A 52,513-nucleotide genomic window follows, 5' to 3' on the forward strand; every position below is an offset into this window, starting at 1 on the left:
GACGACGAACCCCCGGGCTGACCTGTGGTGAGGGCTGTCGTACCCGCGTGGTCTGATTGATGCCGTGAGCACTCAGGCGACCTCTCCGGCGGCCCGCCGCCCGGCGTTTCGTCTGGTGCGGCGCCTGCCCGAGGCGGTTGTCCCGCTGCGGGCGGACCCCCTCCAGGAGCATGTGATCGGCCACACCGACGGCCCGATGCTCGTCCTCGGCGGCCCCGGCACCGGCAAGACGTCGACGCTGGTCGAGGCGGTCGCCGCGCGGATCGCCTCCGGCGTCGACCCCGAGCGCATCCTGGTTCTCACCTTCGGCCGCCGCGGCGCCGCGTCCCTGCGCGACCGGATCGAGGCGCGGATCGCCGGCGACGAGAGCCGCATCGTGCACGAGCCGTTGGTCAGGACCTTTCATGCGTACGCCTTCGGCCTGCTCCGCCGCGCCGCCGCCGAGCGCGGCGAACCGTCCCCGCGCCTGCTCACCGGCCCCGAACAGGACCTGATCATCCGCGAGCTGCTGTCCGTCATCGGCGAGGCGCTCGACCCGTACGGCTGGCCCGACGCTCTACGCCCCGCGCTGCCCACCAGGGCGTTCGCCCAGCAGCTCCGCGACCTGATGCAGCGAGCGGCCGAGCGCGGCGTCGGCCCGGTCGACCTGGCCCGCCTCGGCGAGCGCCTGGGCCGCGACGACTGGCCGGCCGCCGCCCGGTTCATCCGGGAGTACGTCGCGGTCCTCGCCCTGCGCGACGCCACCACCCGGGGCTCCACCGCCTACGACCCCGCCGAGCTGGTGCGCGCCGCCTCGGGCCTGCTCACCGACGACCCGTCCCTCCTGGACGCGGAGCGCCGCCGACTCTCCCACATCTACGTCGACGAGCTGGCCGAGACCGACCCCGCCCAGATCGAGTTGTTGTCGCTCGTCGCCGGCGGCGGAGTCCCCCTGGTCGCGTTCGCCGATCCGGACTCCTCCATCTACGGCTTCCGAGGCGCCGATCCCACCGTGGTGGCTGAATTCCCCCACCACTTCCGCACCGCATCCGGTGCTCTGGCCGAGACCCTGACATTGCACACCAGCTACCGAGCGACCACCCCGATGCTCACGGCCACCGCAAACGTCACCACCCACATGCGCGGCCCCCAACGCCACCGCTACCTGCACGCCCCCACCCCACCCGCCGCGCCCCCGTCCAACGCGCCCCCGTCCGCCGCGCTGCCACCCGCCGCCGCCTCGCCACCCGCCGCCGCGCCGCCATCCACCGATGGCCCGCTGCCCACCGACGCCCCTTCTCCCGGCGACGACGGCACTCCTCCTTCCACCGCGGCACTCACCTCGCCAAGTCCCGCGACCTCGGGTGACTTCGCGACCTCGGGTGACTTCGCGACCTCGGGTGACTTCGCGACCTCGGGTGACTTCGCGACCTCGGGTGACTTCGCGACCTCGGGTGACTTCGCGACCCCGGGTGACTCCGCGACCCCGGGCGGGCTCGGGGCTGCGGCGGAGGTGCGGACGTTTCGGACTCCGGGCAGCGAGACCGCCTACGTCGCGCACGTTCTGCGGGAGGCGCACCTCATCCACGGCGTGCCCTGGTCGCGGATGGCTGTCCTGATGCGATCGACGTCGTTGCAGCTGGCTTCGTTGCAGCGGGGGCTGACCGCCTCGGGGGTGCCCACCGTCACCCACGCGGAGGATCTGCCGCTTCATCTGCAGCCGGCGGTGGCGCCGTTCCTGTTGCTGCTCCGCTGTGCGCTGGAACCGGAGCTTCTCGACGAGGAAGCCGCCGTCGCCCTGCTGCACTCGCCGCTGGGCGGAGCCGATCCGCTGGCCGAGCGGCGGCTCCGGCAGGGTCTGCGGGCGCTGGCGCTGTCGGCGGGTGACCGGCGGCCCTCCGGCGAGCTGCTGGTCGACGCGGTCCGCGACCCGGCGGGGCTGGACATGGTCGAGCGCCGGTGGGCGGCGCCCGCGCAGCAGGTGTCGCGGCTGCTCGCCGTGGCGCGGGAGGCCGCGGCCGAGCCGGGGGCGTCGGCCGAGCAGGTGCTGTGGACGGTCTGGCGGGCCAGCGGGCTTTCCGAACGCTGGTACGCCCTCAGCACCCGCACCACCACCATCGACCCGGCGGCGGACGGCGGCCGTGCCCGGCAGTGGCGTGCCGAAGCCGCCGACCGTGACCTGGACGCGATGGTGGTGCTCTTCGACGCAGCCGCCCGGTTCGTGGACCGGTTGCCCGGCGCGCGCACCGAGGTCTTCCTCGACCATGTGCTCGGCCAGGACCTGCCGGCGGATTCGATCGCCCCGAGCGCCGACCGCGGTGAAGCGGTCCGGCTGCTCACCGCCCACGCCGCCAAGGGCCTGGAGTGGGATGTCGTGGTGCTGGCCGGTGTCCAGGAGGGCATCTGGCCGGACCTGCGTCTGCGTGGCAGCCTGCTCGGCTCCGAACGGCTGGTCGACTTCCTGGCCGGCCGCGCCTCCTCGGGTGCCGCGGCCGTGGTCGGCGAGACGTCCGCGCTGCTCGACGAGGAGCGCCGCCTGTTCTACGTGGCGGCGACCCGGGCCCGCCGCAAGCTGGTCGTCACGGCCGTGGCCTCCGCCGGTGTCGGTGGCGCCGACGGCGAGGAGCAGCCGTCCCGCTTCCTCACCGAGCTGGCCGGCACCTACGGCCCGCCCGGCGCCACCCCGCCCCCGGCCGATCCGGAGGACCCGGGCCCACCCGAGCCGCCCGACCCCGGCCCGCCCGACCCCACCGATCCCGGCGACCCCGTCGATCCGGCGGACCCGCTCGATCCCACTGATCCGGCCGATCCCAGCGATCCCACCGATCCGACCGATCCGGCCGATCCCGCGGATCCGGGTCCGGCTGCCGTCGACGAGAAGGTCGACGGCAGCCGGCCCGGTGCGGACGGGCGGGTGCCGGAGCAGCGGCGCGGCGACGACCACCTCGCCGTCGAGGTGGGTGCGGGGCGGGCACCCCGGGCTCTGACGCTGGCGGCGCTGGTGGCTGAGCTGCGTACCGTCGTGGTCTCGCCGGACCAGAATCCTGCCCGGCGGCGCGCCGCGGCCGCCGAGCTCGCCAAGCTGGCGGCCGCCGGAGTGCCGGGCGCGCATCCGGACCAGTGGTGGGGCCTGCGCGGGTTGTCCGACGACCGGCCGCTCGTCGACCCGGGTGATCCGGTCAAGGTCACGCCTTCCTCCATGGAGAGCGCGTTGCGTTGCAGCCTGCGCTGGCTGCTGGAACGGCACGGCGGTGCGGCGCCGCCCGGGCCGGCTCAGGGCGTCGGCAATCTGGTGCACGCGGCCGCCATGCTCGCCGAGGATGCCAACGCGGATCGGGAGCAGCTGGTCGAGTACGTGTCGGCCCGCTTCGACGCGATCGAGCTGGCCGCCCGCTGGCTGGCCGGACCGGAGCACGACCGGGCCCAGGCCATGGTGGACAAGCTGTTGCGCTGGCTGGCGAAGAACCCGCGCCGGCTGCTCGCGATCGAGCACGAGTTCACCGTGCGGCTGGACGACCCGCAGCGGCCGATCCAGCTGACCGGCCGGGTGGACCGGCTGGAGGTCGACGAGCAGGGCCGGCTGGTCGTGATCGACCTGAAGACGGGCAAGACGACGGCGGTCACCGCATCCGATCTGACCGAGCACGCGCAGCTCGCGGGTTATCAGGCGGCGGTGGACGCGGGCGCCTTCGACGAGTTGCACGGCGGCCGGGAGAGTGGCGGCGCCGCCCTGGTCCAGCTGGGACCGAGCAAGGACGCGCGCGAGCAGATGCAAGTGCCGCTGGCCGAGGCGGACGATCCGGACTGGGCGTACGCGATGGTCCGCCGCACCGCCGACACGATGGCCGCCGCGACGTTCTCCGCGGTGGCGAACAACCGTTGCCGGATCTGCCCGGTCCAGACCAGCTGCCCGGTCTCGGGGCGAGGGCGCCAGGTAGTGGAACCGTGAAAAAAGAGGAACCGTGACCCAACCGTCCCTGTTCACCGAGGGGCCGCCCCGGCCACGCCGGCAAGCCGACGCCGGACCGCGCTACACCCCGCTCGAGCTGGCCCGCCTGCTGCGCCTGCACCCGCCGACGCGGGAGCAGACCGACATCATCGCCGCGCCGGTGGAGCCGATCCTGGTGGTCGCGGGCGCGGGTTCCGGCAAGACCGAGACGATGGCGTCGCGGGTGGTCTGGCTGGTCGCCAACGGGTACGCCCACCCGGACCAGATCCTCGGCCTGACCTTCACCCGGAAGGCCGCAGGCGAACTCGCCCACCGGATCCGCACCCGGCTGGGCCAGCTGGTCCGCCGCCTGGGCCGGGACGACGCGCTGGCCGGCGAGGCGACCGTCGCCACCTACCACTCGTACGCCGCCCGCGTCGTCACCGAGCACGGCCTGCGAGCGGGCTTCGAGCCGTCCGCCCGGCTGCTCACCGAGGCGGCCCGCTGGCAGATCGTGGATTCGCTGGTCAGGTCGTACACGGGGGAGATGACCGGCCTGAACCGCGCCCCGGGCACGGTGACCGACGACGTGCTCGCGCTGGCCGGCGAGCTAGCCGAGCACCTGGTCACGCCGGACGAGCTGGCGGCCTGGACCGGGCGGTTCACCGGGGAGGTGCAGTCGCTGCCGGGCCGGGTCTACAAGGACGTGTCGGACATGCTCCAGCGGCAGCGCCACCGGCTCACCCTGCTGCCCCTGGTGCGCCGCTACGAGCAGCGCAAACTCGACCTGGAGGCGATGGACTTCGGCGACCAGATGGCCCGGGCGGCGCGGGTGGCGCGGGATCATCCGGAGGTCGGCGAGATCGAGCGCGGCCGGTTCCGGGTGGTGCTGCTGGACGAGTACCAGGACACCAGCCACGCCCAGGTGACGATGCTGAACGCGCTGTTCGGCGGCGGCCATCCGGTGACCGCGGTGGGCGACCCCTGCCAGTCGATCTACGGCTGGCGGGGCGCCTCGGCGGGGACGCTGGACAGGTTCCCGGGCGAGTTCGCGCGGCGGGACGGCCGGGACGCCGCGGTGCTGACGCTGAGCAAGTCGTGGCGGAACCGGCCGGAGATCCTGGACGTGGCGAACGCGTTGTCCGCACCGCTGCGCGCGGCGGGCGCCCGGGTCTCCGAGCTGGTGCCGGCGCAGCGGACCGCGGAGGGGGTGGGCGGCCGGACGGTGGCGTGCGCGCTGCTGCCCACGTACGTGCAAGAGGCCGAGTGGATCGCCGACTCGATGCTCACCGCCTGGCGGATCAGCGCCGGGATGCCGGACAAGCCCGCCGCCGAGATCCCGGTGGAGAAGCGGCCGACGAGCGCGGTCCTGGTCCGGGTGCGCAGTCAGATCGCGGTGCTGGAGGAGGCGCTGCGGGCGCGCGGCCTGCCGGTCGAGGTGGTCGGCCTGGGTGGTCTGCTGGACACCCCCGAGGTACGCGACGTGGTGTGCACGCTGCGGGTGCTGGCCGACCCGGCGGACGGCGCGTCCCTGTTGCGCCTGCTCACCGGCGCCCGCTGGCGGATCGGCCCGCGCGACCTGGTGGCCCTGCACCGGCGTGCCCGGTCGCTGGCCGCGGCCCGGGCGGCCGCCGTGAACGACGAGGAGCCGGACGAGGTGGTGGGCGACCGGCTGGACGACGCCACGCTGGTCGAGGCCATGGCCGACCTGGGCGCGGCGCAGCAGTACTCGGCGGAGGCGTACGCCCGGCTGCGGTCGTACGCGCGGGAGCTTGCCGAGCTGCGCAAACGTCTCGACCAGCCGCTCCCGGACCTGGTCGCGGACATCGAGCGCACGATCGGCCTGGACGTCGAGGTGGCGGTCCGCGGATGGCAGACGGGCGACGCCGGGCTGGCCCGCGGTCACCTGGACACCCTGGGTGATGTGGCGGCGCGCTACGCGGGTGACACCGACGGCGGCACGCTCGCCGGTTTCCTGGCCTTCCTGACCGCGGCCGAGGAGGAGGAGCGCGGCCTGGAGCCGGGGCAGGTGGATGTCGTCGAGGGCGCCGTGCAGATCCTGACCGCGCACGCGGCGAAGGGCCTGGAGTGGGACGTGGTCGCGGTGGCCGGCCTGGCCAAGGGCGTGTGGCCGGGCCTGGTGCGCAGCTCGGACCACTACCTGATGGGAATGGGCGTGCTGCCGTTCCCGCTGCGCGGCGACCGGGACGGGTTGCCGCTGCTGGACCTGTCGGAGGCGGCGGATCAGAAGGATGTCGCGACCGCGCTGGGCACGTTCGCCGCGGATTGGCGCGGGCATGACGAGCGGGAGGAGCGGAGGCTCGCGTACGTGGCGGTGACCCGTCCCCGCCGGCTGCTGCTGTGTTCGGCGTACTGGTGGGGTGACGGTGTGAAGAAGCCCCGTGGCCCGTCGGTGTTCCTGAACGAGGTGCGGGAGAGCTGCCTGGCCGGCGCCGGCGTGGTGGACGTGTGGACGCCGGAGCCGGCCCCGGACGCGACGAACCCGAGCGCCGAGCTGGTGGCGTCGGCGGAGTGGCCGGCTGACCCGCTGGGTCTGCGCCGCCCGGCGATGCAGGCGGCCGCCGACCTGATCCGCCGGATGATCACCATGCCGGAGCCGGACGCCGCGGTCGCGTTCGCCGAACTGGCCGAGGCCGACCCGGAGATCGCCGAGCGGGCGGGCATGGCCGCCGACCTGGTCGGGCTCCCGGAGGCGAAGGAGGCCGGCGACCCGGCGGTCGAGCGCTGGCGTACCGAGGCGACCATGCTGCTGGCCGAGCGCTCCGAACGCGCCCGCCGGGACGGGCCGCTCGAGGTCGCCGTGCCACCGCACCTGTCCGTGTCCCAGCTCGTGGTGCTGCGCCGCGACCCGCAGCGGCTGGCCCGCTCGCTGCGCCGGCCGCTGCCGCAGACCCCGGCCCCGTACGCCCGCCGCGGCACCGCCTTCCACGCCTGGCTGGAGCAGCGCTTCGGCTCGGTCCGCCTGCTCGACCTGGACGAGCTGCCCGGCGCGGCGGACGAGGACGCGGCCGGCGACGAGCAGCTGGCCGCCCTGCAGGAGGCGTTCCTGGCCGGCGAGTGGGCGAACCGTTCCCCGGTCGAGGTGGAGGTCCCGTTCGCGACCACGATCGCCGGGGTGGTCGTCCGGGGCCGGATGGACGCGGTGTTCGCCGATCCGGGCGGCCGGTACGACGTGATCGACTGGAAGACGGGCCGTCAGCCGGGACCGGCCGAGGCGTCCGCGGCGGCGGTGCAGCTGTCCGCGTACCGGATCGCCTGGGCCTCTCTGGCGAACGTGCCGGTGACGCATGTGCGGGCCGGCTTCCACTACGTCGGGGAGGGCGCCACGGTGCGGCCCGCCGACCTGATGGACCCGGCCGAGCTGGCGGCGTTACTCGAAGACCTCCCCGAGCAGAGCTAGCAGCGCGGTCGCGTAGGCCTCCTCGGCGGTGGGCGCGGTGAACACCTCGGTGGTCTCGACCGAATATCCGTCATCGGTGCGGTGAAGGCTCCGGAACGTCCCGCCGAGGAGGTCCCGGAGCTGGTTCTCGCGGGGCAGCCAGAGGGTCTCCTCGATCTCCACGTCGTCCAGCGCCCACTCGGTGGTGCCGTTGAATCCGATCACCCGGCCCTCCGGCACCTGATGCACCTCGATGGTCATGTTGCTCAGCACGAACACCTCGTCGTCGAGGTCTCGATCGGGGATGGTGAACCGGTCGCCGGGGCCCGGTTTCCACACCAGTCCAGCGTCCTTGAGCTGCTGTGCCATCTGCACGCCGATCACTTGGCGGCCTCCTTCACCGTGCTACGCTCGCCCCGTTGTCAGTTTGGTTCCCAAGTACTCAGGAGCGCCTGTGGGGGAAGTCTGCCCCAGGCGCTCTTTGTCGTAACCCGGGTCTTCCGGTCGGGCGATCAGTACGACAGCACGAGATCCGCGAAGTGCGGCTCTTACCACCCTCGCTCCCGCCGCCGAAGCGGGCGCGTTCGACCGTGGAGGACACGATCATGGTTTTCGGCGTAGTGAAGTGGTTCAACGCGGACAAGGGCTACGGATTCATCACCCCGGAGGACGGCGGCGCTGACGTGTTCGCCCACTTCTCCGCGATCCAGAGCTCGGGCTACCGCAGCCTCGAGGAGAACCAGCGGGTCGAGTTCGAGGTGACCACGGGCCAGAAGGGCCCGCAGGCCGCCAACATCCGCCCCGTCTGACAAGTGGCCCTTGTCAGCTGAAACACCAGGTCGGCGCCGTCTCCCCAAGTGGGGGCACGGCGCCGCTTGCATTTGTTCGCACTTCGAGGCAACCAACTGATGATCACTGACGTCATAGGGGTATGGAAACCGCACGCCGCGAGTTGACCTTCGTGCTCGGTGTCGCCCTGGTGGGCTTGATGCTGGTGACCCTGGTGGCTTTTGCCCCCTGGTACGACAGCCTGGTGCTGAGCTGACGCGAGGGCTTCACCGCCTCACACCCGACGTGGTGTTCACTGGTAGGTGTGAGTGAGCGTTGGCAGCGTCCAGGTGGGTCGTGGGGATCAGGCACGGTCACCGCGCCGCCCCCGCCGCCGGACCTGCCCCCGCCGCCCGCCCCGCCGAAACCCGGTGGCGACGGCCCGGCCAGGCGCAAGCGTCAGATGTTCGTCTTCGGTGGTGTCGCCGGCGCGATCCTCGCCACCGGTCTGATCATCATCCTGGTCGTGGTGTTCTCCGGCAGCGGCGACCCGTTCGGCAGCGGCAAGGCCGACGCGCCCTCGGACGTCCGCCCGCCGCTGGCCCAGATGTGCCCGGCGCCGACCGTGGCACCCAGCGATCCGCCGCCCGCCGGTCCGAGCGCCGCGCCACCCGCCCCGACCGGGCAGCGGACGGTCGACGAGGAGGCCGGGATCTCGTACAACGCGTACGGCTCGCCCTGGGTCGCCTGGAACGAGGTGTGGCGGGCCGGGACGCTGGAGGTGCCGTACAAGGTCGGGCAGCACTTCGTGACCGAGGAGTACTCGGCCGGGCAGTACCACGCCTCGATCCTGTCGGCGGCGGTCCCGGCCGCGGACAACGACGCGGTCACCTTCGACATGGAGTGTGTGGGCCGGCAGGTGGCGGCGGACGTCCGCGCCGAGTACTACCCGCAGCCGAACACGATGGAGCCGATCCGTGACGGGCTGACCAGGCTGGGTGGCCGTCCGGCCTATCTGGCCGAGTTCCGGCTGCACTTCTCGGCGGCCGGGCTGCAGGCCAAGGACGAGCTCTCCGCGGTGGCCGTGATCGATGTCGGCAAGCCGACCGCCGCGGTGCTCTACATCTCGATCCCGGGTACGCACAAGCAGTTCGACTACGTCATAGACGACGTGCTGTCCTCCGTACGCCCGCTCTGAAGCGAAGTGTTCCCGCTCCGCAGCGTCGTGTTCCCGCTCTGTAGCTCGGCCAGCGTCCGGTGGTCGACCACGCCCTCGATCGCCTCCTCGACGGCGACCCAGACGTCCCGCAGGCCGATGGCCGCGCCGTGGTAGGTGGTGGTGGCCGTGGGCAGCCCGCGGACCGTGGTCAGGGCGCCGCCGACCGCGCGCACCACGTCGCCGATGGTGATCTCGTCGGCCGGGCGGGCCAGCTGGTATCCGCCGTCGACGCCGCGGTGGCTGTGCAGCAGCCCGGCCCGGCGCAGGTCGAGCAGGATGCCCTGCAGGAAGCTGAGTGGGATGTCCTGGGCGGCGGCCAGCGTCGCAGCCTTCACCAGGTGGGGACCGTCGGCGGCCACCGAGAGCATGGCTCGGACGGCATAGTCGGTGCGTGCCGAGACGTACACGACAGTAAACCTACCATGCGGATAGGAATAATGGGTGGCCTCAAGAGGCGGCGGTGAATGCCTCCGCGGCCTCGTGCAGCGCCTTGACCGTCGCCGGGTCGCCCGTCGACTCGCGCAGCGCGCGCGCCGGCACGAGCCCGCCCACACCCACCTCACGCAGCCAGGAGGCGGCCTGCGAGGTGCGGTTGACGGTGTGGAAGATGCTGATCAGCTCGACCGCGGCGGACAGCCGCCGGGCGGCCGTGTCGCTGCTCAGCACCGGGCCGGCGGACCACGACCGGAACTCGTCGATGGTGTTGGCGCCGGCCAGGTAGGCGGTCAGGTCCTCGCCCAGCACCTCGTCGCAGACCTCGATGTTCGCCGAGACCCCGCTCTCCCGAAGGAAAGCCGAGCCTTCCCGAGGAGCGGCGCGTAACGCGGTCGCAGTCATGCCCACTACGTTACTTCTCCGCGACCATCGGGGCGAGCGCCCAGATAAAGGTCGTTCACGTGGTCGGCCAGCACGTCCAGCGCCGGCCGGCCCATCTCGATCGCCGCCACGAACGCCGCCCACGAGTCCAGCGGGAAGTCGTCCACCCGCGGCATCGTCGCCGACGTCAGATAGACCGGCAGCAGCATCGCGTTGTGGAAGAGCCACGGCACGTAGCTGCCGTCCGAGTCCCAGCCGCGCAGCTCGCGCGTGCGATAGAGGTGTTCCCGCAGTTCCTCGCGGGTGGACCAGCTCAGCATGTGCGCGTCGTGCTTCAGATTCTTGATGTACGGGTTGTAGAGGTGCCCCGGCCCGAACCCGAACGTCTGCCGCCACGACGCCCAGAGCAGCGCCTCGTCCCGGCCGCCCAGCGTCAGCACGTCCCCGGTCTGGCTCTCCAGCAGCATGCTGTTCAGGTACGGCCACAGGGTCAGCGGGATCAGCAGCCGGCTCGCGTCGGTGCGCAACATCGCCTGCACGATCGGCCAGGCGTTGGCCTCCAGCGCATCCCAGTCGGCCAGGTGCGGCACCGCCTTCACCGCGGCGAGCATGCTGTACAGCGACGGGTTCCGGTCGCTGTAGAAGATCCGCCGGGCCACGCCCCACGGGTCGGTCGGCCGGAGCAGGGACTCCGGCGACGGCGTACGCGGCAGGCGCTGGCTCTGTTCGACGAACTCGCCCAGGCTGACGAACCGCACCTGGGCGCCGTGCCCGGTCCGGCCGATCCAGTGCTGCAGGTCGGCGCGGAAGCTGTCGCCGGACTCGGCGGTCCGGGTGCCCACGTCGTCCAGCACCATCCGCACCTCGACGCCGAGCCGGGCCAGCGCCCCGGCCACGAACGCCTGCACCATGTGGATCACCGACGCCCGCGGCCGCAGCCGCACCGGCCACAGCACCCGGGCCGGCCGCCGCGTGCCCTGCTGCTGGTTCACCCAGCCGAACCGGCGTTCCAGCTGCAGCAGCAGCCCGGGAACGTCGGCCGGCGGCGTCGAGTCGGGCTGGGTGACCAGCTCCCGTTCCCACTTGTGGTGCCGGGCCACGTGCCGCCGCCCGGTCTCGCGGGCCGGCACGATCACCCCGGCCCGGTCGGCCAGCGCCGGGAACAGCCGCTCGGTGTCGATGCCCGGGAAACACTCCACCTCGGTGCCGGTCAGCTGCTTGAGCCGCTCGCCGGTCCGCAGCGCCTGGTCCGGGTCGGCGTCGAAGAGGCCCCACAGCACCCGCAGCCGGCGGCGCCGGGCGACCAGCGCGATCGCCGAGGCCAGCGTGCCCGCCCAGTCGGTGGTGCCGAGCACGCACACGGTGTCGCCGCGGATCAGCGCGGCGGTGCCGTCGACCAGGTCGGTGGCGGCGGTGATCCGGGCCGGGTCGTGCAGCAGCCGGGGACCGCGGACGTGCAGCGTCGGCCGCCAGAAGCCGTGCGTGTGGAAGACCCGGATCGCGCCGTCCGCGCCGGCCGACGCGCCGTACCCGCCGCTCAGGTCCAGCGGCAGGCTCACCGCCAGACCACCGGCGTGCCGGACGGCGATCTCGATCAGCGGGTCGAAGTTGGTGGTGATCACCCGGTTGTCGAAGGCGACCGCGGTCTGCGCGAGCAGGTGGCCGAGCGCCTCCACGCCGCGCGGGAGCTGCCAGCCGTACCGCTCGTTCTCCAGCGCCTCGCCGACGCCGCGCTCCACCCGCTGCCCCAGACCGCGGGTGGCCAGCGGCGACTCCATCGGGTCCTCCGGCGCGTACGCCTTCAGCACGGCCTGCTGCGCGATCACGTCGAAGGCGCCGGCCGAGACCCAGTCGGAGAAGACCCTCCGGTACGCGCGGTAGACGTCGATCGCCGGTACCGGACCGAGCCGCGCCCGAGCCTGCGCCAGCGCGCGTTGCAACGATCCCTCGTCGTTGCGGCCGGCCGCGTACTGGTCGGCGATCTCCAGCAGGCCCGGCACCCGCGGCACCACGCTCGCCGACACGCCCGAGCCGACCATCAGCGTGATCTGCTCCGAACCGGAAAGGCTCGCCGACAGCCGGCCGAGCAGCATCGCCTCGCCCGCGCTGAGCTCCTCCTCGGGACCGTCTCCGCCGGACCAGTCAGTCATGGCCGTCACCGGCCGGCCTGCAGCGACTGCCACAGTTCGCCGGGGCGCGCCGTGAACACCTGCCGGGTCGGCCGCCGGCTGACGATCAGCTCGCCGCGCTCGATGTAGTCCTCCAGCTCGCCGGGCCGCCAGCCGAGATAGCCGACGAAGATGCGCACGGTGTCGACGGTGTCCTCCAACTCGCCCAGCGCCTCGGTCAGCGCCATCGTGCCCAGCCGCTCCTCGTCGTCCCGCTCGCGTAAGGGGGTGAAGCGCAACGGGTGCGGCGCGCCCGACCGCAACATGGTCAGCACGATGTAGCCGTCCCGGGCCACCGGGCCGCCGTGGAAGAGCAGCGTGGGGGTGCTGATCAGGGAGCGCCAGGCGGCCGGGAAGTCAGCCGGGATCTCCCGGTCCGGGCGGGTCAGGCAGACGCCCAGCGCCCCGGTCGCGTTGTGCCGCAGCACCAGGATGGCCCGCTGGCCCAGCTCGTCGTCGATGAACCAGGGCGCCGCGTAGAGCACCGTCCCGGCCAGGTCACGCCGGGGGAGGCGGGCGTTGTGCACCAGCGCGATCGCGGCGCCGAAATCGCGGGCGCGCATCTCCGGCCGCTCGAAGCCGCGGTGCAGCATCGCGTCGCGTACCGAACGCCAGATGGTCTCCACGGTCAGAGCCGGCGGCGTCGCCTCGCGCGGGCCGGGCTGATAACCCTCGCGCAGGAACCGCAACAGCTCGCCGGTGAACGCGGTGTGGATCTCGCCGTGCGGAGCACGCGCGCGCCGGTTGGCCGGCGCCGAGACCAGCAGGCAGGTGCCGTCGGTGGCGGCCTTGTCGGCGACCGCGTCGGTGCCGGTGAAGCCGGTGCCCAGTTCGGCGTCGGCGCGCCCGGAGTAGCAGCAGTCCAGGATCACCAGCCGGCGCCGTGCCCGGGTGCCGGCCACCGCCCAGCGGATCCAGTCGTACGGCAGGCCCTCCTCGTGCGGGGCGTCCGGGTCGCAGGCGGGCAGCGCCAGGATGAGTTTCTCGTCGTCGGCCGGGTCGACCAGCCCGTGCCCGGAGAAGTAGACCAGCAGCAGGCCGTCGCGTTCGGTCGCCGCGGCCGCCTCGCGCACCACCCGGCTGACCTCGCCCGGGCTGGCCGGGTCGAGCAGCACGTGGCAGTTCTCCGGCGGAATGCCCCAGAAGTCGGCGTCGGCCAGCAGGTCGCCGAAGCCGGCCACGTTGTTGCGGACCGCGGGCAGCTCCGGCAGGTGCTGATAGCCGGACACGCCGATCAGGACGACCTGGGACAGCGCCGGGTTGGCGACCTCACTCATCGGCTATGCCCGCTCCAGCTCCCGCAGCGCGGTCTCCAGAGCCTCCGGCGTGGACGCTTCGATCCGGGTGGTGCCACCGTCCGGGTGAACGTGGGTCACCACCAACTCCGGCGGGCGCGGCCGGGACTCGCGCCACTGCTTGACGGCGAGCACCAGCTGGGCCGCCGAGAACCCGGTGCCGATGACCAGGGTCAGCACGTCGATCAGGGGGCCGAGTTCCTCCGGGTCGGGGTTCTCGGCGCGGGCCAGCCGCCCGTCCGAACGCGCGCCGGGCTCGTCGCGCAGCCATCGGAACAGCGACTCGGCATCCGCCTCGGACTCACACGTCAGTTGCAGCTGAACGGCCATCGGGAGATTGAACCCTTTCGTTGCCCGGACCTTGCGAAAGTTAGCACCGCGCTTCCAGGTCGTGTCTCGTGGACCTCGCCTCGCACGTGGCCGACCCACGAGACACGACCTGCCCTGGCATGCACCGCCGGCCGCCGGGCTAGATTCATGGAGTGGTGCGCAAAATGAAGATTCCCGCGACCAAGTATCCGGTCGAACGACTCACGCTCGACAACGGGCTGCGGGTGGTTCTGTCACCCGATCGCAGTGCCCCGGTGGTCGGCGTTGCCGTGGTCTACGACGTCGGCATCCGGTCCGAGCCGGAGGGGCGCACCGGGTTCGCGCACCTCTTCGAGCATCTGATGTTCCAGGGATCGGGCAACATCGACAAGCTGGAGCACGCCCGGCACGTGCAGGGGGCGGGCGGCAGTTTCAACGGATCCACCCATCTGGACTACACCGACTACTACGAGGTGCTCCCGGCCGGTGGCCTGGAACGCGCGCTCTTCCTCGAGGCCGACCGGATGCGCGGTCCGCGGCTCACCGAGGAGAACCTGCGCAACCAGGTCGACGTGGTCAAGGAAGAGATCCGGGTCAACGTCCTCAACCGGCCGTACGGCGGATTTCCCTGGCTGAAACTGCCGCCGGTGATGTTCTCGACGTTCCCCAACGAGCACGACGGGTACGGCTCCTTCGCCGACCTGGAGAGCGCGACGCTGGCCGACGCCGAGGAGTTCTTCGAGCGCTACTACGCCTGCGGCAACGCCGTGCTCGCGGTGGCCGGCGACTTCGACCTGGCCAAGACCACCGAGCTGATCAAGCGGCACTTCGGCGACGTGCCCGCCCGGCCGGCCCCGGCGCGCCCGGACTTCGACGAGCCCGACCTCACCGCCGAGCGCCGCGAGTCGTACACCGACCGGCTCGCCCCGCTGCCCGCGGTGGCCAGCGGCTGGCGGGTGCCGGACCCGATCGGCGACTTCACCGGCTACCTGCCCTACACGGTGCTCGCCGAGGTGCTCACCGACGGCGACGCCTCGCGCCTGGTCGACCGCCTGGTGCAGCGCGACCGCACCGTCACCAGCATCGGCGGCTACCTCGGCTTCATGGGCGACGAGTACGCGGTCCGCAACCCGACCGCCCTGCTGCTGCAGGCGCATCTGCCACCCGGCGGCGACGCGGAGAAGGTGCTGCGGACCGTCGACGAGGAACTGGACCGGCTGGCCACCGACGGACTGCGGCCGGGCGAGCTCGCCCGTACCCAAGCCCGGATCGCGACCCACCACCTGCGTGAGATCGACGCGGTCCTCGGCCGGGCGCAGCCCATGGCCGTGCTGGAACAGCAGCGTGGCCGGCCCGAGCTGATCAACGAGGTGCCGAAACTGATCGGTGAGGTGACCGAGGAGCAGGTCGTGGCCGCCGCCGCCACCCTGCGCCCGGAGCGTCGCGCCACCGTCGAGGTCAAGCCGGGAGCCGGAGCATGAGCACGCACGTCCTTCCCGGCCTGGCGCCGGACAGCAAGATCAAACTGCCCCGCTCGGCCGAGCGCACGCTGGCCAGCGGGCTGACCGTGATCGCCATCCGGCGGCCCGCGGTCCCGCTGGTCGAGCTGCGCCTGCGGGTGCCGTTCGGCCGGGCGCCGCTGCCCCGGGCCACGCTGCTGTCCCAGGCCCTGTTCACGGGTACGGGCAGCATGTCCAGCCTGGAGATCGCTTCCGAGCTGCAGGCCGTCGGCGGCGGGCTGTCCGCCGGCCTCGACCCGGACCGGCTGCTGGTCACCGGCAACACGCTCGCCGCCGGTCTGGAACGGACGCTGGAGATCCTGGCCGCGGTGCTGACCGACCCGGCGTACCCGGCCGACGAGGTGGGCACCGAGCGGGAACGGCTGGTCGACCACATCCAGGTCGCCCAGAGCCAGCCCGCCCACCTGGCCCGCACGGCGCTGCTCAAGCGGATCTACGGCCGGCACCCGTACGCGGTGCAGACCCCCGAGCCCGAGCAGGTCCGCGGCGTCCGCCCGGCCCAGCTCCGTGCCCTGCACGCCGACCGGGTCCGCCCGGACGGCGCGGTGCTGGTGCTGGTCGGCGACATCAACCCGGAGAAGGCGATCGACGCCGCCGACAAGGCGCTGGGCAGCTGGACCGGCCCCGGCAAGGACGGCAACGTCCCGGCCATCCCGGCGCTGGAGACCGGCCCGCTGCTGCTGGTCGACCGGCCCGGCTCGGTGCAGTCGTCGCTGCGGCTGGCGATGCCGGCGGTGCCGCGCACCGATCCGGATTACGCCCCGCTGCTGCTGGCCAACCTGGTGTTCGGCGGCTACTTCTCGTCCCGCTGGGTGGAGAACATCCGGGAGGACAAGGGCTACACGTACGGGCCGGGCAGCTCGATCGAGCACTTCCTGGCGGGTTCGTCGCTGGTCGCGTCGGTCGAGGTGGCCACCGAGGTGACCGGCCCGTCTCTGCTGGAGACGGTGTACGAGCTGGGCCGCATCGCCAGCCTCCCGCCCGGCGAGGAGGAACTGGAGCAGGCCCGGCGGTACGCCCTGGGCACCCTGCGGCTGGGCATGTCCACCCAGGCCGGGCTGGCCGCGCTCGCCAGCATGTACGCCAGCTTCGGCCTGCGCCTGGACTACCTGGTCGAGCACTCGGCGGCGCTGGCCGCGGCGACCCGCGAGCAGGTGGCCGAGGTCGCCTCGCGGTACCTCGCCCCGGCCAAGGCGGTGACCGTGGTGCTCGGTGACGCCGAGCGGATCGAGGGCCAGCTGGCCGCCCTGACCGCGGTGGAGCGCGACGCCTGATGGCCGAGCACATCCCGCCGCTGGCGCGCAGCACGCTGGACCGGGCCGCGCATCACCGGCGCGACCCGGACTGGCTGGCCGAGGCGGAGAAATCCGCCCTGGTCCTGGTGGTGGACACCGAGGCCGGTGGCCGCGCGCTGGCCCGGGACAACGAGGACGGCACGGCGAGCCTGGTCCTGCTGGACCACGCGACCGCCCCGGGCGGCGACCGGCATTTCCTCGGCTTGGACGCGGACGGCACCCCGGTCTTCACGGTGGACGCGCCGCTCCCGGCGATGACCGAGGCCACCGGCGTGACGTTGCGGGATGTCGGGCATCGGCTGGACGACCGGGACGCCGGGCTGTTCAGCGCGGCGGCCGCCCTGGTCAATTGGCACGCCTCGCATCTGTTCTCGCCGCGGTCGGGGCTGCCCACCACCATCACCGAGGCGGGCTGGTCGCGGACCGACCCGGACGGCCGGCAGATGTGGCCGCGCACCGACCCGGCGATGATCGTGCTGATCCACGACGGCGTCGCCGGGCCGGACGGTCGCTGCCTGCTCGGCCGCAACGCCCAGTGGCGGATGCCGGACGGCACGCTGCGCTTCTCCACGCTGGCCGGTTTCGTGGAGCCGGGCGAGTCGGCGGAGGCCGCCGTGCACCGCGAGGTGCTCGAGGAGGTCGGGGTCAAGGTCCGCGATCTGCGGTACGAGGGCAGTCAGGCCTGGCCGTACCCGGGCTCCCTGATGCTGGGGTTCACCGCCCGTGCCGACGCGAGCGACCCGATCGTGGTGGACCCGGCGGAGATCGCCGAGGCGCGATGGTTCACCCGCACCGACATCACCGCGATGCGTGCCGATGATTACCGCGATCCGGCGACCGGAGTATCTGTACGGCTACCGATGAGTGCCTCGATCGCGCTCTATCTGATCGAGACCTGGCTGGGTGGTTTGCCAGTATCCCGGCCTTGATTCCATAAAGTCCGTAAAGTCCGCTATGTGATCTCGACTTCAGCCGGTCAGCTCGTGCTGACCTCACTGCGGGACGAGGACCGTGCGCCCGTCGAGGTGCGCCCGGGACCGGCCCGGCTGATGCGTGAGGTGTTCGCGGTCGCGGTCCGGCGATGCTTCGCCGGCCGCGACCCGCGGGACGTCACGCCGTACGTCCGCGGCCTGCTCGAACGGCGCGGGGTGTCGTCCGACGGCGTCGCCGCCCGCGAGCTCGAGGCCGTCATCCGTTCCGTGCTGGGCGAACCGGAACTGGTCGCCGGCATCCCGGACGAGCGCCGCGTCGGCATGATGATCGTGGTGGTCGGCGACCTCGCCCAGGGCGCGGCGGCGGACGGCGCGATCACCGGCGCCGAGCTGCTGGAGGCGCTGGTCGCCCAGGCCGAGACCCGGGTGGCGCGGTTCGATCCGCCGCCGGACGGGCGGCCCTGGCGCCGTTCCTCGCCGCGGCCGGTCCGGGGCCCGCGATGAGCGCGGCCACCGAGTTCCTGCGGGCCACGGCGACCAACACGGTCGCGCCCGAGCCTCCTGGGGAGGACGCCGACGAGATCTTCGCCGCGGCCTTCCGGGCGGCGGTCAAGCTGCGATTCCGTACGGACGCGCCGCTCGCCGCGATCACCGGCTCGGTCCGCGCCGCCACCCGCCGGCACGCCGAACTCGTGCCGGTGCGGGAGGCGGAGATGCTGATCCGGTCGGCCCTCGGTGAGAAGGTGCCGACCGGCGAGATCGACCGGGCGTCCGCGGTCAAGGTGCACGTCCTGCTCTTCGCCACGCTGGTCGAGGAGCTGGCGCTGACCGACGACGAGCTGGACGAGCTGATCGCGGCGCTCTAGAAGTGTTATTTCTGCACTACTAGGCGATATGACCCTCTGTAGTGCACCATGTACAAACCGTTAACATATGGAAGCACTACGGGGGAAGCAGTAAATGGGCGTGACAGAATTCTGTCGCCGCCGCCTGAGCGAGTGGCGTCGGTGGGCGGTGGAGGCCCGAAACTGGGGCTCCCTGACAAGTTCGGCGTGGGACAGCTGGCAAGGGCGCATCCGCGGCCGTCGGCGGGCACGGAGGCTCAGCACCGGGGGCGCGCTGGCACTCGTGTTCAGCATCGTCGCCCTGTCGGTCGGCGTGATGCCGGCCTTCGCCGAGCCGCCGTCCACGACCGTCGCGCTCACCGCCTCGCCCGACCCGTCGGTGACCGGGGAGACAGTGACTCTCTGCGCCACCGTCACGGCACCGGCACCAGAGGCCCGAGCACCGGGCCTGCCCGACACCCCCACGGGGACGGTCACCTTCACCGGCCCGGGCGGGCTGAACTCGACAGTGCCGCTCGACGGGGCAGGCGAGGGCTGCGCGACCACCACCGTGCTGACCACGGGCACGGTCACCGCGACGTACAGCGGTGACGGAACATACGACCCGGCCACCGACTCGGAGGCGGTGACGGTCGATCCTGCGGCTACGAGTACGGCGGTGACCGCGTCGCCGGATCCGTCGGTGTCGGGGGAGTCGGTTGAGGTGTGTGCCGTGGTGACGGTGGAGGCGCCTGGTTCGGGTACGCCTACGGGGACGGTGACTTTCACGGGTCCGGGTGGGCTGAATCAGACGGTTGCTTTGGATGGGACTGGTGAGGGTTGTCTGACGACGGCGACTTTGGCGACGGGGACGGTGACGGGCACGTATAACGGTGACTCCGGGAGGGCTGGGTCGACTGGAACGGTCAGTGTCACGGTCGATCCTGCGGCTACGACCACGACGGTGGTGTCGGCGCCCGAGCCTTCGGTGACGGGTGAGTCGGTCGAGGTGTGCGCCACTGTCGCGGCGACGCCGCCTGGTTCGGGTACGCCGACCGGGTCGGTGACTTTCACGGGTCCGGGTGGGCTGAATCAGACGGTCGCTTTGGATGGGACTGGTGAGGGTTGTCTGACGACGGCGACTCTGGTGACGGGGACGGTCACCGGCACGTATAACGGTGGCGGCGGGATGGCCGGGTCGACCGGTACGGCGACTGTCACGGTCAATCCTGCGGCTACGAGCACGGCGGTGACCGCGTCGCCGGATCCGTCGGTGTCGGGGGAGCCGGTCGAGGTGTGTGCCGTGGTGACGGTCGAAGCGCCTGGTTCGGGAACGCCGACCGGGACGGTGACTCTCACGGGTCCGGGTGGGCTGAATCAGACGGTCGCTTTGGATGGGACTGGTGAGGGTTGTCTGACGACGGCGACTTTGGCGACCGGGACGGTCACCGGCACGTACAACGGTGACTCCGGGATGGCCGGATCCGTCGGGACCGTGAGCGTCACCGTGAATCCGGCCGCCACGACCACGACGGTCGTGTCGGCGCCCGAGCCTTCGGTGACCGGCCAGTCGGTCGAGGTGTGCGCCACTGTCGCGGCGACGCCGCCTGGTTCGGGTACGCCGACCGGGTCGGTGACTTTCACGGGTCCGGGTGGGCTGAATCAGACGGTCGCTTTGGATGGGACTGGTGAGGGTTGTCTGACGACGGCGACTTTGGCGACCGGGACGGTCACCGGCACGTATAACGGTGGCGGCGGGATGGCCGGGTCGACCGGTACGGCGACTGTCACGGTCAATCCTGCGGCTACGAGCACGGCGGTGACCGCGTCGCCGGATCCGTCGGTGTCGGGGGAGCCGGTCGAGGTGTGTGCCGTGGTGACGGTGGAAGCGCCTGGTTCGGGAACGCCGACCGGGACGGTGACTCTCACGGGTCCGGGTGGGCTGAATCAGACGGTTGCTCTGGATGGGACTGGTGAGGGTTGTCTGACGACGGCGACTTTGGCGACCGGGACGGTGACGGGCACGTATAACGGTGACTCCGGGAGGGCCGGGTCGACTGGAACGGTCAGTGTCACGGTCGATCCTGCGGCTACGACCACGACGGTGGTGTCGGCGCCCGAGCCTTCGGTGACGGGTGAGTCGGTCGAGGTGTGCGCCACTGTCGCGACTACCCCGCCTGGTTCGGGTACGCCGACCGGGTCGGTGACCTTCACGGGTCCGGGCGGGCTGAACCAGACCGTCGCTCTGGACGGGGCCGGCGAGGCCTGCATCACGACCACCAGCCTGGCGACGGGAACCGTCACGGCCACCTATGGCGGCGACTCGGTGGTGACCGGGTCGACAGGTACAGCGAGTGTGACGGTCAATCCCGCCGACACCAGCACGGCGGTCACGGCGACGCCGGATCCGTCGGTGACCAGTGAATCGGTCGAGATCTGCACCGCCGTCACCGTGACGGCCCCCGGTACAGGCATGCCGACGGGCACGGTGACTTTCACCGGCCCTGGTGGGCTGAACCAGACCGTCGCTCTGGACGGGGCCGGCGAGGCCTGCATCACGACCACCAGCCTGGCGACGGGAACCGTCACGGCCACCTACAACGGTGACTCCGGGATGGCCGGATCGACGGGCACGGCGGCCGTCACGGTAAACCCGGCGCCGACCACGACGACCGTGCTGACCGCCGTCCGTACCGGCGCCTCGGTCGAGCTGTGTGCCACCGTGACCTTCGATGCCGCCCCGGCCTCGCTCGCGAACTCCGCCGTCGCCCTGATCGCCGACAAGGCGGGCCGGGACGGCGCGGTCTCGATGGGTGGCTCCGGCGCGCCGACCGGGACCGTCACCTTCACAGGGCTCGGCGGGCTCAACCAGACGGCCGTCCTGGACTCCGACGGGAAGGCCTGCGTCACGGTGACCGATGTCGCCGGGGGCACGGCCACCGCCACGTACTCCGGCGACGCCGGCATTGCCGGTTCGACGGACACGGAGACCGTGCCGCCGAGCGTTCCCAGCGCGCCGGGCAACGTCACGGCGGTCGGTGGTGTCTCGTCGGTCGTCGTGAGCTGGCAGCCGCCGTCCACGGGCGCGGCGGTGACCGGTTACACCGCTACCGCCGGCCCCGGCCCCGCCGTCTGCACCACGACCGGCGAGACGAGCTGTCTGCTGGGCGGGACCGCGGGAACCACCTACACGGTGACCGTTGTCGCCCATTCGGCCGTGGGTGACTCACCGGCCAGCGAGCCGTCGAACGAGGTCACCGTCGTGGCCCCGACGCCGCCGTCCGAACCGCCCACGACCGACCTGACGCTGACCACCACCGACGGGGACATCACCGTCGCGGAGCCCGGTCAGCGCCTGGTGTTCATCGGCACCGGCTTCGCGCCGTTCTCCACGGTCGTGGTGACGCTCTACTCGGAGCCGGTCCTGCTCGGCAGCTTCACCACCAACGCGATCGGCTCTTTCGAGGCGCCGGTCACGCTGCCGGAGAACTTGTCGGCGGGGAAGCACACCGTCGCGGCGCAAGGGATCGCGCCTGACGGCAGCCCGCGGGCGATGGTGCTCACGGTCTCCGTCGGTGGCGGGGCCGGCCTGCCGGTCACCGGTCCGTCGGTCAGCGTGCTGCTGCTCAGCGGCATCCTGCTCGCGATGGGCGGCACCGGCCTGGTCGCCGTGGGCAGGCCGCGGCGACGCGTGCGCTGAGCCTGATCGCCGAGCCGCGGCGTCCGGGTGGGTGATGCGTATATGTGCTCAGAGCAAAGCGTGTAGCGGCGGGCCGGGATTCTCGGCCCGCCGTTGCGTTGTGGGCGCCGGCGAGGAGCGAAAGGTCCGGCGAGACGCGAGTCCTGCGAAACGCGAAAGGCCCCGGCGATGAGCCGGGGCCTGCCCGCGCTGTCACCGGGCCGCGTGCCCGGCGCCGAGGGCGTTCGATCAGCCGCTGACGCCGGCGCCGGCCAAAGCGCTCTTCAGCTGGATGATCGAGGGGTTCGTCAGCACGATCTCGGCGCCGCCCCCATCGGGGACTATGCGAATCGTGGGAACCGTCTGGTTGCCGCCGTTGACACCCATCACGAACTCGGCGGCGGCCGGGTCCTGCTCGATGTCGACCACCTCGTAGGCGATGCCCTCGCGGTCCAGCTGTGTCTTGAGCCGATAGCAGTAGCCGCACCACGTGGTGGAGTACATGGTCAACATCGGTCGCGTTCCTCTCGGCCTGTGTCACTCGGCACGGTGCCATCCCAGGGAACGTCGTACCCGGGTGTCATGATTCCCGACTGTGACAGCGGAACGTGTGCTCGCCGGGCTCGACCCCGATCAGCGTAAGGCGGTGACCGCCCCCGCGGGTCCGGTCTGCATCCTCGCCGGCGCGGGCACCGGCAAGACCCGGGCGATCACCCACCGCATCGCCTACCGCGCGATCAACGGCGAGATCAGCGGCCGGCACGTGCTGGCTGTCACGTTCACCGCGCGGGCCGCCGCCGAGATGCGCGCCCGGCTCACCGCGCTGGGCGCCGCCGGGGTGCAGGCGCGCACCTTCCACTCCGCCGCGCTGCGCCAGGTGCGCTACTTCGCGCCGCGGCTGCTCGAGGGCCGGGCGATGCCCGAGCTGCTGGAGAGCAAGGCCCGGCTGGTCGGCCTGGCCGCCGCCCGGGTCAACGTGCGGGCCGACCGCACCGGCGCGCGCGACCTCGCCGCCGAGATCGAGTGGTCCAAGTCGTCCCTGGTCGAGCCGGGGGAGTACCCGGTGGCCGCGGCCAAGGCGCTGCGCGAGCCGCCGTACGACCCGGCCAAGGTCGCCGAGGTCTTCGCGGCGTACGAGGAGCTCAAGCGCCGGCAGGGCGTGATCGACTTCGAGGACATGCTGCGCGCCGCGGTCTGGGGCATCGAGGAGCACTCCGACGTCGCCGAGCAGATCCGCGCGCAGTACAGGCACTTCGTGGTCGACGAGTACCAGGACGTCAACCCGCTCCAGCAGCGCCTGCTGGAGTCCTGGCTGGGCGGCCGCGACGACCTGACCGTGGTCGGCGACGCCAGCCAGACCATCTACTCGTTCACCGGCGCCACCTCGGCCTACCTGATCGACTTCCCCCGGCAGCGCCGCGACGCCGTGGTGGTCCGGCTGGTCCGCGACTACCGCTCCACGCCGCAGGTGGTCGGCCTGGCCAACGCGGTGATCAAGCAGGCCCGCGGCAGCGAGGCCAGGCTGCGGCTGGAGCTGGTCGGGCAGCGACCGGCCGGTGCCGAGCCGGAGCTGAAGATCTTCCCGGACGAGCCCGGCGAGGCGGCCGCGGTCGCCCGGCGCTGCAAGGAGCTGATCGGCACCGGCACCCCGGCCAGCGAGATCGCGGTGCTGTTCCGCACCAACGCGCAGTCCGAGACGTATGAGAAGGTGCTGGCCGAGGCCGAGGTGCCGTACGTCGTCCGGGGCGCCGAGCGGTTCTTCGAGCGGGCCGAGGTGCGGCGGGCGATGATCGCGCTGCGCTCGGCGACCCGGTCCATCTCCGGCGAGACGCCGCTGGTCGAGGCCGTCGTCGAGGCGCTGAGCGCGCTCGGCTGGGCCCGCGGCCAGCCCCCAGCCGGTGGCGCCGCGCGTGAGCAGTGGGAGGCGCTGGCCGCCCTGGTCGCGCTCGCCGAGGAGCACGCCAAGACGCCGGCCATCGAGCCGGTCGGCGACGGCGCGGCGATACAGCGCGATCCGTCGCTGTCCGACTTCGTGGCCGAGCTGCAGCGCCGGGCCGAGCAGCAGCACGCGCCCACCGTCGAGGGGGTGACGCTAGCCTCGCTGCACTCCGCCAAGGGACTGGAGTGGGACGCGGTGTTTCTGGTCGGGCTCTCCGACGGGACGCTGCCGACCACGTACGCGAAGACCACCGAACAGATCGAGGAGGAGCGGCGGCTGCTCTATGTCGGGGTGACCCGGGCGCGGCAGTGGCTCTGGCTGTCGTACGGGCAGACCCGCTCGGGCGGTGGCCGGGCCCGGCGTCCCTGTCGTTTCCTGCCGCAGCTGGAGCGGCGCGGCACCGGCGGACCGGAGCGTGCGGGCGTGTCCAGTGTCAGTCGCAAACCCGACCGCCGCTCGAAGGTGTCGTCCTGCCGGATCTGCGGCGCCACCCTGCTCGCCGGCGCTGACCGCAAGCTCGGCCGCTGCCCCACCTGTCCGTCGGACATCGACCAGGATCTCTACGATCGGCTCCTCGACTGGCGCCGGAGGACCGCATCTGAACTGGACGTTCCCGCGTACGTGGTGTTCACCGACGCGACCCTGGTGGCCCTTGCCGAACGCAAGCCGGGCACCCCTGCGGAGCTGCTCGCGATCGCCGGGATAGGGCCTCGCAAGCTGGGTCAGTACGGCGCCGCGGTGTTCGCTCTGGTGGCTGGTGAAAGCCCAGATGATCTTGCTCAGGAAAACTTTGAAAACTAGTCCGTTAATTCGTTTGCTCTCGCTGCTACGCGCGGCATAGCCTCAACGCACACCTTGAGGGCCGGTCACGGCCCAAGGGGTTTCCATTCAAGATCGAGCGCATGTTTCTGGAGGAGGTGGCACCGATGGAGATCTACACGACAGGACGACCGTCCGTGTTGCTGGCTCCTGCCTGCGCTCCGTTCGCCTATGGCCCCGAGTCGCTCGTGGCCGCACGGCGGGCTCCGCTCTCGCAGGTGCACCAGGTCCAGATCCAGGCCGAGCTGGCTCGGAATGTGGCGCGCGGCGGCAGCACCACCAGCACCACCAGCAACACGGTGTCCCCGATGGGACGCGATGGGTTCGTGGGCAGCAATGGCTCTGTCGTCAAGACGGATGGTGCCAGCGGTGTCCCGCCTCGAGGAAGGCCGGTCTGATTCACAGACCTCCGGCTCACCTCGAGGCCGCGGAACCCGTAACCGGGATCCGCGGCCTTTCTTATTTGCCGGCCACCCAGCCGGTGCACAACCTGTACGGCGATCCAGAAGATCGAGAAAGAGAGAGGTGACCGGGCTTTATGAGTCTGGCGCTGGCCCCCCTCGACGTGAGCGTCGAGATGGAGGCAAACCTGCCCTGTCGGAAGTTCGACCCGGACCTGTGGTTCTCGGATTCGCCGGCCCAGTTGGAGCTGGCGAAGTCGCTCTGCGGGGACTGCCCGCTGCGCGTCGAGTGCCTCGCCGGTGCGGTCGAGCGTGCTGAGCCCTGGGGTGTCTGGGGCGGAGAGATCTTCGAGCGTGGCGCCGTGGTTCCGCGTAAGCGGCCCCGTGGTCGTCCGCGTAAGGCCGACGTCGCTCGCGACGCCGAGCTGAAGGCTCAGACCGAGGAGCGTCTCGCGGCCACCGGCCTCGAGCGCGACGCCGTCCGACTGGCGGCATGACGACATGACCACCATCACCATCCACAACCCGACGCGAGAGACGACCGAGATGACTTTGAATGGAGCCCCGAAGATGAGACTCATCCAAGAAGCGCTGTCACGAGCCCGAATGCGTCGGCCTCAGGCCGACCCTGAGGCGCACCGCTCCGCTCGCCGAGTAGCCATGGAGGCGCGTCAGCGCGCCGCTCGGGAGCTGGGTGGTCGTCCGCTCTGACCAGCCTCAACGGGCCGCACCTGGCCGCACCTAGTGATGAGAAAGGCCCCGTCCGCCGAGCGGACGGGGCCTTTCCCGTGTTCCCTCGGCGGCGTTGGTCCGTCCCGCCGCACGCCTACGCCACGGGCGCGAAGCCGGGCAGCCACTTCTGCAGGATGGCCCGGTACGGCGCCTTGGCCTCGAGCTGCGACAGCACCCCGATCGAGCCGATCGTCACCCGGTGGATCAGCAGGTAGGACGGCGGCAGGTTCAGTTTGCGGCTGAGCTGGAAGGCCGGCGACCGCGGGTTGGACAGCCGCTGCGCCTCGCCGCGCAACCACGTCCGGGTGAACCGGAACTCGTCCACCGCGACCGGCTCGATCATCGGCCGCAGGAAGGTCAGGACGGCCTCCGCGTCCAGGTCGTCGTCCGGCTTGATGAAGCCCTCGTCGCGCAGCCCGTCCGCGACGGCCTGCGCGTCGCCGGACAGCGCCAGCCGGACCAGCCGCCCGATGGGTTCCGGGTGGCCGCCGGGCAGCCGCGCCACCGCCCCGAAGTCGATCACGCCGAGCCGCCCGTCCGGCAGGATCCGGAAGTTGCCCGGGTGCGGGTCGGCGTGCAGCAGGCCGCAGCGGGCGGGCGCGGAGAAGTGCAGGATGGCCATCAGCCGGCCCGCCTCGTCGCGTTCCTCGGGCGTCCCGTCGCTGATCACTTTCGCCAGTGGGGTGCCGTCCACCCACTCGGTGACCAGCACCCGCTCGGAGTGCGCCACCACCCGGGGCACGAAGATGTCCTCGTCGCCGGCGAACGCCTCGGCGAAGGTGGTCTGCGACTCCGCCTCCATCGCGTAGTCGAGTTCCTCGACGATCCGCTCGCGCAGCTCGTTGACCAGCGGCTTGATGTCCATCCCCGGCTGGATGATCTTGAACATGCCGGCCAGCCGGCCGAGCTGCTTGAGGTCGGAGAGCAACGCCTGCGCCGCGCCCGGGTACTGGATCTTCACCGCCACCGGCAGCGTCTTGGGCTTCGCGCCCTTGCGGCTCGGCGGTAGTTTCCAGACAGCCCGGTGCACCTGGCCGATGCTGGCCGCGGCGGCCGGCGAGTCGTCGAACTCCGCGAACCGCTCCCGCCAGTCCGGGCCCAGCTGCTCGGCGAGCGCCTTGTGGACGTTCGCCACCGGCATTGGCGGCGCCGCCTCCTGAAGCTTGGTCAGGGCCTGCCGGTAGGGGCCGGCCATCTCGTCGGGCATCGCGGCCTCGAGCACGGACAGCGCCTGCCCGAACTTCATCGCGCCGCCCTTGAGCTGCCCCAGCACGCTGAAGAGCTGCTCGGCGGTGCGCTGCTGGATGTCGGCGGAGACGATGTCGGCGGCCGCGCCCACGGCTCGCTTGCCCAGCCCGAGGGCGGTCCGGCCGGCGAACCCGAGCGGCAGTGCGGCCAGCCGTGCTGTCCGGGCCGCGGCTCGTCTCGGTATGTCGCTCACCCGATCATTGTTACCGACCCGGAGAGGACCGCCCGCCCGGAGCGCACTATTTGCCGGGTAACCGACCGAAGGTCCGCTTTGGGAAAGTGGTAGCTCAGCGCGGGATCCGAGCGCTCGATACCGCGCCGAGCCACCACTTCGGTCAGCGGAGGCTCTGCCGCTCGTGGGAGCGCCGGCAGGCTGGATGCGGCGGCGTTCGTCATCGGAGGCTCTGCCGTTCGCGAGAGCAGTGGCAGGCCGGATGCGGCGGCCAGGATCGGCGGCGGTGATGGCCGGGGCGGTCGATCTCGACCACCGCGCCGAGCGACTCCGGTGTGTCGCCGTCCAGGAAGGCCAGCGCCTCGGCCGCGGCGTAGGCGGTCGCGGCCAGGATCGTCGCGACCGTGGCCGGCTCGGCGGTGACCGACGGCTCGGACCAGCCCGGATCCCGGTCGCGGCGGTGCAGGTCGACGCAGAGCAGGCACGGGCCGCCCGTCGCGGGCACGAAAGGGCCGATCACCGCCAGGCCCTCACGCAAGCGCAGGGACAGGTGCGGACGCCGGCGGCGGGACAACGCCGCCGCGAGCAGGCCCACCGGCTCCCGGTACCGGAGCTGGATCTGCAGGCTGACCGCCCGGTGGCGGATCGGGTGGGTCCTGATGCCCGGCGCCGCCCGCCGCAGGGCCGCCGCGACCGCCTCGCCCCGCTCCCGGCCCGTGTCGGCCGCGCTCAGCGGCCCACCGGGCAGCTCAGCGGCCGTGACGGTGCCGGGAAGGTCCAGCTCGACGTGCCCGACCCCGGCCGCCGCCAGCGCGGCCGCCACTCCGGCGCCCAGCCGGCTCTCGCCGGTCACCCGCACCACGGCCCCGGCCCGTTGCCGCAGCACCCGGTCGGGCGCGGTGTGGCCCAGGTGCGCCAGCGCCGCCGCCTCGCCCAGGAAGTCCCGGGGCAGCGCCGGGACCACGAGCCCGGCGGACGTCAGCGTTTCCAGCAGCGCGCGGGTCGCCGCCGGCGCCAGCCCGTGCCGGGCCGCGTGGTGGACGAGCAGACGATCGGTCCGGGTGCCGTCGATCAGGTCGAGGATCGCCGCCGGGTCCTGGCCCGGCAGATCCACCAGGACCGGCCGCGACGTGCCCAGTTGCAGGGTGTGCGGGCCGCGGCGGAGGCGGGGGATGCCCGGGATCAAAAGCGGACGCATGCGTGACAGCGTGTCACTGCGCCCTCGCGATCAGACCGGGTTATCCACAGGGTGGCGGAGGGTCCACGCACGGTTATCCACAGAGGTGGACAAGTTATCCACAGGCCTGTGCCTACTTACTCAACGTGTGTGCATGGCCACGCGTTATGCCCTGAACGAGTGAGGGGCGGCCGAAGCCGCCCCTCGTCAGATCGTTCCTGGTCAGGCCTTGGCCTTGCCCAGGATCCGGTTGACGGTCGTGCCACAGACCGGGCACTTGCCCTTGGCCATGTTCATGCCCGTCTTCGAGACTTCCACGGTGCCCTGGAAGTCACGCTTCTCCTTGCACTTCACGCAGTAGCCGTTGTACGTGTTGTCGGCCACGGTTCCTCCTCGTCATGTATGCCGGCCCGGCCGGCCCGGTGCCCGGCTCGCGGCGCTCCGCCGCGACCTGTGTTCGGCGCTGGACCGCTCCGCGACCACGGGATGCGGCCGCCTTTCCGCGGCGGACGATACCCAGGTCAGGCCGTTTCCATGTCAGCGCAACGTCGGCTGAGTTGCCGACGACGAGAGTGTGCGTCGCCGCCGCGGCCTTTTTAGGCAGATATGTCGGGACACGCCGAGGAATACGCTCAGAAGCTCACAAACCGGACGATCATGCGGTTCGGTGACCCGTTTTGTGATGAGGTACGGGTTGCGGGGTTGCGGTCTGAGAAAATCTTTTCGGTCAGTCGGGGACGAAGCTCGTTTTTCCGGCGCGTGTCGTTTGGCATACCCTTGCGGTGACATGGGTCTCACGGATTAGCGTCTTTATGTGAACCCGAATCTGGGCCCCGCGAGCCGCTGATGGCCCGGACACGCAAGCCTGTCGTCGAGGTGCGCCGAAGTCAGCGCCGGCGTCGGACCGTGTCCGCGTACCGGGACGGCGAGCGCGTCGTCGTGCTCATCCCGGACCGCTTCTCCCGTGCCGAGGAGATGGAGTGGGTCGAGCGCATGCTGGCCCGCCTGGCGGCCCGTGAGGACCGCCTCCAGCGTAGCGATGACGAGTTGTGCGCCCGCGCCCAGCGTCTCACCGCCCGCTACCTGGCCGACCACACCCGCAAGGTCGCCACCGCGAGCGTCCGCTGGGTCACCAACCAGAACGGCCGCTGGGGCAGCTGCACCCCCGACGACGGCACCATCCGCATCTCACACCGCATCCAGGAGATGCCCGACTGGGTGATCGATTACGTCCTGCTGCACGAGCTCGCGCACCTCGTCGTCCCCAGCCACTCGGCCCGCTTCTGGGACCTGGTCAACCGCTACCCCAAGGCCGAACGCGCCCGCGGCTACCTGGAGGGCATCAGCGCGGCCACAGGACTGGTGCTGGACGATTGAAGATCAAGAGCTTGATGTCGTAGCCGGGTGGGTGGTCCAGACCGTCGCTCACGCCGAGGGTCGCTTCGCTCCACCTGCGTAAGTGGTCACCCTCTTCTCCGACCCACGGCCCGGGTAGCCTCGCGCTCGTGACGCGGCGTGTGGTGGTGGTCCTGTTGGTGCCGGTGACGTGGTCGCCGCCCGGCGTCGAGCTGACGGCCTGGCGGGCCGCGATGGCCGAGGACGTGGTGGACCTGCTGGCCCGGCTGGCGCAGGCGACGCCGGCCATCGCCGCGATCCCGGCCGACCGGGGGCTGGCCGAGGAGATCGCCTGGCCGGGGACGACCATCTACGACATCGCGACGGCCACCGTGCGGCCCGTGCTGGAGGCGGCCGCCTCCGACGGCTTCGATCAGGCCGCCGTCATCGCCGCGGACGCGCCCGACCTGCCCGGCATGATCCTGGGCAAGCTGCTGCGGCCCCTGGAACGCAAGGCGGTGGCCGTGTCGCCGCTGCTGGGCGTGGCGACCCACCTGCCGCCGCCGGACTGGTTGGCCGACCACGACCTGGACTCCGCCACGCCGATGACGCTGCGCAAGGGCGCACCACAGCCGGGCGACGTCGAGTCGACCCCGGAGTGGCGGCGCCTGCGCGGCCCCGCCGAGCTGGGCATGCTCGACCCCGCCCTGGAGGGCTGGGAGAACACCCGGGCGATCCTGGGCGGTTAGAAAAAAGCGCAACCACGCACGGACGTGGAGCGAAGCGACCCTCGGCGGGAGCTGCGGTCAGCACCACCCGCCGAGCTACGACATCGGTTTAAGGTTTGGGGTCTTCGTCCTTCTTCGCGTCGCCTTCACCCGAAGAAGACGGCTTGTCCAGTTCGGAGATGTCCCAGTCCAGTTTCGCCTCGGCGAACGCCGCCGGGTTGGCGAAGTCCTCGTCGGTGGGCAGCAGGTCGGGGTGATCCCAGAGCGCGTCCCGGCCGGCGATGCCGCGTTTGTCGGCCACCGCCGCCCACAGCGCGCCGGCCTCGCGCAACCGGCGCGGCCGCAGCTCCAGACCGACCAGTGCGGCGAAGGTCTGCTCCGCCGGGCCACCGGCCGCACGACGGCGCCGGAACGCCTCACCCAGCGCGTTCACCGACGGCAGCCGGTCGCCGGCGGCCGAGTCGACCACGTGGCCCACCCAGCCCTCGACCAGCGCGAGCGCCGTCTCGAGACGGGCCAGGCTCGCCTTCTGCTGCGGCGTGTCCTCCGGCGTGAAGATGCCCTCGAGGGCCATGGCCTGCATCGACTCCGGGTCGGACGGGTCGACGCGGCTCATCGCCTCCTCGATCGCCTCCCGGTTGACGGTGATGCCGTTCGCGTATGTCTCCACCGCGTTCAGCACGTGCGCACGCAGCCACGGCACGTGCTGGAACAGCCGCTGGTGGGCCGCCTCGCGCAGGGCGACGTAGAGCCGGACCTGATCCTCGGGGATCTCCAGGCCCTCGCCGTACGCCTTGATGTTGGCCGGGATGAGCGCCGCCGTGCCGCCCGGGCCGAGCGGCAGGCCGATGTCACCGGCCGAGAGCACCTCCGCCGCGAGCTGGCCGAGCGCCTGGCCGAGCTGGCCGCCGAACAGCGCGCCGCCGAGCGTGGCCACCATCGACTGCATCGGGCCGAGCTGGGCGCGGGCCTCCTCGGGCACCAGGTCGCTCATCGCGCCCACCATCCGACCGGCGATCGGGTCGCACAGCTTCTTCCACACCTCGAGCGTGTTGTAGATCCACTCGTTGCGGTTCCATCCGGCTGCCGAGCGGATGCCGCTGGGCAGCGCGGACGCCGGGTCGAGCCAGAGATCGGCGAGCCGCAGGCTCTCCTCGATCTGGTTGCGCTCGACGATCGTCACGGCCGGGTCGCCGGCCGTCTGGAGCTGGCTCGCCGCCACCTGGCGGGCGAGGTCCCAGTTCACCGGGCCTTCGCCGGCGCCGGCGAACATATGCTGCAGCTGGTTCATGAACTGCTGCATCTGCTGCGGATCGGAGGGATCGGGCGGCTGGGCCCCCGGCAGGGAGAAGCCGAATGGGATATCAGGCACGTGGTCAAAGGTACGCGCGAAATACCTTCCCGGTACCGATGCAGGTGTCAGCTCAGAGAGAACTCAGGGTGGGTGGGTACGCTCACGCGCATGAGACGTCGCGGTGTCACGGTCATCCTCGGCGCCCTGATCACCGCTCTGCTCGCCATCGGGGTCATGGCCGTCCCGATGCCGTACGTCGTGCTGAAGCCCGGACCGACCGTCAACACGCTCGGTTCGGACAACGGCAAAGAAGTGATCCAGGTGACGAAGGCGCCCACGTCGACGTCCAAGGGTCAGCTCAGGTTGACCACCGTAGGGGTGCAGAACGACGTCGAGCTCGTCTGGGCGATCCGCGGCTGGTTCAGCAACCAGCAGGCGGTCGTGCCGCGCGATGTGATCTACCCGCCGGACCAGACCGAGGAACAGGTCGAGGAGAACAACAAACAGGAGTTCCAGGGCTCGCAGTCCAGCGCGGAGACGGTCGCGCTGCGCGAGCTCGGTTACCCCATCCAGACGTACGTCGCCGCGGTCACCGACGGCGGCCCCTCGACCGGCAAGCTGGCCAAGGACGACATCCTCACCTCGGTCGACGGCACGCCGGTGACCAGCCCCGCGAAACTGACCGAGCTGATCCAGGCCAAGCCCGCCGGCACCGAGCTGACGCTGGGCTACACCCGGGCCGGCAAGGCCGCGACCGTGCGGGTGAAGACCGCCGACGACAAGGGGACGCCCCGGGTCGGCGTGCAGATCGACAAGAAACAGCCGCACCCCTTCGACGTCACGATCGACCTGGGCGAGATCGGCGGCCCCAGCGCCGGCCTGATGTTCTCGCTCGGCATCATCGACAAGCTCCGCCCGGAGGACCTCACCGGCGGCAAGATCATCGCGGGTACCGGGACGATCGACGACGAGGGCAACGTCGGTCCGATCGGCGGCATCCCGCAGAAGCTGGTCGGCGCGGACGCCGCCGGAGCCCAGCTCTTCCTGGTGCCCAAGGACAACTGCGCCGAGGCGCTGCGCAACGCGGTGTCCGGCCTGCCGATGGCCGAGGTGGCCACCGTGGACGACGCGCTGACCGCGCTCAAGACCTTCACGTCGGGTGGCACGCCGAAACCGTGTACCGCCACGTGACAATGCGTTGCAATCGAGTGGCTGGAGTTTCCGTTGGTCATGCGTAATACGCCTCTGCCGAGGATGAGCCGGCGCGGTCGCGTGACCGTCGGCGTCCTCGTCGGAGTATTCCTTCTCTTCACACTGCTGGGCTGGGGCATCGACCAGTACACCGATCTGCTCTGGTTCCGCGAGGTCGACTACACCCAGGTGTACACCGGCCAGCTGTTCACCAGAGTGCTGCTGTTCCTCGCCGTCGGCGCGGCAATGGCACTGCTGGTGGCGGCCAACCTCTACCTGGCGTACCGGCTGCGTCCACTGCTCCGGCCACACTCGGCGGAACAGGCCACGCTGGAGCGGTACCGGATGGTCCTGGCGCCGCGCCTCGGCACCTGGATCGCCGCCATCTCCGTGATCATCGGCTTCTTCGCCGGGCTGAGCGCACAGAACCGCTGGAAGGAGTGGCTGCTCTTCCAGAACGCGCAGCCCTTCGGCATCCGCGACCCGCAGTTCAACGTGGACATCGGCTTCTACGTCTTCGACTATCCGCTGTGGCGCTACCTCCTCGGTGTCGGCTTCACCGCGGTCGTGCTGGCGGTCATCGGCGCGCTCGCCGTGCACTACATCTTCGGCGGCGTACGCCTACAGGGCGTCGGCGACCGGATGACGTCCGCCGCACGAGCACACCTGACCTCGCTGGTGGCGGTGTTCGTGCTGCTCAAGGCGGTCGCGTACATCCTGGACCGGCGGGCGCTGCTGCTCGAGCAGCACGTGTCGCCGGGCCTCTACGGCGCCGGGTACACCGACGTCAACGCGCTGCTGCCGGCCAAGGAGATCCTCGCCTACATCTCCATCGTGGTCGCGGTGGCGATCATCGTGTTCTCCAACGCGGTCATGCGGAACCTCGTCTGGCCGGGCGTCTCGCTGGCGCTGCTGGCCATCTCGGCCGTCGCGATCGGCGGCATCTACCCGCTCGCCGTGCAGAACTTCACCGTCCAGCCGAGCCTCGCCGACAAGGAAGCGCCATACATCCAGCGCTCCATCGACTCGACCCGAGATGCCTTCGGCATAGCCCAGACCGACATACGTCCGTACGCCGCGGGCAACACCAGGGCGCCGGCGAACCTGGCCCAGAACCCGAGCGCGCAGAACGTCCGGCTGATGGACCCGCAACTGGTCTCCGAGGCGTTCACCCAGTCGCAGCAGGTCCGCGGCTTCTACGACTTCGGCGCCAAGCTGGACGTCGACCGCTACACCGTCAACGGCTCCACCCGCGACTACGTGGTCGGCGTCCGCGAGGTCAACGACGCCCAGCTCACCGCGCAGCAGCGCAACTGGCTCAACCGGCACACCGTCTTCACCCACGGGTACGGCCTCGTCGCCGCCCCCGCCAACCAGGTGTGCAGCGGCCTGCCGCACTTCGTCTCCGGCTTCCTCGGCGAGCAGAAAGCCGACCCCAGCCAGGACGCGGCGTGCGCGCCGACCGAGCAGATCAAGGTCGAGCAGCCGCGCGTCTACTACGGCGAGCAGGCCACCGAGTACGCGATCGTCGGACAGGCCGACAAGAACCGGAACGTCGAGTTCGACCGGCCGCAACCCGACAACAGCAACGCCGAGGAGCGCTACACCTACCAGGGCCAGGGCGGCGTCCCGATCGGGTCGTCCTTCCGCCGCCTCGTGTTCGCCATCAAGAACACCGAGAGCAACTTCGTCCTGTCCGACGCGGTCAACAACGACAGCCGCCTCATGTACGTGCGCAACCCGCGCGACCGCGTCGAGAAGGTCGCGCCGTTCCTCACCATCGACGGAGACCCGTACCCCGCCGTCGTCGACGGCCGCATCCAGTGGATCCTCGACGGCTACACGACCAGCAACAGCTACCCGTACTCCCAGCGCATCAACCTGGCCCAGGAAACCCGCGACGAGACCACCAACCAGGGCACCTTCGCCCTGGCCCGGGACAACGTCAACTACATGCGGAACTCGGTCAAGGCCACCGTCGACGCGTACGACGGCACGGTCAAGCTGTACGAGTTCGACGGCCAGGACCCCGTCCTGAAGGCGTGGAACAAGGCGTTCGGCGGCGACCTGATCATCCCCAAGGCGGAGATCTCGCCCTCGCTGGAGGCGCACTTCCGCTATCCCGCCGACCTGTTCAAGGTGCAGCGCAACCTGCTCGCCTCGTTCCACGTGACCGACGCCGGCGAGTACTTCTCCGGCCAGGACTTCTGGCAGGTCCCCAACACCCCAGACGCGCCGCAGGAACAGGTCAAGCAGCCGCCGTTCTACCTGAACGTGCAACTGCCGGGCCAGACCGCGACCAGATTCCAGCTGACCTCAGCGGTGACACCACGCAACCGCGACAACCTGGCAGCCCTCATCTCCGGCAGCTACGTCAACGGCCAGCCCAAACTAGAGGTCCTGGAACTACCCGACCAGACAGCCATCCCAGGCCCCGTCCAGGTCCACCAACGCATGGCCAACAACGCCGAGGTCAGATCCCAACTGACCCTTCTGTCCACCAGCACACAATCCAACGTCCTCTACGGCAACCTGATATCCCTGCCCGTAGGCGACGGCATGCTCTACGTGGAACCGGTGTACGTGAAGGGCACCCAGCAGAACGCCATCCCCCTGCTGCAGAAGGTCCTCATGTCCTTCGGCGACGGCAGCCAGTACGTAACCCTGGCCGACAACCTCGAAGAGGGCCTGCAGAGGCTGATAGAGCTGGGCCGGGCAAGCGGCACCAACAACCCGCCGCCAACAGGCACCAACCCACCCAGCACCGGCACCAACACCCCCGGCCTGACCGGCCCCGTGGCACAGGCGGCAGCCGAACTGGACACCGCTATCAACAACGCCAAGGAAGCCCAGAAGAGCGGCGACTTCGCCCGCTACGGCCAGGCCCTCCAACAACTCGACACCGCCATGACCAAGTTCCAGCAGGCCCAACAGGCGGCCACCCCCAGCACCCCACCCAACCCGGCCCCGTCCGGCAGCGCGCCGGCCCCCAACCCCAGCCCCAGCGGCTGACAAACACCAGGTGGCCCGCCCTCTGGGGCGGGCCACAGGGGGCCGTTTTGCAGCCACAACACCCCCTGCGCTACTGTTAACGAGCCGACGCGGGGTGGAGCAGCTCGGTAGCTCGCTGGGCTCATAACCCAGAGGTCGCAGGTTCAAATCCTGTCCCCGCTACAGAGACAGGAGACCCCTGTCCAGCTAACCGCTGGACCGGGGTCTCTTTCGCTATTCCTTCTCCGGGGCCGAGCCCCGGACACCCCGCGTTGCGATGGTTGCGGTGGGTGGGAATGGTTGCGGTGGGTGGGAATGGTTGCGGTAGGCGGGGATGGTGCGGCTTTCGCCTGCCTTGACACCTTTCTTGAGGCCGCGCCTGCCTTGACACCCTTCTTGAGGTCGCGCTTGGCTCTGACACCTTCTTGGGAAGAGGCAGGGCCCGGGCGTGGGCGAAGGCCAAGATCGGCCTCTGGCAGAGGTCGGGCCCACCGGTGGGGGTAGAGCGAGGGCCGGGGCTGAAGGGGCGATCGACGACGATGGCGCGGCGGGTGGGCTGGAGTTGATCGGAGTGGGTGAGAGTGGACTTGAGTGGCGGTTGGCGGAGTTTTGGCAGCTAGGGGTGGGTGGGATGGACCAAGGGGCTACCGCGGGCGCGGTGGAATCTGGTCTGCGCTACTGTTAACGAGGCGACGCGGGGTGGAGCAGCTCGGTAGCTCGCTGGGCTCATAACCCAGAGGTCGCAGGTTCAAATCCTGTCCCCGCTACGAACGAAAGACCCCGGTCCAGCGAACAGCTGGACCGGGGTCTTTTGCATCTCTGCCCCCAGCGTTGAGGGCCGGCTAGCCGGAGCTGATTTCGGGATCTCACGCGAGGGCCGTCACCGGCTACGGCGGCGAGCGGAGCACCCAGGGTGATCGGCTTGCCCCCGCGCCCACCGCCGAGCCGCACTGCGAGAGCCAGCGCGCCCCACCACTGGAAGCCACCGCTGTGCCCCGGGTTTGACCCAACCGGCACCGGCAGGCCGCCCAGCGCGGGAGTCGAAGCCCAGCCCCGCGCCTGCACCCTCCCCTCCGCCGGTGAGGGTCTTGACCTGACCGCGACGACTCCCAGAGGAGTGGGCGGCCTCGCGGATCGGACATCAAACGGACCGACGGCCCGGTGTCTTAGTGGGTTGACCTTGAGAGACGGGAGGCGAAGGTCAAGGAGGCGGGGAGTCGCGGAGAAGGCCCGGACCGCAGACCAGAACCAGGCACGAATGATCCAGGACGGACAGCGCTGTCACCCAGCCTTTTCCCAGCTGGGTGCGCTCCCACCACCCCCCAACCGAGACTTTCTCGCCCTCCCTGTTGACAGCGCTGTCTAACCAAGCGCAGGATCCCCCCCAGGACCTGATGTTTCCGGTGTGTTAAGGCCGGACGGCGCTCGCGGTGGAGGTGGTTGAGCGATGACCGAGTTCCCCACCGGGCGCCCGACCGTCTACGACGTCGCCCGGGTGGCAGGCGTCTCCATCAAGACCGTGTCGCGGGTCGTCAACCGGTCCTCGGGTGTCTCCGACAAGACCCGGCGGCTGGTGCTCGAGGTGGTCAACGACCTCGGCTATGTCGTCAATCCGGCAGCTCGGAGCCTGGTCACCGGCAGCAGTTCCACGATCGGCGTGATCGTGGATTCGATCGCTGACCCGTTCTTCGCCTCGCTGGTTTCGGTGGTTGAGGTGCGGGCGCTGGCGGCCGGGTTCAGCACGCAGGTGGCTTCGACGTGGCGGGATCCGCAGCTGGAGCGGGATCAGCTGCTGCGGATGACGCGGGAGAACATCAGCGGTCTGTTGCTGGCGCCGACGATGGGTGACCACGACTACTTCGCCGCGACCGTCAAGGATGTGCCGGCCGTGCTGGTCGACCGGGGGTGGCCGGGCTCGGGGCTGGACGTGGTCGGGGTGAATGACCGTGCCGGCGCTCGGGCCGCTGTGGAGCAGTTGCTGGGGCTGGGGCATCGGCGGATCGCGTTCCTGGGCGACGACTCGAAGCTGACGACTACCGCGCATCGGCGTGCGGGATATCTGGACGCGCTGGACGCCGCGGGTCTGTCGGTGCCGCCGGAACTGGACCGGCACTCGTTGCTGATGGCCGATCCGGGCGGCAAGGCCGTGTTCGAGCTGCTCGAGCTGGATGAGCCGCCGACCGCGTTGTTCTCGTCCAACTCGCGGACCAGCCTGGGCGCGGTGCGTGCGCTGCACAAGCGCAGGAGGACCGACGTCGCGATGATCAGCTTCGGGGACTTCGATCTGGCGGACGCGCTGGAGCCGGGCATCACCGTGGTCGACCACGATCCGGCCTTGATCGCAACGGCGGCCGTGGATCGGCTGCTGGCCCGGATCGGTGGGACCGATCTGGTGCCGACCGAGATTCTGTTGCCGACGCCGCTGGTGAAGCGGGGATCCGGGGAGTTGTCATGCAGCCCGTCTTGATGCCGCCGAACATCATCGACCACTTCTATCTCGGTGGGGAGCGGCTGGCCGCGTTCCGGAACACCGTGCAGTCCTCGGAGCGGAGCCCGGAGGAGTGGCTGGCGGCGACCGTGCACCGGGCCGGTGACCCGGGTGTCGGGTTGAGCCGGCTGGCCGACGGGTCGCTGTTCGCGAAGCTGGTGGAGGCTGATCCGGAGGGCTGGACGGGGTTCGCGCACGGCGGCCCGGGTGCGGGGCCCGCCGACACGGGACTGCTGGTGAAGTTCCTGGACGCGGGGCAGCGCCTTCCTGTGCACGTACACCCGACGCGGTCTTTTGCTCTTGATCATCTGCACTCGTGTTATGGCAAGACCGAGGCGTGGCACATCCTCGATGTGCGCGGGGACGATCCGGCTGTGTGGGTGGGTTTCCGGGAGGACGTCGACGCCGGTGAGCTGGCCGCGCGGGTGGACGCTCAGGACTCGGAGTGGCTGCTCGGCCACATGAACAAGATCGCGGTGCGGCCGGGTGACGGGATTCTGGTGCCGGCGGGGCAGCCGCATGCCACCGGCGCGGGGATCTTCCTGGTCGAGGTGCAGGAGCCGACGGACTTCTCGATCCTGCTGGAGTGGTCGGTGACCACGGCTACGCGCGACGAGTCGCACCTGGACCTGGGGTTCGGGACGGCGTTGCGCGGGGTGAGCCATCGGGCGGTCGGGCCGGACGAGCTGGCGACGCTGCGGCATCACCTCGATCCGGCGGCGCGCGACGGTGGGCTGATGCGGGCGCTGCCGGCCGCGGCGGATGCGTTCTTCCGGGTCGAGGTGGCTGCCCCGGCCGGCGGCTCGGTCGAGGTGCCGCGCGGCTTCGCCGTCGCGATCGTGCTGGACGGTTCCGGCGAGGTGGGCTGGTCCGGCGGTGTGCGGAGCATGACCAAAGGCCAGGTGTACGCGGTGCCGGCCGGCCTCGGCGACTGGACGGTTTCGGGCTCGACGCGGCTGGCGATCTGCCGGCCCGGCGTGGGGTGGCCCGACCTGACGTGAAGCACTTGTAGTTCCCCCCGACGGAGGTGCGACATATGACAGCAGTTCTCAAAGCGGAGGGCCTGACCAGGTCCTTCGGACATGTGATGGCCCTGAACGGCGCTGATTTCGAGGTCGGGCTGGGCGAGGTGGTCGCCCTGATCGGGGACAACGGCGCCGGTAAGTCCACTCTGGTCAAGGCGCTCACGGGCAACCTGGCGCTGGACTCGGGGGTGATCGAGTTCGACGGGCGGCCGGTGACACTGGACTCGCCGACGACCGCGAGCCGGCTGGGCATCGAGGTGGTGCACCAGGATCTGGCCCTGGCGCCGCATCTGAACCCGGCACAGAACATGTTCCTGGGGCGGGAGATCCCGGCCAAGGGTGTGCTCGGGTGGCTGGGCTTCATGGACAACAAGGAGATGCGGGACCGGACGCGCGAGCGGCTGGCCGATCTGGGCGGCACCGTGCGCTCCCTGAGCTCCCCGGTCGGCTCGATGTCCGGCGGTCAGCGGCAGCAGATCGCCATTGCCCGGGCGATCGCGTGGGCCGACAAGGTGGTCTTCCTGGACGAGCCGACCGCCGCGCTGGGCGTGGTGCAGACCAAGAACGTCCTCGATTCGATCAAGCGGGTGCGGGACCGCGGCATCGCCGTGGTGCTGATCTCGCACTCGATGCCCGAGGTGCTGGAGATCGCCGACCGGGTCCAGGTGATGCGGCTGGGTCGGCGGGTCGCCACGTACGACGGCAAGGAGACCAACGTCGAGCAGCTTGTCGGCGCCATGACCGGCGCTTTGAGCCTCGGTGAAGTAAGCAACGGAAAGGAGGCGGCGTGACCACCACGGCTGCGACCGACGTCGAGAAGACGACGGACGACGACGAGTCGGGCACCGTCCTTCAGCGGCTGGCCGGCACCCAGGCGGTGTGGATCCTCGGGGTGCTGGTGGTGATCGTCGCGTTCTTCGCGATCTCCGGCGGCGACCGGTTCCTGTCCACCGCCAACTTCTCGCTGATCAGCCAGAACCTGGCCGTGCTGGCGGTGCTCGGCGCCGGGATGACCTTCGTGATCATCACGTCCGGCATCGACCTGTCGATCGGTTCGGTGCTGGTCTTCGCCTCGGTGATCTCGGCCAAGCTGATGTCCGAGATGGGCGGGGACGGCGCGGGCGTCGTCATCGTGGGCATTCTGGCCGCGGTGGTGGCCGGCGCGGCCTGGGGCTTCTTGAACGGTTTTCTCATCGCGTACGCGAAGATCCCGGCCTTGATCGTCACTCTCGGCACGCTGTCGGCGGCGCTGGGGCTGGCCTACGTGCTGAGCAAGGGCATCAACATCACGGTGGGCGCCGAGTCGCTGACCGACTTCGGCATCTACACCCGTTTCGCCGGGTTGCCTGCGCTGCCACTGCTGGCGCTGGTGATCGTGGTCATCTTCGGCATCGTGCTGCACCGGACCCGGTTCGGCCGGCACACCTTCGCGATCGGCTCCAACCAGGAGGCGGCCCGCCGGGTGGGCATCCGCGTCGACCGCCACCTCATGCTGATCTACCTGATCACCGGGGTGCTCGGCGGCATCGGCGCGGTGATGTACCTGGCTCAGTTCGGCACCACCACGATCGGCGGACAGTCGCTGACCAACCTCAATGTGATCGCCGCCGTGGTGATCGGGGGCACCTCGATCTTCGGCGGCTACGGCTCGATGTTCGGCACGATCGTCGGTCTCTTCATCCCGGCGATCCTGCAGTCCGGCTTCGTGATCATCGGCGTCGACCCCTTCTGGCAGGGCGTCGCCGTGGGAGCCGTGCTCATCGCCGCCGTCTATGTCGACCAGACCCGCCGCGCCGCAGCACAGCGTGGCGCCCCCCGTGTGAAGCAAGCAAAGGAAGGTACGAAGTAATGAAGAGAGCGAACATTCTGGGGATCATCACCCTGAGTGCCGCGGTCGTGGCCTCCTCGGCGGCGTGCTCGTCCACCAAGGACGAGTCGACCGGCGGTGGTACCGGCGTCGTCACCCAGCCGTCGACGTCCGAGTCGTCGGCCGCCCCGGAGATCCCGCTGCCCACCAAGGCCAGCAAGAACTACAACATCACGTTCATCCAGGGCGTTCAGGGCGACGCGTTCTACATCAGCATGCAGTGCGGCATCCAGGAGGAGGCGGCCAAGCTCGGCGTCACCGTCAACACCCAGGGCCCGCAGAAGTTCGACCCGACCCTGCAGAAGCCGATCTTCGACTCGGCGGTGAACGCCAAGCCGGACGCGATCCTGATCGCGCCGACCGACGTCAAGGCGATGCAGGCGCCGCTGCAGGCGGCCGCGGCCAACACCAAGATCGTGCTGGTGGACACCTCGACCGAGGACCCGTCGTACGCGGTCTCCGCGATCGCCTCGGACAACGAGGGCGGCGGCAAGGCGGCCTTCGACGCGATCAAGCAGCTCGCCCCGCAGGGCGGCAAGGTGCTGGCCATCTCGGTCGACCCCGGCATCTCCACCACGGACGCCCGGGTCAAGGGCTTCTCCGAGGCGGCCGCGGCGGACGGCAAGTACCCGTACGTGGGTGTGCAGTACTCGCACAACGACCCGGCCACCGCGGCCCAGCTCGTCACCGCGGCGCTGCAGAAGGACCCGGACATCGTCGGCGTCTTCGCGGCGAACCTCTTCGCCGCGCAGGGTTCGGCGACCGGCATCCAGCAGGCCGGCAAGAAGGGCAAGGTCAGCGTCATCGGCTTCGACGCCGGCCCGGACCAGGTCAAGGCACTGAAGGACGGCACGGTGCAGGCACTCATCGCGCAGCAGCCGGGCTACATCGGCAAGGTCGGCCTCGGCGAGGCCGTGGCGGCGCTGGACGGCGGTCAGGTGACCAAGAAGGTCCAGACCGGGTTCTCGATCATCACCCAGCAGAACATCGACGGGGACCAGAAGGACGCCGCCTACAAGGCGTCCTGCTGATCGAGGGTTGATCCGGGGTTCAGCGGTTGCGGTTGCCGCGGCTGCTGACCCCGGGCTCCCGGTCGGAGGTGGGCCGGCCGATGGCCTTGCCCCGGTTGCCGGCCATGCGGGCGGCGGTCTTCCGCATCGACTCGGCGCGTGCGGCCAGGTTGGTCGTCGGGCCGTCCTCGATGCGTGGTTCGGAGTGACGCGGCATCCGCAGCGGGAACTCGATCACCACGCCGCCTGAGGCTTCGGCCGGAGGCTCGACGGGCTCGGGCTCGGCCGCCGTCGCGCTCACCATGTCGGCGATGCGGGCCGCGAGATCGGCCGCACGCGTGGCGACCTCCGGCTCAGACCGGAGGGCCTCCTGCTCGGCCCGCTCCGCGAGCAGCGCACGCGCCGCGTCGGCGGCCTGGCCGGGACGGTAGTTGATCAGGCGGGTGCTCTCCGCCCGATCGAGGAGAGGCGTCGCCTGATCGAGAGGCGCCGGCTCGGTGACCTGGCCTCGCGCAGCGGGGCGGGCCACCAGCATCGCGCCGAGCATCGACACGGTCTGGCCCTCGCCGCCCTGATGGTTGCGGAACTCGGGGCCGATCAGCAGACGCGACAGCATCCGGATCTTGCTGGTGTCGAGGCCCAGCTTCGCCGCGTTGTCGATCCGGAAGCGCGTGATCACCTGACGGATGGTGTTGGCCACCCGGTCGGCGTCGGACACGGTCGCCAGGTCGCCGCCCGCGAAGACCAGGGCAGGGAAGGTGCCGTCGGCGCCGTTGCAGACCAACTGGATCTGGGTGGCCGCCGCGCCGCGCGTGCCGCTGCGGTCGCCGGGCTGCACGCGCAGGTGCTGCGGCCAGAGCCAGCGCAGCTCGCCGGAGCGCACCTTGCCGGCTGTGCCGTCGCCGGCGCCTGGTCCGTCGGACGGCGTCGAGAACCCGCGCCCCTCCGGAGCGTGTGCGTAGATCACCCGGCGGTCGGTGACCAGGACTTCGGTCGTCTCGGGGAGGGTCCAGCGCGGCATCGAGGCCGCCTCGTCGAACGCGTACTCCGCGACGCCGCAACGCCCGCGCCACATCTCCCGCTCGCCGCCCTCAAGAGGGCCGAACACGTCGCCCCCGCCGGAAGAGGGCGCGGAGGGGGACAGGAAGTGCTGATCGAACATGCGCGCGCCCTCCCGTCGGCACCACGGTCCGGTTCGCCGTGGCCGCATCGATTACATCGGTGCAACATCGACGACGACAAGTCCGCGCGCCGGTAAATTGCCGGTTGGCAAATAGACGACACTTGGAGCCTGGCGAATCGGCACCTTCGGACGATAAGGTTCGCGCCCCATGGTCACCCGTGAGCGATGACATGGTCACCCACGGGCGCTGAAAAGTCCCGCCGGCGGTTCCGGCGAGGCGACCGCGTTCGCGTCGGCGACAGCGGCGGCGCCCCCGGCAAAACGGTCCAGATCAGACTCAACGCGCCCCGGGAACCAATCGCCCGCCGCCCGCCGGGCAAGATCGGCGACCGGCGGCGGAGTCCGCCCGGCCACCACGACCACGTTGCCGAACCGGCGGCCGCGCAGCACCCCGGCGTCCGCGATCAGGCACGCCTCCGGCAACGCGGACCGGATCGTGGCGATCTGTGCCCGGGCGTGCCGCAGGGGCGGTCCGTCCGCGACGTTCGCGATCAGGAAACCGCCGGGGCCCAGAACCCGGGCCACCTCGGCGAAGAACTCGGCCGACGCCAGATGCGCCGGCGTCCGCGCACCGGCGAAGACGTCCAGCACGATCACGTCGTACCCGCCGCTCGTGGCCCCGCTGACGACCTCGCGCGCGTCGCCGACGCGTACCCGAATCTTGGCCTTTTGATCCCAGGGAAGCTCGCGCCGCACCAGCTCGACCAGCTCACCGTCGATCTCCACCACCCGCTGCGGCGAACCGGGCCGCGTCGCGGCCAGGTAGCGCGGCAGCGTCAGCGCGCCGCCACCCAGATGCAGTGCCCGCAGCGGTTGCCCGGGCGGCGCCAGCAGGTCGAGAGCGGTCGCCATCCGGCGCACGTACTCGAACTCCAGATGGGTGGGATCGGCGAGATCGACATACGACTGCGGGGTGCCGTCGATGCGCAGGGTCCACGAGGCGGAGCGGTCCGGATCGGGCACCAGCTCGGCCCGGCCGGCGCTGATCACCCTCTGACGTCTGGGCACGCGGACAAGTATCCGCGCCACTAGATTGACCTCCCATGTTGACCCGGGCCCGCGTGGCGACCTCGATCATGTTCGTGGTGCACGGGTCGGTGACCGGGACGTTCGCGGCCCGGCTGCCCTGGATCTCCGACCACGTCGGCGTTGCGGCCGGAGGCCTGGGTGTGGCGCTGCTGATGCCCGGCGTCGGCGCGCTGATCGCCATGCCGCTGTCCGGCCGTCTGGTGCACCGCTACGACCTGCGCACCCTCACCCGGATCCTGATGCTGTTCTGGTGCGCCGCCCTGGTCCTGCCGTCGCTGCCCACCTCCTTGCCGCTGCTCTGCGCGGTCCTGGTGCTCTACGGCGCGACCGCCGGACTCGCCGACGTGGCGATGAACGCGCACGCCGTGGTGATCGAGGAAGGTTACGGCCGGTCGGTGATGTCCGGCTTCCACGGCTGGTGGAGCGTCGGCGGCCTGGCCGGGTCGTCGGCGGCCGCGCTGGCGGCGAAGTTCGGCGTGGACGGGCGGGTGCACTTCGCCGTCACGGCCGTGGTGCTGTGCCTGATCGCCCTGGTCAGCGCCGTCTGGCTGCTTCCGCACCGGCCCGAGCCGGGCAGCGAGGAGCCGCCCGCCTTCGCCTTGCCGTCCCGGGCCGTGCTGGCGATCGGAGTGGTCGGGCTGTGCGCGGTGTTCGCCGAGGCGGCCGGGCTGGACTGGTCCGCGGTGTACGTGCGCAACGTCCTCGGCGGCGCGGCCAGCACCGCCGCGCTGACCGTGGCCATCTTCTCGGTGAGCATGGCGGCGACCCGGTTCGCCGGCGACGCGGTGGTGCGCCGGCTCGGTGCGGCGCGGACCGTACGGATCTCCGCGGCGTGCGCGCTGGCCGGTGCGGTGACCGTCGTGCTCGGCGACCGGGTGCTGCTCGCGATCGTCGGGTTCGGGCTGATCGGGGTCGGCATCGCCGTCGTGGTGCCACTGGTCTTCGCGGCCGCCGGACGCCTGGACGGGCAGCCGGGTCGCAACATCGCCGGGGTGGCCGGCATCGCGTACGGAAGTGGTCTGATCGCCCCCGGCGTGCTCGGCGGCATCGCGCACGTCTCGTCGCTGACGATCTCGTTCATCCTGGTCGCGGTCCTGCTCGCCGCGATGGCCGTCGCCGCGGGAGCGCTCCGGGCGAAGAACACCTAGGGTGGATCGCGTGAACGACGTCAAGAGCTTGACCCAGGCCGAGGCCCAGGAGCGCGCCGCCCTGCTCGAGGTGGAGCGGTACGACATCGCGGTGGACCTCACCGACCTGCCCACCGGTCCACGGGTGCGCAGCGTCTCGACGATCACGTTCACCTGCCGCACACCCGGGGCGGCGACCTTCGTGGACGCCGCCGCCACCGTGCTGCACGCCACCCTGAACGGTCGCGAGCTCGGTCCCGCCGCCGACGGCCGGGTGCCGCTCACCGACCTCGCCGCGACCAACACGCTGGTCGTCGAGTGCGAGCAGGCGGACACCCACGACGGGTCCGGCGTGCACAAGGCGGTGGACCCGGCCGACGGCGAGGTCTACCTGTGGATGACGTTCGAGCCGGACGAGGCCCGCTGGGTGTGGGCCTGCTTCGACCAGCCCGACCTGAAGGCGCCGCACGCGTTCACCGTGACCGCGCCGGCCGGCTGGACGGTGACCAGCAACTCCGGCGCCGCGAAGGTGACCGCGTCCGGGTCGTCGCAGGTCTGGGCGTTCCCGGCGACGCCGCGGCTGTCGCCGTACAACACCGTGATCAACGCCGGGCCGTTCTACGAGCTGCGGCGTCAGGTCGAGGGGTACGACCTGGGCCTGTTCTGCCGCCGGTCGCTGGCGGCCGTCCTCGACCGGGACGCGGACAAGCTGTTCACGGTGACCGAACAGGGCCTGCGCTTCTTCGGCGAGCAGTTCGGCATGCCGTTCCCGCAGGCCCGCTACGACCAGGTGTTCATGCCCGAGTACGGCGGCGCGATGGAGAACTACGGCTGCGTCACCTGGGCCGACTCGTTCCTGCGCCGGGCCGAGCCGACCCCAGCCGAGGACGAGCTGCTGGCCAAGGTGCTGCTGCACGAGATGGCGCACATGTGGTTCGGCAACATCGTCACCATGCGCTGGTGGGACGACCTCTGGCTGAACGAGGCGTTCGCCGAGTTCGCCTGCAACTGGGCGGCCGCGGAGGCCACCGAGTACACCGACGCCTGGGCCGGGCACCTCGCCGACGACAAGCTCGAGGCGTACATCGCCGACCAGGGCCCCACCTCGCACCCGATCAGCGTCGAGATCTCCGATGTCGCCGAGGCCGCGTCGATCTTCGACTCGATCACCTACCCCAAGGGCGCCTCGGTGCTGCGCCAGCTGCAGGTCTACGTCGGCGAGGAGGCGTTCCGCACCGGCATGACCGCGTACTTCGCGCGCCACGCCTGGCAGAACACCACGCTGCAGGACCTGATCGACGAGCTCGCCGCGGTGAGCGGCAAGGACCTGAACGCGTGGCGGGACGGCTGGCTGGCCACGGCCGGCACCGACCGGCTCTCGCTGGAGACGGCCGGCGACCAGCTGATCCTGGTCGGTCGCGGTCCGGCGGGCCCGCCCCGCCCGCAGGTGCTCGCGGTGAGCGCCTATCAACGGCAAGATCAGGCTCTGGTACGCACGGAGCAGGTGCGCGTCGAGATCCAGTCCGAGCGGACCCCCGTCGACCTGCCGGTGGGCGCCGACTTCTACCTGGTCAACGACGATGACCTGACCTTCGCGACGATCCGCCCCGCGGCGCCCGACCTGACCCCGCTGCTGCCCACGGCGATCGCCCGCGGGGTCGGCGTGGCGACCAGCTGGGACGCGCTCGTCACCGGCGAGGCGACCGCCGCCGAGACCGCCGCCTGCCTGGCCGCCGTGCTGCGGGTCGAGACGGCGCCCGCCGTGATCGAGCCGTACCTGCGCCTGGCCGGCGACGTGGCCGAGTACTGGGCCGGCTTCGACCGCGCCGCGATCGCCACCGAGGTGGCCGACGTGTGCCGCGCGCTGGCCGGTCAGCCGCCCCGACGGCAGATCGCGCTGCGCGCCCTGGCCCGCGTCACCACGGACGTCGACGAGCTGATCGCGGCCGCCGGCGACGACGTCGACCTGGGCTGGCGCGCGCTGGTCCGCAAGTCCGAGCTGGGCGGCGACACGGCCGCCGAGGTGGATGCGCTGCTGGCCCGCGACCCCGACCCGGACGCCAAGTTCCGTGCCCTCACGGTCCGGGCGGCGTCGCCGGACCCGGCGGCGAAGGCGGAGATCTGGCAGGCGCTGACCGTCGACCGTTCGGTGCCGATCGGCTCCTTCGGCCTGGTGGCCACCGCCCTGTGGCGTCCCGGCCAGGACGACGTCCTCGCCCCGTACGCCGACAAGTACCTGGACCTGCTGCCCAACCTGCACCGCAGCGGCATGATCGTGGCGATGTACTTCACCCGCCGGCTGTTCCCGGTCTTCACGATCGACGAGGCGTGGCTGGCCCGGGCTCGCGAGGCGGCGGCCGGCGACGTGGCGCCGGTGGTCCGCAAGACCTTGGCGGAACGAGCAGACGAGGTCTCCCGCATGCTCCGCACCCGTTCGCTGACCAAGGCCTGACCCGCCGTGGCCGTCTCCCGCTCCGGCGACTGGTGGCAGGGCGAGAACGACGACGACCTGGCCGTGTACGTCCGCTCGTTCCGGGCGGGCGGCCACGACGTGGCGGAGACTCGCGGGCTGACGTGCCCCGCCTGCGGCTCGTCCACCTTCGGCGTGATGGTCGACGACGACGAGGGCGTGGCCGTCGCCGGCTGTCTGTCGTGCGGCGCGCAGGTCCCGGTCGGCGACAGCGCCGACCACATCGCCGACACGGACGTCGACCTGGGCGAGTGCGCCTGCCCGTGCGGCAACGAGTCCTTCTCGGCGGTGATCGGCTACGCCATCGGCGACGACGGCGAGGTCCGCTGGCTGAGCCTGGGCCTGCGCTGTCAGATCGACGGCATCCTCGGCGTCTACGCCGACTGGAAGATCGACTACGCCCCGACCGCACATCTGATCCTTCCGCCCGCCTGACCTGCCGATTCATCCGGGGACCGAGTCGCAGCAGGCGCTCGACGATCTCCAGGCGGATCTGCCCGCCGCCGCGGGCGCCTCGCTGACCGTTGTCGTGCGGGCGCCGGCTGGGACCACGCCGGCCACGGCGGCGGTCAAGAATCAGGTGGCCGCCGTCGTGGCGCGACCCTGCTGGCTCGACCGAGCACCCCGCACGTCGACATCGAGGGCGCCGAGCTGCGGGTCAGGGCTTCGCCGGACGAGCGGGAACTGACCCGGGTCTGACCCGGGTCAGCGGGCCGGCTCAGCGGGCCGGGACGAAGCAGCGGCCGTCGGCGATGCGTTCCTCGTGGGCCGCGTGGGCCCGGCCCAGCAGGAGCATCAGCTCGTCCTCCTCGCGGATGCGCTTGCGGTACTTCTCGGGGAGCTGCTTGATGTGGCCCTCCTCGACCTGGAGCTTGTGGAAGATCTCGTCGCAGTAGGCCGGGTCCTGCTCGATGCTGAGGAACTCGTTGGCGTGGCGGCGGGCCGCCGCCACGTACGTCTGGGCTCGGCCCTTGGGGCTCAGCAGGCTCGCCACGACGGTGACGACGAGGACGAGGATGATCACGGCGAGGGAGAGGCTGGTGCTGATCTCGACCACGTCGATGTGCTCGCCGCTGTTGATGAACGGGATGTTGTTCTCGTGCATGGCGTGCAGGATCAGCTTCACGCCGATGAAGGCCAGGATCGCCGCCAGGCCGTACGACAGGTAGATGAGCCGGTCCAGGAGGCCGTCCAGCAGGAAGTAGAGCTGGCGCAGGCCCAGCAGGGAGAACGCCGTCGCGGTGAAGACCAGGTAGACGCTCTGGGTGAGGCCGAAGATCGCGGGGATCGAGTCCAGGGCGAACAGGATGTCGGTGCCGCCGATGGCCACCATGACCAGGAGCATGGGGGTCATCACGCGCTTGCCGTCCTGCACGGTGAAGAGCTTGTCGCCGTCGTACGTGTCCGAGGTGCGCAGGAAGCGTCGCGCGAGGCGGATCATGATGTTGTCGGAGGAACGCTCGTCGCCGTCGTCGCTCTTCAGCAGGTTGCCGGCGGTGACCAGCAGGATCAGGCCGAAGAGGTAGAACACCCAGGCGAACCGGTTGATCAGGGCCGCGCCCAGGAAGATGAAGCCGGTGCGGGCGATCAGCGAGAAGACGATGCCGAAGAGCAGGACCTTCTGCTGGTCGGCGCGCGGCACCTTGAAGCTGCCCAGCAGGACCAGGAAGACGAAGAGGTTGTCGACGGACAACGCCTTCTCGGTGACCCAGCCGGCGTAGTACTCGGCGCCGGCGTCCTGGCCGCCGAAGACGAACACGCCCAGGCCGAAGAGCAGGGCGATGCCGACGTAGATCGAACTCCACAACGTCGCCTCCTTGAGGGAGGGGATGTGTGCTCGGCGGACGTGGAAGTAGAAGTCGAAAGCCACCAGGCCGGCAATGCCGGCCAGAGTCAACGCCCAGACCAGTCCGGACACCTGCATCGCGCCACTCCCCAAACGTGCACCGCGGCTGTCACTCGCGGCGCGATGATCTCAGCTGCGAGGCCGTCAGGAACAGGGTTTCACGGAGGTCTGCGTCCCGCAGGTCGGCACCCCGCAGGTCGGCTCCGGTGAAATCCGCCCGCCTCAGGTCGGCCTCTCTGAGGTCGGCGCCGATCAGCAGCGCGCCCCGGAAGTTGGCGCCGCGCAGGTCGCGGCCGCGGAACTTGCGGCCGATCAGGTTGGCGCCGCGGTGGTCCGGTCGCGGCCCGGACCCGGCCCGCGCGAGTTCGCTGGCCCGCTGGAGCAGCGGATTCACCCGCCGCCGGTGTGCGTCCAGGTCGAGGGCGGCGAGCTCGTCGGCCGTGCCCCGGGTCAGCTGCTCGGTCTCGGCGAGCGCTGCGCGCAGCTTGTCGTGTACGCGAGCGGCGGCGTCCAGAGCGAGCGCCTCGGTCAGGTACCAGAGCAGCTCGTGCAGTTGCCGCATCCGGGGCAGGGTGGCGAACATCGCACCGGCGATCCCGGGCGTCGACCGCCAGTCCCGGCCGCCGAAGGTGTCCTGGGTCACGTGCTGACCGGCCCCGAAGCAGTCGAACACCACGCAGCCGGGGAAGCCGCGCTCGGGGAGCCGGTCGTGGATGCCGCACCGGAAATCGTCCTGAAGGTTGGGGCAGGCTCGGCCGGCCGGCTTGTCGATAGCGAAGTCGGAGGACTTCGCGAAGGCGGGAGCAACGCAGCAGAGGCCCGCACATCGGGCGCAATCGGCGGCGAGTTCCACCGGCTTTGAAGGCATGAGTCCAGGTTTAGCATTTAACGCTCCGTACTGTCGATCCGGTTGCAACACCTAGTACGACCAGCCAATAAGCGTGACCGCCCCGGATGATCAATACACAGAGTTATTTCCCATACGCTGCCCGGGACACCCGAGCGATGGCAGTCGCCCTGCCGTAGGAGAACCTGTGATGCGCGTACGTTCCACGCGGCTTGCCGCCTCGCTGGTCGCGGGGGCGCTGGGACTGGGCACGGCGCTGATCGGCGCGAGCCCGGCCATGGCCGCCACCGTCCCCACCCTGACCGGCCCGGCGAGCGTGGTCGGCTGGACCTGGGCGACCCTGCACGGCAAGGCCGACCCCGGCGCGACGATCCGGCTGCGCGAGGCGGCCTACGTCTACCGCGACGACATGGACTACGCCACGCAGTTCTTCCCGGAGGACGTCGTCCAGACCACCGCCGACAGCAGCGGCAACTTCACGCTGAAGCGCCGGCTGGACTCGGGCTTCACGTTCGTCGCCGAGGCGGACAACAACGCCAGCCTGCGGTCGGCGCCGATCAACGTCGGCATCGTGGTCAAGCCCAGCCTGGACCTGAGCGTGTCCGGCACCAACGTGACCGTGACCGTGGAGTCCGAGCCGGGCCAGGCGTTCCTGCCGGTGCAGGTTCAACGCCAGTCGGGCAGCACGTGGACGACCCTGGTCGAGGGCCAGACCGCGGAGAGCGGCAGGTACTCGACCGTGCTGACCGGCCAGAGCGGCGCGCAGAACTACCGCGCACTGGTCGGCCCGGACCCGACGAACATGGTGCTGATCGGCGCCTCGGTGGTCGTGGGCATCAACGGCGGCGTGCCGAACCCGCCGACCGATCCGACCACGCCGCCGACCACCCCCACCACCCCTACGACGCCCAAGCCGCCGGTCGTGACGCCGCCGAAGCCGACGACGCCCGGGACGATCACGCCGAAGGCCGGTGACGTCCGCTTCTCGCTGGTCGTCTACGACCCCGCGGGCAAGGACACCACGAAGAAGCTCAACCAGGAGTACGTCCGGATCACGAACTACACGACCAAGACGTTCAACCTGAAGTACTGGACGATCAAGGACCGGGCCGGCGCCACCTACCGGTTCACCACGAACGTCTACCTGCGCGGCTACAAGAACCTCTACATCCCGACCGGCAAGGGCACCAACGGCAAGCCGTCCAACTACCGCTACTGGGGTCGCGGCTCGTTCGTCTGGAACAACGGCGGCGACAGCGCCTACCTGCGGAGCGGCTCGAACAAGCTGATCGACAGCTGCGGCTGGAGCAAGGTCGGCAAGGGCAAGACCTACTGCTAGACCCAACGTCGTTCAGTTAAGCCGGTGTGGTGATCGTCAAGGCGTGTCTGAGACGTAAGCAGCGGAGCTCCTGTATAGAGGGTGGTCACTCTAAGACGCCCTGAACACGGGAGCTCCGCTGGC

Annotated in this window: 42 protein-coding genes, 2 tRNA genes and 2 pseudogenes (1 of these 46 running past the window's edge); 30 read left to right on the forward strand and 16 right to left on the reverse strand. The window is 70.9% G+C overall.

Translation table 11 applies throughout. The features are described 5' to 3' along the window. The 3 genes from QSK31_RS14960 to QSK31_RS14970 form a co-directional block, all read left to right on the forward strand. Positions 1-21 carry the end of a hypothetical protein gene (locus QSK31_RS14960; RefSeq protein WP_285684389.1) on the forward strand. 408 nt of this gene lie to the left of the window's left edge, so the window shows 21 of its 429 coding nt (coding positions 409-429); its start codon lies off the left edge, out of view; it ends in the stop codon at positions 19-21. A gap of 103 nt (positions 22-124) precedes the next feature. Continuing rightward, positions 125-3,928, forward strand: coding sequence for an ATP-dependent helicase (locus tag QSK31_RS14965; protein ID WP_502872962.1), 3,804 nt, complete (start codon positions 125-127; stop codon positions 3,926-3,928). A gap of 13 nt (positions 3,929-3,941) precedes the next feature. Next, a complete protein-coding gene (locus tag QSK31_RS14970; RefSeq protein WP_285684390.1) occupies positions 3,942-7,328 on the forward strand; it encodes an ATP-dependent helicase in 3,387 nt (1,128 codons plus the stop codon). Here QSK31_RS14970 and QSK31_RS14975 read toward each other — a convergent pair. Beyond that, on the reverse strand, positions 7,299-7,691 hold the full coding sequence (locus QSK31_RS14975; RefSeq protein ID WP_285684391.1) for a pilus assembly protein CpaE: 393 nt from the start codon (positions 7,689-7,691) through the stop codon (positions 7,299-7,301). The genes QSK31_RS14970 and QSK31_RS14975 overlap by 30 nt on opposite strands. 221 nt (positions 7,692-7,912) lie before the next feature. Here QSK31_RS14975 and cspE point away from each other — a divergent pair, with 221 nt between their 5' ends. Both cspE and QSK31_RS14985 read left to right on the forward strand, forming a co-directional pair. Then, positions 7,913-8,116: a transcription antiterminator/RNA stability regulator CspE gene (gene cspE / locus QSK31_RS14980; RefSeq protein WP_285684392.1), complete on the forward strand. Its 204-nt coding sequence runs from the start codon at positions 7,913-7,915 to the stop codon at positions 8,114-8,116. Between the two features lie 284 nt (positions 8,117-8,400). Next, on the forward strand, positions 8,401-9,273 hold the full coding sequence (locus QSK31_RS14985) for a hypothetical protein (RefSeq protein ID WP_285684393.1): 873 nt from the start codon (positions 8,401-8,403) through the stop codon (positions 9,271-9,273). Here QSK31_RS14985 and QSK31_RS14990 read toward each other — a convergent pair. From QSK31_RS14990 to QSK31_RS15010, 5 genes are read right to left on the reverse strand one after another with little or no spacing between them, the layout of a single operon-like run. After that, positions 9,231-9,701 carry an RrF2 family transcriptional regulator gene (locus QSK31_RS14990; RefSeq protein ID WP_285684394.1) on the reverse strand — a complete coding sequence of 157 codons (471 nt, stop codon included), beginning with the start codon at positions 9,699-9,701 and terminating at the stop codon, positions 9,231-9,233. The genes QSK31_RS14985 and QSK31_RS14990 overlap by 43 nt on opposite strands. Before the next feature lie 40 nt (positions 9,702-9,741). After that, positions 9,742-10,131, reverse strand: coding sequence for a hypothetical protein (locus QSK31_RS14995; RefSeq protein WP_285684396.1), 390 nt, complete (start codon positions 10,129-10,131; stop codon positions 9,742-9,744). 5 nt (positions 10,132-10,136) lie between these two features. Next, positions 10,137-12,260 carry a hypothetical protein gene (locus QSK31_RS15000; protein ID WP_285684398.1) on the reverse strand — a complete coding sequence of 708 codons (2,124 nt, stop codon included), beginning with the start codon at positions 12,258-12,260 and terminating at the stop codon, positions 10,137-10,139. A 5-nt stretch (positions 12,261-12,265) separates the two neighbouring features. Next, positions 12,266-13,555 (reverse strand): YqgE/AlgH family protein, encoded by a 1,290-nt coding sequence (locus QSK31_RS15005; protein ID WP_285684400.1) that lies wholly within the window; start codon positions 13,553-13,555, stop codon positions 12,266-12,268. Positions 13,556-13,558: 3 nt separating this feature from the next. Next, the gene (locus tag QSK31_RS15010) at positions 13,559-13,903 is read right to left on the reverse strand and encodes an effector-associated constant component EACC1 (protein WP_285684401.1); all 345 of its coding nucleotides are present in this window, start codon (positions 13,901-13,903) and stop codon (positions 13,559-13,561) included. 164 nt (positions 13,904-14,067) lie between these two features. On the opposite strand from QSK31_RS15010, the gene QSK31_RS15015 reads away from it, so the two are divergent. The 6 genes and pseudogenes from QSK31_RS15015 to QSK31_RS48795 all read left to right on the forward strand — a co-directional run. Next, positions 14,068-15,363, forward strand: a complete 1,296-nt coding sequence (locus QSK31_RS15015) for a M16 family metallopeptidase (RefSeq protein WP_285684402.1) — start codon at positions 14,068-14,070, stop codon at positions 15,361-15,363. Further along, positions 15,360-16,676, forward strand: a complete 1,317-nt coding sequence (locus QSK31_RS15020; protein ID WP_285684404.1) for a M16 family metallopeptidase — start codon at positions 15,360-15,362, stop codon at positions 16,674-16,676. Before QSK31_RS15015 ends, QSK31_RS15020 begins: the two co-directional genes overlap by 4 nt. Then, entirely contained in the window at positions 16,676-17,626 is a 951-nt protein-coding gene (nudC, locus tag QSK31_RS15025; protein WP_285684407.1) for an NAD(+) diphosphatase, read from the forward strand. The genes QSK31_RS15020 and nudC overlap by 1 nt, the downstream gene beginning before the upstream one ends. 27 nt (positions 17,627-17,653) lie before the next feature. Then, a complete protein-coding gene (locus QSK31_RS15030) occupies positions 17,654-18,133 on the forward strand; it encodes a hypothetical protein (protein WP_285684408.1) in 480 nt (159 codons plus the stop codon). After that, entirely contained in the window at positions 18,130-18,495 is a 366-nt protein-coding gene (locus QSK31_RS15035) for a hypothetical protein (protein ID WP_285684409.1), read from the forward strand. The genes QSK31_RS15030 and QSK31_RS15035 overlap by 4 nt, the downstream gene beginning before the upstream one ends. Before the next feature lie 295 nt (positions 18,496-18,790). Then, a pseudogene (locus QSK31_RS48795) lies at positions 18,791-19,096 on the forward strand (Ig-like domain repeat protein); the annotation flags it as partial. Positions 19,097-19,830: 734 nt separating this feature from the next. On the opposite strand, the gene QSK31_RS15040 reads toward QSK31_RS48795, so the two are convergent. Then, complete coding sequence (locus tag QSK31_RS15040) at positions 19,831-20,097, reverse strand: hypothetical protein (protein ID WP_285684410.1); 267 nt, start codon at positions 20,095-20,097, stop codon at positions 19,831-19,833. Positions 20,098-20,212: 115 nt separating this feature from the next. On the opposite strand from QSK31_RS15040, the gene QSK31_RS15045 reads away from it, so the two are divergent. Then, a complete protein-coding gene (locus tag QSK31_RS15045) occupies positions 20,213-22,153 on the forward strand; it encodes an Ig-like domain repeat protein (protein WP_285684411.1) in 1,941 nt (646 codons plus the stop codon). A gap of 228 nt (positions 22,154-22,381) precedes the next feature. On the opposite strand, the gene QSK31_RS15050 is transcribed toward QSK31_RS15045, so the two are convergent. After that, the gene (locus QSK31_RS15050) at positions 22,382-22,645 is read right to left on the reverse strand and encodes a mycoredoxin (protein WP_285684412.1); all 264 of its coding nucleotides are present in this window, start codon (positions 22,643-22,645) and stop codon (positions 22,382-22,384) included. A gap of 82 nt (positions 22,646-22,727) precedes the next feature. Between QSK31_RS15050 and QSK31_RS15055 the strand changes: the two genes are divergently transcribed. The 3 genes from QSK31_RS15055 (at position 22,728) to QSK31_RS15065 (ending at position 25,788) form a co-directional block, all read left to right on the forward strand. Continuing rightward, positions 22,728-24,872, forward strand: a complete 2,145-nt coding sequence (locus tag QSK31_RS15055; RefSeq protein WP_285684413.1) for an ATP-dependent DNA helicase UvrD2 — start codon at positions 22,728-22,730, stop codon at positions 24,870-24,872. A gap of 101 nt (positions 24,873-24,973) precedes the next feature. Next, positions 24,974-25,288 (forward strand): hypothetical protein, encoded by a 315-nt coding sequence (locus QSK31_RS15060; protein ID WP_285684415.1) that lies wholly within the window; start codon positions 24,974-24,976, stop codon positions 25,286-25,288. 140 nt (positions 25,289-25,428) lie between these two features. Continuing rightward, the gene (locus tag QSK31_RS15065; protein ID WP_285684417.1) at positions 25,429-25,788 is read left to right on the forward strand and encodes a WhiB family transcriptional regulator; all 360 of its coding nucleotides are present in this window, start codon (positions 25,429-25,431) and stop codon (positions 25,786-25,788) included. A 329-nt stretch (positions 25,789-26,117) separates the two neighbouring features. Here QSK31_RS15065 and QSK31_RS15070 read toward each other — a convergent pair whose 3' ends face one another. From QSK31_RS15070 to QSK31_RS15080, 3 genes are all read right to left on the reverse strand, one after another. After that, positions 26,118-27,464 (reverse strand): ABC1 kinase family protein, encoded by a 1,347-nt coding sequence (locus QSK31_RS15070; RefSeq protein WP_285684418.1) that lies wholly within the window; start codon positions 27,462-27,464, stop codon positions 26,118-26,120. 199 nt (positions 27,465-27,663) lie between these two features. Next, a complete protein-coding gene (locus tag QSK31_RS15075; protein ID WP_285684419.1) occupies positions 27,664-28,641 on the reverse strand; it encodes a hypothetical protein in 978 nt (325 codons plus the stop codon). A gap of 201 nt (positions 28,642-28,842) precedes the next feature. Beyond that, entirely contained in the window at positions 28,843-29,004 is a 162-nt protein-coding gene (locus QSK31_RS15080) for a DUF5679 domain-containing protein (RefSeq protein WP_015625326.1), read from the reverse strand. Positions 29,005-29,466: 462 nt separating this feature from the next. Here QSK31_RS15080 and QSK31_RS15085 point away from each other — a divergent pair, with 462 nt between their 5' ends. Both QSK31_RS15085 and QSK31_RS15090 read left to right on the forward strand, forming a co-directional pair. Continuing rightward, positions 29,467-29,997, forward strand: a complete 531-nt coding sequence (locus tag QSK31_RS15085; RefSeq protein WP_285684424.1) for a M48 metallopeptidase family protein — start codon at positions 29,467-29,469, stop codon at positions 29,995-29,997. Between the two features lie 128 nt (positions 29,998-30,125). Beyond that, complete coding sequence (locus QSK31_RS15090; RefSeq protein WP_285684426.1) at positions 30,126-30,704, forward strand: hypothetical protein; 579 nt, start codon at positions 30,126-30,128, stop codon at positions 30,702-30,704. Between the two features lie 88 nt (positions 30,705-30,792). Here the strand turns inward: QSK31_RS15090 and QSK31_RS15095 are convergent, their stop codons facing one another. Then, positions 30,793-32,055 carry a zinc-dependent metalloprotease gene (locus QSK31_RS15095; protein WP_285684428.1) on the reverse strand — a complete coding sequence of 421 codons (1,263 nt, stop codon included), beginning with the start codon at positions 32,053-32,055 and terminating at the stop codon, positions 30,793-30,795. Positions 32,056-32,145: 90 nt separating this feature from the next. Here QSK31_RS15095 and QSK31_RS15100 point away from each other — a divergent pair, with 90 nt between their 5' ends. From QSK31_RS15100 to QSK31_RS15140, 9 genes are all read left to right on the forward strand, one after another. Beyond that, positions 32,146-33,168 (forward strand): YlbL family protein, encoded by a 1,023-nt coding sequence (locus QSK31_RS15100; protein WP_285684429.1) that lies wholly within the window; start codon positions 32,146-32,148, stop codon positions 33,166-33,168. Between the two features lie 63 nt (positions 33,169-33,231). Further along, positions 33,232-36,180 (forward strand): UPF0182 family membrane protein, encoded by a 2,949-nt coding sequence (locus tag QSK31_RS15105; RefSeq protein WP_285684430.1) that lies wholly within the window; start codon positions 33,232-33,234, stop codon positions 36,178-36,180. 88 nt (positions 36,181-36,268) lie between these two features. After that, a tRNA-Met gene (locus QSK31_RS15110) sits at positions 36,269-36,342 on the forward strand. Positions 36,343-36,852: 510 nt separating this feature from the next. After that, positions 36,853-36,926 (forward strand) — tRNA-Met (locus QSK31_RS15115). Positions 36,927-37,606: 680 nt separating this feature from the next. Further along, on the forward strand, positions 37,607-38,626 hold the full coding sequence (locus QSK31_RS15120) for a LacI family DNA-binding transcriptional regulator (protein WP_285684432.1): 1,020 nt from the start codon (positions 37,607-37,609) through the stop codon (positions 38,624-38,626). Then, positions 38,611-39,648 (forward strand): class I mannose-6-phosphate isomerase, encoded by a 1,038-nt coding sequence (locus QSK31_RS15125; protein WP_285684433.1) that lies wholly within the window; start codon positions 38,611-38,613, stop codon positions 39,646-39,648. The genes QSK31_RS15120 and QSK31_RS15125 overlap by 16 nt, the downstream gene beginning before the upstream one ends. A 35-nt stretch (positions 39,649-39,683) precedes the next feature. After that, positions 39,684-40,463, forward strand: coding sequence for an ATP-binding cassette domain-containing protein (locus tag QSK31_RS15130; RefSeq protein WP_285684435.1), 780 nt, complete (start codon positions 39,684-39,686; stop codon positions 40,461-40,463). Next, positions 40,460-41,521 carry an ABC transporter permease gene (locus tag QSK31_RS15135; protein WP_285684436.1) on the forward strand — a complete coding sequence of 354 codons (1,062 nt, stop codon included), beginning with the start codon at positions 40,460-40,462 and terminating at the stop codon, positions 41,519-41,521. Before QSK31_RS15130 ends, QSK31_RS15135 begins: the two co-directional genes overlap by 4 nt. After that, positions 41,521-42,570, forward strand: a complete 1,050-nt coding sequence (locus tag QSK31_RS15140; RefSeq protein ID WP_285684437.1) for an ABC transporter substrate-binding protein — start codon at positions 41,521-41,523, stop codon at positions 42,568-42,570. The genes QSK31_RS15135 and QSK31_RS15140 overlap by 1 nt, the downstream gene beginning before the upstream one ends. 19 nt (positions 42,571-42,589) lie before the next feature. Here the strand turns inward: QSK31_RS15140 and QSK31_RS15145 are convergent, their stop codons facing one another. Together QSK31_RS15145 and QSK31_RS15150 are read right to left on the reverse strand one after the other, a co-directional pair. Beyond that, the gene (locus tag QSK31_RS15145) at positions 42,590-43,711 is read right to left on the reverse strand and encodes a translation initiation factor 2 (RefSeq protein WP_285684438.1); all 1,122 of its coding nucleotides are present in this window, start codon (positions 43,709-43,711) and stop codon (positions 42,590-42,592) included. A gap of 195 nt (positions 43,712-43,906) precedes the next feature. Next, positions 43,907-44,740 (reverse strand): spermidine synthase, encoded by an 834-nt coding sequence (locus tag QSK31_RS15150; protein WP_285684440.1) that lies wholly within the window; start codon positions 44,738-44,740, stop codon positions 43,907-43,909. Between the two features lie 35 nt (positions 44,741-44,775). On the opposite strand from QSK31_RS15150, the gene QSK31_RS15155 reads away from it, so the two are divergent. The 3 genes from QSK31_RS15155 to QSK31_RS15165 are packed head-to-tail and all read left to right on the forward strand — an operon-like array spanning position 44,776 to position 48,793. Then, positions 44,776-45,909 carry an MFS transporter gene (locus tag QSK31_RS15155; protein ID WP_285684442.1) on the forward strand — a complete coding sequence of 378 codons (1,134 nt, stop codon included), beginning with the start codon at positions 44,776-44,778 and terminating at the stop codon, positions 45,907-45,909. Positions 45,910-45,919: 10 nt separating this feature from the next. Further along, on the forward strand, positions 45,920-48,340 hold the full coding sequence (gene pepN / locus QSK31_RS15160) for an aminopeptidase N (protein ID WP_285684443.1): 2,421 nt from the start codon (positions 45,920-45,922) through the stop codon (positions 48,338-48,340). A gap of 6 nt (positions 48,341-48,346) precedes the next feature. Beyond that, on the forward strand, positions 48,347-48,793 hold the full coding sequence (locus tag QSK31_RS15165) for a hypothetical protein (RefSeq protein ID WP_285684446.1): 447 nt from the start codon (positions 48,347-48,349) through the stop codon (positions 48,791-48,793). A gap of 502 nt (positions 48,794-49,295) precedes the next feature. On the opposite strand, the pseudogene QSK31_RS15170 reads toward QSK31_RS15165, so the two are convergent. Next, a pseudogene (locus tag QSK31_RS15170) lies at positions 49,296-50,282 on the reverse strand (TerC family protein); the annotation flags it as partial. A gap of 31 nt (positions 50,283-50,313) precedes the next feature. Beyond that, on the reverse strand, positions 50,314-51,072 hold the full coding sequence (locus tag QSK31_RS15175; RefSeq protein ID WP_285684448.1) for a pentapeptide repeat-containing protein: 759 nt from the start codon (positions 51,070-51,072) through the stop codon (positions 50,314-50,316). A gap of 169 nt (positions 51,073-51,241) precedes the next feature. On the opposite strand from QSK31_RS15175, the gene QSK31_RS15180 reads away from it, so the two are divergent. Then, complete coding sequence (locus QSK31_RS15180) at positions 51,242-52,390, forward strand: lamin tail domain-containing protein (protein ID WP_285684449.1); 1,149 nt, start codon at positions 51,242-51,244, stop codon at positions 52,388-52,390. Positions 52,391-52,513: the final 123 nt, after the last annotated feature.

This window comes from Actinoplanes sp. NBRC 103695 (genome assembly GCF_030269485.1).
Lineage (GTDB): Bacteria > Actinomycetota > Actinomycetes > Mycobacteriales > Micromonosporaceae > Actinoplanes.

Excerpts from the sequence above, each read along its gene's own strand:
- cspE (WP_285684392.1), top strand. The coding sequence starts at position 7,913 with ATGGTTTTCGGCGTAGTGAAGTGGTTCAACGCGGACAAGGGCTACGGA.
- QSK31_RS15065 (WP_285684417.1), top strand. The coding sequence starts at position 25,429 with ATGAGTCTGGCGCTGGCCCCCCTCGACGTGAGCGTCGAGATGGAGGCA.
- QSK31_RS15060 (WP_285684415.1), top strand. The coding sequence starts at position 24,974 with ATGTTTCTGGAGGAGGTGGCACCGATGGAGATCTACACGACAGGACGA.
- QSK31_RS15085 (WP_285684424.1), top strand. The coding sequence starts at position 29,467 with ATGGCCCGGACACGCAAGCCTGTCGTCGAGGTGCGCCGAAGTCAGCGC.
- QSK31_RS15125 (WP_285684433.1), top strand. The coding sequence starts at position 38,611 with ATGCAGCCCGTCTTGATGCCGCCGAACATCATCGACCACTTCTATCTC.
- QSK31_RS15005 (WP_285684400.1), bottom strand. The coding sequence starts at position 13,555 with ATGAGTGAGGTCGCCAACCCGGCGCTGTCCCAGGTCGTCCTGATCGGC.
- QSK31_RS15050 (WP_285684412.1), bottom strand. The coding sequence starts at position 22,645 with ATGTTGACCATGTACTCCACCACGTGGTGCGGCTACTGCTATCGGCTC.
- QSK31_RS15035 (WP_285684409.1), top strand. The coding sequence starts at position 18,130 with ATGAGCGCGGCCACCGAGTTCCTGCGGGCCACGGCGACCAACACGGTC.
- QSK31_RS15100 (WP_285684429.1), top strand. The coding sequence starts at position 32,146 with ATGAGACGTCGCGGTGTCACGGTCATCCTCGGCGCCCTGATCACCGCT.
- QSK31_RS15020 (WP_285684404.1), top strand. The coding sequence starts at position 15,360 with ATGAGCACGCACGTCCTTCCCGGCCTGGCGCCGGACAGCAAGATCAAA.
- QSK31_RS15130 (WP_285684435.1), top strand. The coding sequence starts at position 39,684 with ATGACAGCAGTTCTCAAAGCGGAGGGCCTGACCAGGTCCTTCGGACAT.
- QSK31_RS15175 (WP_285684448.1), bottom strand. The coding sequence starts at position 51,072 with ATGCCTTCAAAGCCGGTGGAACTCGCCGCCGATTGCGCCCGATGTGCG.
- QSK31_RS14995 (WP_285684396.1), bottom strand. The coding sequence starts at position 10,131 with ATGACTGCGACCGCGTTACGCGCCGCTCCTCGGGAAGGCTCGGCTTTC.
- QSK31_RS15155 (WP_285684442.1), top strand. The coding sequence starts at position 44,776 with ATGTTGACCCGGGCCCGCGTGGCGACCTCGATCATGTTCGTGGTGCAC.
- QSK31_RS15075 (WP_285684419.1), bottom strand. The coding sequence starts at position 28,641 with ATGCGTCCGCTTTTGATCCCGGGCATCCCCCGCCTCCGCCGCGGCCCG.
- QSK31_RS15145 (WP_285684438.1), bottom strand. The coding sequence starts at position 43,711 with ATGTTCGATCAGCACTTCCTGTCCCCCTCCGCGCCCTCTTCCGGCGGG.
- QSK31_RS15045 (WP_285684411.1), top strand. The coding sequence starts at position 20,213 with ATGGCCGGGTCGACCGGTACGGCGACTGTCACGGTCAATCCTGCGGCT.
- QSK31_RS15105 (WP_285684430.1), top strand. The coding sequence starts at position 33,232 with ATGAGCCGGCGCGGTCGCGTGACCGTCGGCGTCCTCGTCGGAGTATTC.
- nudC (WP_285684407.1), top strand. The coding sequence starts at position 16,676 with ATGGCCGAGCACATCCCGCCGCTGGCGCGCAGCACGCTGGACCGGGCC.
- QSK31_RS15000 (WP_285684398.1), bottom strand. The coding sequence starts at position 12,260 with ATGACTGACTGGTCCGGCGGAGACGGTCCCGAGGAGGAGCTCAGCGCG.
- QSK31_RS15180 (WP_285684449.1), top strand. The coding sequence starts at position 51,242 with ATGCGCGTACGTTCCACGCGGCTTGCCGCCTCGCTGGTCGCGGGGGCG.
- QSK31_RS15140 (WP_285684437.1), top strand. The coding sequence starts at position 41,521 with ATGAAGAGAGCGAACATTCTGGGGATCATCACCCTGAGTGCCGCGGTC.
- QSK31_RS15015 (WP_285684402.1), top strand. The coding sequence starts at position 14,068 with ATGAAGATTCCCGCGACCAAGTATCCGGTCGAACGACTCACGCTCGAC.
- QSK31_RS15010 (WP_285684401.1), bottom strand. The coding sequence starts at position 13,903 with ATGGCCGTTCAGCTGCAACTGACGTGTGAGTCCGAGGCGGATGCCGAG.
- QSK31_RS15120 (WP_285684432.1), top strand. The coding sequence starts at position 37,607 with ATGACCGAGTTCCCCACCGGGCGCCCGACCGTCTACGACGTCGCCCGG.